Origin of the sequence: Streptomyces sp. E11-3 (assembly GCF_046540415.1) — a bacterium.
Taxonomy (GTDB): domain Bacteria; phylum Actinomycetota; class Actinomycetes; order Streptomycetales; family Streptomycetaceae; genus Streptomyces.
On sequence record NZ_JAZGRL010000002.1, the window covers coordinates 1088619 to 1145081 of the forward strand.

The 56463-nt window shown below is 71.7% G+C and carries 55 protein-coding genes (1 of these 55 cut by a window edge); 26 read left to right on the plus strand and 29 right to left on the minus strand.

Annotated features, from left to right (window positions below):
• From U9R90_RS23845 to cobI, 4 genes are all read left to right on the plus strand, one after another.
• On the plus strand, positions 1-1052 hold a 1052-nt coding region (locus tag U9R90_RS23845; protein ID WP_411058695.1), incomplete at its 5' end, for a VWA domain-containing protein.
• Entirely contained in the window at positions 1052-1660 is a 609-nt protein-coding gene (gene cobO / locus U9R90_RS23850) for a cob(I)yrinic acid a,c-diamide adenosyltransferase (protein ID WP_411058696.1), read from the plus strand. The genes U9R90_RS23845 and cobO, both read left to right, overlap by 1 nt.
• Positions 1654-3132 (plus strand): cobyrinate a,c-diamide synthase, encoded by a 1479-nt coding sequence (locus U9R90_RS23855; RefSeq protein WP_411058697.1) that lies wholly within the window; start codon positions 1654-1656, stop codon positions 3130-3132. Before cobO ends, U9R90_RS23855 begins: the two co-directional genes overlap by 7 nt.
• Positions 3129-3881: a precorrin-2 C(20)-methyltransferase gene (gene cobI, locus U9R90_RS23860; protein WP_411058698.1), complete on the plus strand. Its 753-nt coding sequence runs from the start codon at positions 3129-3131 to the stop codon at positions 3879-3881. Before U9R90_RS23855 ends, cobI begins: the two co-directional genes overlap by 4 nt.
• A gap of 17 nt (positions 3882-3898) precedes the next feature.
• On the opposite strand, the gene U9R90_RS23865 is transcribed toward cobI, so the two are convergent.
• A complete protein-coding gene (locus U9R90_RS23865) occupies positions 3899-4126 on the minus strand; it encodes a hypothetical protein (protein WP_411058699.1) in 228 nt (75 codons plus the stop codon).
• Between the two features lie 40 nt (positions 4127-4166).
• Here U9R90_RS23865 and cobM point away from each other — a divergent pair, with 40 nt between their 5' ends.
• The 6 genes from cobM to cobC all read left to right on the plus strand — a co-directional run bounded on the left by cobM (position 4167) and on the right by cobC (position 10891).
• A complete protein-coding gene (gene cobM, locus U9R90_RS23870; protein WP_411058700.1) occupies positions 4167-5057 on the plus strand; it encodes a precorrin-4 C(11)-methyltransferase in 891 nt (296 codons plus the stop codon).
• Positions 5054-6313 (plus strand): precorrin-6y C5,15-methyltransferase (decarboxylating) subunit CbiE, encoded by a 1260-nt coding sequence (gene cbiE / locus U9R90_RS23875; protein ID WP_411058701.1) that lies wholly within the window; start codon positions 5054-5056, stop codon positions 6311-6313. Before cobM ends, cbiE begins: the two co-directional genes overlap by 4 nt.
• 196 nt (positions 6314-6509) lie before the next feature.
• Entirely contained in the window at positions 6510-8228 is a 1719-nt protein-coding gene (gene cobJ / locus U9R90_RS23880; protein WP_411058702.1) for a precorrin-3B C(17)-methyltransferase, read from the plus strand.
• Positions 8225-8848 carry a precorrin-8X methylmutase gene (locus U9R90_RS23885; protein ID WP_411058703.1) on the plus strand — a complete coding sequence of 208 codons (624 nt, stop codon included), beginning with the start codon at positions 8225-8227 and terminating at the stop codon, positions 8846-8848. Before cobJ ends, U9R90_RS23885 begins: the two co-directional genes overlap by 4 nt.
• 5 nt (positions 8849-8853) lie before the next feature.
• The gene (locus U9R90_RS23890; RefSeq protein WP_411059787.1) at positions 8854-9777 is read left to right on the plus strand and encodes a sirohydrochlorin chelatase; all 924 of its coding nucleotides are present in this window, start codon (positions 8854-8856) and stop codon (positions 9775-9777) included.
• Complete coding sequence (gene cobC / locus U9R90_RS23895; RefSeq protein WP_411058704.1) at positions 9761-10891, plus strand: Rv2231c family pyridoxal phosphate-dependent protein CobC; 1131 nt, start codon at positions 9761-9763, stop codon at positions 10889-10891. The genes U9R90_RS23890 and cobC overlap by 17 nt, the downstream gene beginning before the upstream one ends.
• A 121-nt stretch (positions 10892-11012) precedes the next feature.
• Here cobC and U9R90_RS23900 read toward each other — a convergent pair whose 3' ends face one another.
• On the minus strand, positions 11013-11960 hold the full coding sequence (locus U9R90_RS23900) for an SCO1860 family LAETG-anchored protein (protein ID WP_411058705.1): 948 nt from the start codon (positions 11958-11960) through the stop codon (positions 11013-11015).
• On the opposite strand from U9R90_RS23900, the gene U9R90_RS23905 reads away from it, so the two are divergent.
• The gene (locus tag U9R90_RS23905) at positions 11938-12072 is read left to right on the plus strand and encodes a hypothetical protein (RefSeq protein WP_411059846.1); all 135 of its coding nucleotides are present in this window, start codon (positions 11938-11940) and stop codon (positions 12070-12072) included. The two genes, U9R90_RS23900 and U9R90_RS23905, sit on opposite strands and share 23 nt — an antisense overlap.
• A 109-nt stretch (positions 12073-12181) precedes the next feature.
• On the opposite strand, the gene U9R90_RS23910 is transcribed toward U9R90_RS23905, so the two are convergent.
• The 13 genes from U9R90_RS23910 to U9R90_RS23970 form a co-directional block, all read right to left on the minus strand.
• Entirely contained in the window at positions 12182-13303 is a 1122-nt protein-coding gene (locus U9R90_RS23910) for a pectinesterase family protein (protein ID WP_411058706.1), read from the minus strand.
• 44 nt (positions 13304-13347) lie between these two features.
• Complete coding sequence (locus U9R90_RS23915; protein WP_411058707.1) at positions 13348-14658, minus strand: polysaccharide lyase family 1 protein; 1311 nt, start codon at positions 14656-14658, stop codon at positions 13348-13350.
• A gap of 31 nt (positions 14659-14689) precedes the next feature.
• Positions 14690-15556, minus strand: coding sequence for a rhamnogalacturonan acetylesterase (locus U9R90_RS23920; protein ID WP_411058708.1), 867 nt, complete (start codon positions 15554-15556; stop codon positions 14690-14692).
• A complete protein-coding gene (locus U9R90_RS23925; protein WP_411058709.1) occupies positions 15553-16902 on the minus strand; it encodes an ABC transporter substrate-binding protein in 1350 nt (449 codons plus the stop codon). Before U9R90_RS23925 ends, U9R90_RS23920 begins: the two co-directional genes overlap by 4 nt.
• A gap of 66 nt (positions 16903-16968) precedes the next feature.
• Complete coding sequence (locus U9R90_RS23930) at positions 16969-18534, minus strand: family 43 glycosylhydrolase (protein WP_411058710.1); 1566 nt, start codon at positions 18532-18534, stop codon at positions 16969-16971.
• A complete protein-coding gene (locus U9R90_RS23935) occupies positions 18531-19373 on the minus strand; it encodes a PmoA family protein (RefSeq protein WP_411058711.1) in 843 nt (280 codons plus the stop codon). Before U9R90_RS23935 ends, U9R90_RS23930 begins: the two co-directional genes overlap by 4 nt.
• Positions 19370-20536, minus strand: coding sequence for a Gfo/Idh/MocA family protein (locus U9R90_RS23940; protein ID WP_411058712.1), 1167 nt, complete (start codon positions 20534-20536; stop codon positions 19370-19372). The genes U9R90_RS23935 and U9R90_RS23940 overlap by 4 nt, the downstream gene beginning before the upstream one ends.
• Complete coding sequence (locus U9R90_RS23945) at positions 20533-21420, minus strand: carbohydrate ABC transporter permease (RefSeq protein WP_411058713.1); 888 nt, start codon at positions 21418-21420, stop codon at positions 20533-20535. The genes U9R90_RS23940 and U9R90_RS23945 overlap by 4 nt, the downstream gene beginning before the upstream one ends.
• 44 nt (positions 21421-21464) lie before the next feature.
• Positions 21465-22421: a carbohydrate ABC transporter permease gene (locus U9R90_RS23950; protein WP_411058714.1), complete on the minus strand. Its 957-nt coding sequence runs from the start codon at positions 22419-22421 to the stop codon at positions 21465-21467.
• 116 nt (positions 22422-22537) lie between these two features.
• Positions 22538-24274, minus strand: coding sequence for an L-arabinonate dehydratase (gene araD / locus U9R90_RS23955; protein ID WP_411058715.1), 1737 nt, complete (start codon positions 24272-24274; stop codon positions 22538-22540).
• Positions 24271-25197, minus strand: coding sequence for a dihydrodipicolinate synthase family protein (locus tag U9R90_RS23960; RefSeq protein WP_411058716.1), 927 nt, complete (start codon positions 25195-25197; stop codon positions 24271-24273). Before U9R90_RS23960 ends, araD begins: the two co-directional genes overlap by 4 nt.
• Positions 25194-25841: a GntR family transcriptional regulator gene (locus U9R90_RS23965; RefSeq protein ID WP_411058717.1), complete on the minus strand. Its 648-nt coding sequence runs from the start codon at positions 25839-25841 to the stop codon at positions 25194-25196. The genes U9R90_RS23960 and U9R90_RS23965 overlap by 4 nt, the downstream gene beginning before the upstream one ends.
• 85 nt (positions 25842-25926) lie before the next feature.
• Positions 25927-27072 carry a hypothetical protein gene (locus U9R90_RS23970; RefSeq protein WP_411058718.1) on the minus strand — a complete coding sequence of 382 codons (1146 nt, stop codon included), beginning with the start codon at positions 27070-27072 and terminating at the stop codon, positions 25927-25929.
• 115 nt (positions 27073-27187) lie between these two features.
• Here U9R90_RS23970 and U9R90_RS23975 point away from each other — a divergent pair, with 115 nt between their 5' ends.
• Entirely contained in the window at positions 27188-28006 is an 819-nt protein-coding gene (locus U9R90_RS23975; protein WP_411058719.1) for an NAD-dependent epimerase/dehydratase family protein, read from the plus strand.
• Positions 28007-28351: 345 nt separating this feature from the next.
• On the opposite strand, the gene U9R90_RS23980 is transcribed toward U9R90_RS23975, so the two are convergent.
• Positions 28352-29443 (minus strand): amidohydrolase family protein, encoded by a 1092-nt coding sequence (locus tag U9R90_RS23980; protein WP_411058720.1) that lies wholly within the window; start codon positions 29441-29443, stop codon positions 28352-28354.
• A gap of 98 nt (positions 29444-29541) precedes the next feature.
• Here U9R90_RS23980 and U9R90_RS23985 point away from each other — a divergent pair, with 98 nt between their 5' ends.
• From U9R90_RS23985 to thpD, 5 genes are all read left to right on the plus strand, one after another.
• Complete coding sequence (locus tag U9R90_RS23985) at positions 29542-30741, plus strand: pyridoxal-phosphate-dependent aminotransferase family protein (protein WP_411058721.1); 1200 nt, start codon at positions 29542-29544, stop codon at positions 30739-30741.
• A gap of 410 nt (positions 30742-31151) precedes the next feature.
• On the plus strand, positions 31152-31703 hold the full coding sequence (gene ectA / locus U9R90_RS23990; RefSeq protein WP_411058722.1) for a diaminobutyrate acetyltransferase: 552 nt from the start codon (positions 31152-31154) through the stop codon (positions 31701-31703).
• A 98-nt stretch (positions 31704-31801) separates the two neighbouring features.
• Positions 31802-33070: a diaminobutyrate--2-oxoglutarate transaminase gene (ectB, locus tag U9R90_RS23995; RefSeq protein WP_411058723.1), complete on the plus strand. Its 1269-nt coding sequence runs from the start codon at positions 31802-31804 to the stop codon at positions 33068-33070.
• Between the two features lie 59 nt (positions 33071-33129).
• Complete coding sequence (locus tag U9R90_RS24000; RefSeq protein WP_411058724.1) at positions 33130-33534, plus strand: ectoine synthase; 405 nt, start codon at positions 33130-33132, stop codon at positions 33532-33534.
• A 136-nt stretch (positions 33535-33670) separates the two neighbouring features.
• On the plus strand, positions 33671-34570 hold the full coding sequence (gene thpD, locus U9R90_RS24005; protein WP_411058725.1) for an ectoine hydroxylase: 900 nt from the start codon (positions 33671-33673) through the stop codon (positions 34568-34570).
• A 364-nt stretch (positions 34571-34934) separates the two neighbouring features.
• Here the strand turns inward: thpD and U9R90_RS24010 are convergent, their stop codons facing one another.
• Complete coding sequence (locus tag U9R90_RS24010; RefSeq protein WP_411058726.1) at positions 34935-35978, minus strand: aminotransferase class V-fold PLP-dependent enzyme; 1044 nt, start codon at positions 35976-35978, stop codon at positions 34935-34937.
• Between the two features lie 69 nt (positions 35979-36047).
• On the minus strand, positions 36048-36776 hold the full coding sequence (locus tag U9R90_RS24015; RefSeq protein WP_411058727.1) for a DsbA family oxidoreductase: 729 nt from the start codon (positions 36774-36776) through the stop codon (positions 36048-36050).
• Positions 36777-36941: 165 nt separating this feature from the next.
• On the opposite strand from U9R90_RS24015, the gene U9R90_RS24020 reads away from it, so the two are divergent.
• Positions 36942-38192, plus strand: a complete 1251-nt coding sequence (locus tag U9R90_RS24020) for a cytochrome P450 (protein ID WP_411058728.1) — start codon at positions 36942-36944, stop codon at positions 38190-38192.
• A gap of 45 nt (positions 38193-38237) precedes the next feature.
• Here the strand turns inward: U9R90_RS24020 and U9R90_RS24025 are convergent, their stop codons facing one another.
• Positions 38238-39224: a GlxA family transcriptional regulator gene (locus tag U9R90_RS24025; RefSeq protein ID WP_411058729.1), complete on the minus strand. Its 987-nt coding sequence runs from the start codon at positions 39222-39224 to the stop codon at positions 38238-38240.
• A 70-nt stretch (positions 39225-39294) separates the two neighbouring features.
• Between U9R90_RS24025 and U9R90_RS24030 the strand changes: the two genes are divergently transcribed.
• Positions 39295-40677 (plus strand): MFS transporter, encoded by a 1383-nt coding sequence (locus U9R90_RS24030; RefSeq protein WP_411058730.1) that lies wholly within the window; start codon positions 39295-39297, stop codon positions 40675-40677.
• A 113-nt stretch (positions 40678-40790) separates the two neighbouring features.
• Here U9R90_RS24030 and U9R90_RS24035 read toward each other — a convergent pair whose 3' ends face one another.
• On the minus strand, positions 40791-42314 hold the full coding sequence (locus tag U9R90_RS24035) for an aldehyde dehydrogenase (NADP(+)) (protein WP_411058731.1): 1524 nt from the start codon (positions 42312-42314) through the stop codon (positions 40791-40793).
• Between the two features lie 123 nt (positions 42315-42437).
• On the opposite strand from U9R90_RS24035, the gene U9R90_RS24040 reads away from it, so the two are divergent.
• The 6 genes from U9R90_RS24040 to U9R90_RS24065 all read left to right on the plus strand — a co-directional run bounded on the left by U9R90_RS24040 (position 42438) and on the right by U9R90_RS24065 (position 48447).
• Entirely contained in the window at positions 42438-43211 is a 774-nt protein-coding gene (locus tag U9R90_RS24040; protein ID WP_411058732.1) for an IclR family transcriptional regulator, read from the plus strand.
• Complete coding sequence (locus tag U9R90_RS24045) at positions 43211-43681, plus strand: GNAT family N-acetyltransferase (RefSeq protein ID WP_411058733.1); 471 nt, start codon at positions 43211-43213, stop codon at positions 43679-43681. Before U9R90_RS24040 ends, U9R90_RS24045 begins: the two co-directional genes overlap by 1 nt.
• Before the next feature lie 168 nt (positions 43682-43849).
• Complete coding sequence (locus U9R90_RS24050) at positions 43850-44893, plus strand: hypothetical protein (RefSeq protein WP_411058734.1); 1044 nt, start codon at positions 43850-43852, stop codon at positions 44891-44893.
• A gap of 44 nt (positions 44894-44937) precedes the next feature.
• On the plus strand, positions 44938-46212 hold the full coding sequence (locus U9R90_RS24055) for a sensor histidine kinase (RefSeq protein WP_411059788.1): 1275 nt from the start codon (positions 44938-44940) through the stop codon (positions 46210-46212).
• Positions 46209-46892, plus strand: coding sequence for a response regulator (locus U9R90_RS24060; protein ID WP_411058735.1), 684 nt, complete (start codon positions 46209-46211; stop codon positions 46890-46892). Before U9R90_RS24055 ends, U9R90_RS24060 begins: the two co-directional genes overlap by 4 nt.
• 106 nt (positions 46893-46998) lie before the next feature.
• Entirely contained in the window at positions 46999-48447 is a 1449-nt protein-coding gene (locus U9R90_RS24065) for a peptidoglycan D,D-transpeptidase FtsI family protein (RefSeq protein WP_411058736.1), read from the plus strand.
• Between the two features lie 45 nt (positions 48448-48492).
• Here U9R90_RS24065 and U9R90_RS24070 read toward each other — a convergent pair whose 3' ends face one another.
• Complete coding sequence (locus tag U9R90_RS24070) at positions 48493-48846, minus strand: VOC family protein (protein WP_411058737.1); 354 nt, start codon at positions 48844-48846, stop codon at positions 48493-48495.
• A gap of 122 nt (positions 48847-48968) precedes the next feature.
• On the opposite strand from U9R90_RS24070, the gene U9R90_RS24075 reads away from it, so the two are divergent.
• Positions 48969-49652 (plus strand): MBL fold metallo-hydrolase, encoded by a 684-nt coding sequence (locus tag U9R90_RS24075; protein ID WP_411058738.1) that lies wholly within the window; start codon positions 48969-48971, stop codon positions 49650-49652.
• Positions 49653-49731: 79 nt separating this feature from the next.
• Here U9R90_RS24075 and U9R90_RS24080 read toward each other — a convergent pair whose 3' ends face one another.
• The 8 genes from U9R90_RS24080 to U9R90_RS24115 all read right to left on the minus strand — a co-directional run.
• Positions 49732-50466 carry a hypothetical protein gene (locus tag U9R90_RS24080; RefSeq protein WP_411058740.1) on the minus strand — a complete coding sequence of 245 codons (735 nt, stop codon included), beginning with the start codon at positions 50464-50466 and terminating at the stop codon, positions 49732-49734.
• Positions 50463-50813, minus strand: coding sequence for a PadR family transcriptional regulator (locus U9R90_RS24085; protein ID WP_411058741.1), 351 nt, complete (start codon positions 50811-50813; stop codon positions 50463-50465). Before U9R90_RS24085 ends, U9R90_RS24080 begins: the two co-directional genes overlap by 4 nt.
• The gene (locus tag U9R90_RS24090) at positions 50810-51571 is read right to left on the minus strand and encodes a CPBP family intramembrane glutamic endopeptidase (protein WP_411058742.1); all 762 of its coding nucleotides are present in this window, start codon (positions 51569-51571) and stop codon (positions 50810-50812) included. Before U9R90_RS24090 ends, U9R90_RS24085 begins: the two co-directional genes overlap by 4 nt.
• A gap of 128 nt (positions 51572-51699) precedes the next feature.
• Complete coding sequence (locus U9R90_RS24095) at positions 51700-53160, minus strand: NCS2 family permease (protein WP_411058743.1); 1461 nt, start codon at positions 53158-53160, stop codon at positions 51700-51702.
• A 241-nt stretch (positions 53161-53401) separates the two neighbouring features.
• Entirely contained in the window at positions 53402-54169 is a 768-nt protein-coding gene (locus U9R90_RS24100) for an MBL fold metallo-hydrolase (protein ID WP_411058744.1), read from the minus strand.
• Between the two features lie 27 nt (positions 54170-54196).
• The gene (locus tag U9R90_RS24105; RefSeq protein ID WP_411058745.1) at positions 54197-54817 is read right to left on the minus strand and encodes a TIGR03086 family metal-binding protein; all 621 of its coding nucleotides are present in this window, start codon (positions 54815-54817) and stop codon (positions 54197-54199) included.
• Positions 54818-54893: 76 nt separating this feature from the next.
• On the minus strand, positions 54894-56210 hold the full coding sequence (locus U9R90_RS24110) for an MDR family MFS transporter (protein WP_411058746.1): 1317 nt from the start codon (positions 56208-56210) through the stop codon (positions 54894-54896).
• On the minus strand, positions 56207-56463 hold the 3' portion of the coding sequence (locus tag U9R90_RS24115; RefSeq protein WP_411058747.1) for an ATP-binding cassette domain-containing protein. It continues 490 nt past the right edge of the window; the window shows 257 of its 747 coding nt (coding positions 491-747); its start codon lies beyond the right edge, outside the window; it ends in the stop codon at positions 56207-56209. Before U9R90_RS24115 ends, U9R90_RS24110 begins: the two co-directional genes overlap by 4 nt.

Genomic DNA, 56463 nt, shown 5'->3' on the forward strand with positions numbered 1-56463 from the left:
CCGGGGGTGGCGGGCGTCCGCCGCAGGACCGTCCCGATGTGCCGCCACAGGGCGACGCCCCTGCCCAGGAGGAGGCCCCAGCGGCTCAAGGGGACACCCCCGCGCGGCCCGAGGCCGAGTCCGAGGGGTCCGGCGAGGCGCAGGTGCCTTCGGGCGGCGGTGAGCAGGCTCCCGTAGGGGCGGCCGAGCCGTTCCGTACGAAGCTGCTCAGCGTGCCGGGGATGGGCGCGGGAGCCGCGGGGCGCCGGTCGCGCGCCCGTACCGAGCACGGCCGTACCACCGGCGCGCACCGGCCCCAAGGGGCGCTCACCAAGCTGCACTTGGCGGCGACCGTGCAGGCCGCCGCGCCTCACCAGCGGGCCCGCGGGCGGTCGGGGCGTGGCCTCGTCGTGCGTCGGGACGATCTGCGGCAGGCCGCACGCGAGGGCCGCGAGGGGAACCTCGTGCTGTTCGTCGTGGACGCCTCGGGGTCGATGGCGGCCCGGCAGCGGATGAGCGCCGTGAAGGGTGCCGTACTGTCCCTGCTGCTCGACGCCTATCAGCGGCGGGACAAGGTGGGCCTGGTGACGTTCCGCGGCAAGGACGCGGAGGTGGCGCTGCCGCCGACGTCGTCGGTCGACGCCGCCGCGGCCCGGCTTGAGCTGCTGCCCACCGGCGGGCGTACGCCGCTGGCCGCGGGGCTGCTGAAGGCGCACGAGGTGCTGCGGGTCGAGCGGTTGCGCGACCCCGCGCGGCGGCCGCTGCTGGTCGTGGTGACGGACGGCCGGGCTACGGCCGCGCGCACCGGCGCGCAGTCCGGGGCGTCCGGGGCGTCTGGTGCGGCCGGTGATCCGCTGGCGTTCGCGCGGCGCGCGGCGCGGCTGCACGCCGCCGACGGCACCGCGTCCGTCGTCGTCGACTGCGAGTCGGGAGCCGTACGGCTCGGGCTCGCCCCGCAGCTCGCGGGCGACCTCGGCGGCACGGTCGTCACGCTCGACGAGCTGCGCGCCGAGTCGATCGCCGGGCTCGTGAAGGACGTACAGGACGCACATGGAATGAGGAGAGCCGCCTGATGCCCCAAGGACAGCCTGCCGTCGTACCCGACGACGGTCTCACCACCCGCCAGCGCCGCAACCGGCCGCTGGTCGTCGTGCACACCGGCATCGGCAAGGGAAAGTCGACGGCCGCCTTCGGCCTCGCGCTGCGCGCCTGGAACCAGGGATGGCCGATCGGGGTGTTCCAGTTCGTCAAGTCCGCGAAGTGGAAGGTCGGCGAGGAGAACGCGCTCAAGGTGCTGGGTGCGTCCGGCGAGGGCGGCAGTGTCGACTGGCACAAGATGGGTGAGGGCTGGTCGTGGATTCAGCGCGCCCCCGCGGACGGTGAGCTGAGCAACGAGGAGAAGGCGCGCGAGGGGTGGGAGCAGGTCAAGCGTGACCTGGCCGCCGAGACGTACCGGCTGTACGTGCTGGACGAGTTCGCCTATCCAATGCACTGGGGCTGGGTGGACGTGGAGGAGGTCGTTTCTGTACTGCGGGACCGGCCCGGGACCCAGCATGTGATCATCACCGGTCGCAACGCGCCGCAGAAGCTGGTGGACTTCGCGGACCTGGTGACGGACATGTCCAAGGTCAAGCACCCGATGGACGCGGGCCAGAAGGGCCAGAGGGGCATCGAGTGGTGAACATCCCGCGATTGGTCATTGCCGCGCCCTCCTCGGGCAGCGGCAAGACCACCGTCGCGACGGGCCTGATGGCGGCGTTCTCGGCGGCGGGTCTCGCCGTGTCGCCGCACAAGGTCGGGCCCGACTACATCGACCCCGGGTACCACGCGTTGGCGTGTGGTCGGGTGGGGCGCAACCTTGATGCGTATCTGTGCGGTACGGAGCTGATCGGGCCGCTGTTCGCGCATGGCGCGGCGGGGTGCGATCTCGCTGTGGTCGAGGGCGTGATGGGGATGTTCGACGGTGCCGCGGGTGGGGGTGAGCTGGCCTCCACGGCGCAGGTGGCGAAGTTGCTGCGGGCGCCGGTGGTGCTGGTCGTCGACGCGTCGTCGCAGTCGCGGTCGGTGGCGGCGTTGGTGCATGGGTTCGCGTCGTGGGATCCCGAGGTGCGGATCGGCGGGGTGATCCTCAACAAGGTGGGGTCGGCACGGCACGAGTCGTTGCTGCGGGATGCGCTCGATGCGTCTGGGGTGCCGGTGTTGGGGGTGTTGCGGCGGGCTGAGCAGGTTGCGGCGCCGTCGCGGCACCTGGGGCTTGTGCCGGTCGCCGAGCGGCGGGCGGAAGCCTTGGAGTCGGTGCGGGTGCTGGCCGAGCAGGTTCGGGCGGGCTGCGACCTCGCCGCCCTGCGTGCGCTGGCGCGCAGCGCTCCGCCGCTCGATGTCTCACCGTGGGATCCTGCGGGTGGGGGCGCCTGCGGCGGGCTTCTCCCCCACCCCGCCCCGTCCCGAAAGGCCTCGCCGGCCGGGCTCGACGATGGGCCTCAAACGCAGGCCGGGCTGGGATATCGCCCTTCGGGCTCGTCCTCGAGCGCCGGACGGGCTGAGATTCGGCCTCCCGTCGTCGCCATCGCGGGGGGCGCGGCGTTCACGTTCTCGTACGCCGAGCACGCCGAGCTGCTCAGCGCCGCTGGCGCGGACGTCGTACCGTTCGATCCGCTCCACGACGAGGCGCTCCCCGACGGGACCGCCGGACTCGTCATCGGCGGCGGCTTCCCCGAGGTGTACGCGCCCGAGCTGTCCGCCAACGAACCGCTGCGCAAGGCCGTGGCGGAGCTGGCGCGCTCCGGCGCGCCCATCGCCGCCGAGTGCGCCGGGCTGCTGTATCTCGCACGCTCCCTGGACGGGAAGCCGATGTGCGGCGTACTGGACGCCGACGCGCGGATGGCCGAGCGGCTGACGCTCGGGTACCGGGAGGCCGTCGCGGTGTCGGACAGTGTGCTGGCCGCGAATGGCACCCGGATGCGGGGGCACGAGTTTCACCGCACGGTGCTCGACCCCGGCGCGGGGCCGAGCCCCGCGTGGGGGCTGCACGCGCCTGATCGGCGCGTGGAGGGCTTCGTGCAGCAGGGCGTGCACGCGAGCTATCTGCATACCCACTGGGCGGCCTCGCCCGGCATCGCCCACCGGTTCACAGAGAGGTGCACGCAAGAATGAGCAGCAAGCTGATTGGTGTCGGAGTGGGGCCCGGCGACCCGGAACTCGTGACCGTCAAGGGCGTCAACGCCCTCAAGGGCGCCGATGTGGTGGTTGTGCCCGTGATGGCTGCGTCTGATGGAAAAGATGGGGGTGAACGTGGGCGCGCCGAGGCGACCGTGCTGCATTACGTTCCCGAAGGGAACGTCGTACGCGTCGTGTTCGCGCTCAACGAGCGGACGGACCGGAGCCGCCGCGAGGCCGCCTGGGACGCGGCCGGCGAGCGGGTCGCCGAGTTGCTGCGTACGCACCGGGTGGTGGCCTTCGCGACCATCGGGGACCCCAATGTGTACTCGACGTTCACCTATCTCGCGCAGACCATCGACGAGCTGGTGCCGGGCACGGTCGTGGAGACCGTGCCGGGTATCACCGCGATGCAGGACCTGGCGGCCCGCAGCGGCGCCGTACTGACCGAGGGCACCGAGCCGCTGACGCTGGTGCCGGTGACGGCGGGTTCGGCGGTCCTGAAGGACGCGCTTCAGGGGCCCGGCACGGTGGTGGCGTACAAGTTCGGGCGGCTCGCGCACGAGGTGGCCACCGCGCTGCGCGAGACCGGACGCATCGAGGGCGCCGTGTGGGGGTCGGCGCTCGGCCTCGACGAGGAGTCGATCCGCCCGGCCGCCGAGCTCACCGACGAGGGCCCGCTGCCGTATCTGTCGACGCTGATCGCGCCCGCCCGGCGCGACGGCGGACGCGGGGGCAAGCTGTGACACCTCGAAGCGCTGGCTCAGCCCGCCGCGCCGGCCACCCGTGCGGCGGCGTCCGCCAGAAGCATCGCCATGGCCTTGCGGCGGGTGTTCCCGTACAGGCTGGTGAGTGTGTACGTGTTGAAGCCGCCGACCAGCGTCATCAGGAACGCGCCGAGCGCGACGATCACCGCCATGCGCTCTTGCTCGTCGATTGATCCGCTTCCCGCACTTCCAAGATCCACCCTGAGTTCCCACCAGAGTTCCACCCGAGTTCCACCCCGCATTGACCCGAGAGGACCCCGACCCATGGCCCCCACGCCCCCCAGGGCCGCTGCCGCGACCGACCAGCCGAGCGGCGCGACCACCGGCAAGGTGACCTTCGTCGGTGCCGGGCCCGGCGCCGCCGATCTGCTGACCTTCCGCGCCGCGCGCGCCATCGCGGAGGCGGACGTCGTGATCTGGGCGGCCAGCCTGGTGCAGGCCGAAGTCCTCGAGCACGCGCGCGAGGGCGCCGAGATCCTGGACTCGGCGACGATGTCCCTGGAGGACGTCGTCGCGGTGTACGAGCGTGCCCGCCACGAGAACCTCAAGGTGGCCCGCATCCACTCCGGCGACCCGGCCCTGTGGGGCGGCACCCAGGAACAGTTCGACCGGTGTGCCGAGATGGGCATCGAGGCCGAGATCGTGCCCGGTGTGTCGGCGTTCTCCGCGGTCGCCGCGCTGGCCGGGCGCGAGCTGACGATTCCCGAGGTCGCGCAGTCGGTGATCCTCACCCGGCTCGGCGGCGGCAAGACGCCGATGCCGCCCGGCGAGGAGGTGCGGGAGTTCGCCAAGCACGGCACCACGATGGCGCTGTTCCTGTCCGCGGCCCGCTCCGGGCAGCTGACCCGCGAGCTGCTCGAGGGCGGCTACCCGACCTCGACGCCGGTGGTCATCGCGTACCAGGCGACCTGGCCCGAAGAGCTCATCGTGCGCTGCACGATCGCCACGCTGGAGGAGACGGTCAAGGAGCACAAGCTCTGGAAGCACACCCTCTTCCTGGTCGGCCCGGCGCTCTCGGCGTCCGGCACCCGCTCGCACCTGTACCACCCGGGGCACTTCCACGGGTTCCGCAAGGCCGACCCGGAGGCGCGCCGGGCCCTGCGCACGCAGGGCGCCGCGGCGGCCACACGCCCGGATACGAGTATCCAGCCATGATCGACGTCATAGGCGCGGGGACCGGGGCCCCGCTCGACCCCACGGCCCGTGCCGCGCTGGACGCGGCGACGCTGGTCGTGGGCGGGCAGCGGCACCTGGACGCGGCCGGCCTCCACGCGCGCGTGGCGCGTGTCGTGCTGGGGCCGCTGGCTCCCGCGTTCGACGCGATGGCGGAGCAGCTGGCCGACGAGCACGCGCGCGTGGTCGTCCTCGCCTCCGGTGACCCCGGGTTCTTCGGGATCGTCCGGGCGCTGGCCGAGCGCTTCGGCTCCGACGCGCTGCGGGTGTGGCCCGGTGTGTCGTCGGTCGCGGCGGCGTTCGCCAGGGTCGGGCTGCCCTGGGACGACGCGGTGGTGGTCAGCGCGCACGGCCGGGAGCTGCGTACGGCCGTGAACGTGTGCCGTGCGCACCCCAAGGTCGCGGTGCTCACCGGGCCCGGTGCGGGTCCCGCGGAGCTCGGCGCCGAACTGGTGCACCGCGCCGACGACCGCACCCTGGTCGTCGCCACGGCACTCGGCGATCCGGAGCACGAGCACATCGAACGGGTGACGCCCCCCGAGGCCGCCGCCCGTGACTGGGGCAGCGCGGTGAGCGTGGTGCTGTGCCTGGACGAGTCCCGGGCGCTGTCGCCGGTCCGTACGGTCGCCGGGCCGTCTCCCACGCCCGACCGGTGGGCGCTTCAGGAGACCGCGTTCGCGCACCGCGACTCGATGATCACCAAGTTCGAGGTGCGGGCGCTCGCGCTGGCCAGGATCGGGCCGCGCCTGGGTGACCTGGTGTGGGACATCGGGGCCGGGTGCGGCTCGGTGGCCGTGGAGTGCGCGCGGTTCGGCGCGGCCGCGGTCGCGGTGGAGAAGAGCGCGGACGGGATCGAGCGGATCCGCGCCAACGCCGCCGCGCACGGCGTCGACGTACGGGCCGTACACGGGGCGGCGCCCACCGTGCTGTCCGATCTCCTGGACCCGGACGCGGTGTTCATCGGCGGCGGGGGGCGCGAGCTGCCCGCCATAGTGAAGGCCTGCGCGCGCCGGGCCCGCCGTACGGTCGTGGTCGCGCTGGCCGCGCTGGACCGGGTGCCCGCGGTCCGTAAGGCGCTGGGCGACGCCGGGTTCTCCTGCGACGGGGTGCTGCTGCAGTCGTCCCGGCTCGCGCCGCTGCCGGGGGATGTGTCGCGGCTCGCCGCCACCAATCCGGTCTTCCTGCTGTGGGGCGACCGGCACACGGCCGCCCCCTGTTACGAAGGAGCAGTCCATTGAACCCTCCCCCTCGCAGACGAGGGGGATTCCTGGCTCACGCCGCTCGGTCGCTCAGTGAGCGATCAAGTCTTCCGCGATCAGCACCAGCCGGGTTGGAACCAGCCCGGATGTATGAAGTTTTGGAAGGAGTTGCCATGCGGGCTTGGTTCTCGCTCCGCGACCAACGACCCTACCAGGCCTCGCAGTTGGAGGTCCGGTGATCGGCCTGATCTCTGCCACGGCGGCGGGCGCGGCGGGTGCCGCGCGGCTGGCCGCGGTGTGGCCCTCTCGGGTCCGGGTGTACGACGGCCCTGTACGGGAGGCCGTGGAGCGGGCCTTCGCCGAGTGCGCGCAGGTGGTGTGCTTCCTCGCCACCGGCGCCACGGTGCGGCTTGTCGCCCCGCTGCTCGCGGACAAGGCGTCCGACCCGGGCGTGGTGTGTGTCGACGAGGCGGGCCGGTACGCGGTCGCCCTGCTCGGCGGGCACGGGGGCGGCGCGAACGCGCTGGCCCGTGAGGTGGGTGCGGTCCTGGGCTCGGAGCCCGTGGTGACCACGGCCACCGACGCGGTGGATGTGCCGGGCCTGGACACGCTCGGGCTGCCGGTGGAAGGTGCGGTGGCCGCGGTGACCCGTGCGGTGCTCGACGGCGAGCCCGTCGCGCTGGACCTCGAAGTGCCCTGCCCGCTGCCCGCGTTGCCGCCGAACGTACGGCCGTCCGCGCCGGGCGCGGAAGCGACGGTGCTGGTGACCGACCGGGCCGTCGAGCCCGGCGACCGTACGGTGGTGCTGCGGCCCGCATCGCTGGTGGTCGGGGTCGGCGCCAGCAAGGGCGCTCCGGTCGACGAGATCACCGCCCTGGTGCGCGATGCCCTCGCGGACGCGGGGCTCTCGCCGCTGTCCGTGGGTGCGTTGGCGACCGTGGACGCCAAGGCCAATGAGCCGGGTCTGGTCGCCGCGGCGGCCGAACTCGGCGTTCCGCTGGTGACGTACCCGGCCGACGAGCTGGCTCAGGTCGTCGTGCCGAACCCGTCCGACGCGCCGCTGGCGGCCGTCGGCACCCCGTCGGTGGCCGAGGCGGCCGCCCTCGTCGGCGGTGGCGAACTCCTGCTGCCGAAGCGGAAGTCCAGCCCCGAAGGCCGGGCCGCGATGGCCACCTGCGCCGTGGTCAGGCGCGCCCCGCGCGGGCGTCTCGCGGTCGTCGGGCTCGGCCCCGGCGCCCGCGACCTGCTGACGCCGCGCGCGCTCGCCGAGCTGCGCCGGGCGTCGGTGCTGGTCGGCCTCGACCAGTACGTGGACCAGATCCGGGACCTGCTGCGCCCGGGCACCCGGATCATCGAGTCGGGGCTCGGCGCCGAGGAGGAGCGGGCCCGTACCGCCGTCGCCGAGGCCGGTGAGGGCCAGGCGGTGGCGCTGATCGGGAGCGGTGACGCGGGCGTGTACGCGATGGCCTCGCCCGCGCTCGCCGAGGCGAGTGACGCCATCGACGTGGTGGGCGTACCCGGTGTGACGGCCGCGCTCGCCGCGGGCGCGATTCTCGGTGCGCCGCTCGGCCACGACCATGTGTCGATCAGCCTGTCCGATCTGCACACCCCGTGGGAGGTCATCGAGCGGCGGGTGCGGGCCGCGGCCGAGGCCGACATCGTCGTCACCTTCTACAACCCGCGCAGCCGCGGCCGTGACTGGCAGCTGCCGAAGGCCCTGGCGATCCTCGCGGAGCACCGGGAGCCCGGCACGCCGGTCGGTGTCGTACGCAACGCCTCGCGGGCGGACGAGAGCGCGCGGCTGAGCACGCTCGGCGCGTTGGACGCGGCGACGGTGGACATGATGACGGTGGTGACGGTCGGCAACACGGCGACGCGGGAGATCGCGGGCCGTATGGTGACGCCGCGCGGCTACCGCTGGCAAGACACCGAGCGTACGGAGGCGGCCCGGTGACCCGGATCGTGCACCCCATCGAGCAGGAGTCGTTCCGCAGGCTCAGGTCCCGCCTGGACACCTCGCACTTCGCGCCGCTGACCCGCGCGGTCGTGGAGCGGGTCATCCACTCCGCCGCCGACCTGGAGTACGCCACCGACCTCGTGACCGACGAGGACGCGCTGGTGGGCGCCCATCGGGCGCTGCACGCGGGCGCCCCGGTCGTGGTGGACGTGGAGATGGTCGCGGCGGGCATCACCCGCCGCGAGACCGTGTGCCACCTCAAGGACGCCGAGTCCGGGCCCGGGCTGACCCGTTCGGCGCACGCGGTCCGGCTGGCGTACGAGCAGGTCGGTCCCGGCGCGCTCTGGGTGATCGGCTGTGCGCCGACAGCGCTGGAGGAGCTGCTGACGCTGGATGCCGCGCCCGCGCTGGTGATCGGCCTGCCGGTCGGGTTCGTCGGCGCGACGGAGTCCAAGGCGGCACTGCGGGAGAGCGGGCTGCCCGCCGTCAGCAACGTATCCGAGAAGGGCGGGTCCGCGGTCGCCGCGGCCGCGCTCAACGCCCTGCTGTACCACCCCACTTCAACGACGTCCTCGACGTCGCCTTCAACGTCTGTGCAGTACGAGGAGAACCAGTGACAGTCATCGGCCGCGACCGCCCCGCCCTGCTCATCGCGGGCCATGGCACCCGGGATGACGCGGGGGCCGAGGCCTTCCGCGACTTCGTCCGCGAACTGGGCCTGCGCCACCCCGACCTCCCGGTGGCGGGCGGCTTTATCGAGCTGTCGCCGCCGCCGCTCGGCGAGGCCGTCACCGAGCTGGTCGAGCGGGGCGCGAAGCGCTTCGTCGCGGTGCCGCTGATGCTGGTGTCGGCCGGGCACGCCAAGGGCGACATCCCGGCGGCGCTGGCCCGCGAGAAGGAGCGGCACCCGGGGATCTCGTACAAGTACGGGCGTCCGCTGGGCCCGCACCCGGCTCTGCTCAAGGTGCTGGAGCGGCGCCTGGACGACGCGCTGGAGGGCACCGACCCGTCCGATGTGACGGTGCTTCTGGTGGGCCGCGGCTCGACCGACCCGGACGCCAACTCCGAGGTGCACAAGGCGGCTCGGCTGCTGTGGGAGGGGCGCGGGTACGCGGGTGTGGAGACCGCGTTCGTGTCGCTCGCGGCGCCCGACGTGCCGAGCGGCCTGGAGCGGTGTGTGAAGCTCGGCGCGCGGCGGGTGGTGGTCCTTCCGTACTTCCTGTTCACCGGCATCCTGCCGGACCGGGTGCGGCTGCAGACCAAGGAGTGGGCGGCCGCGCACCCGGACGTGGAGGTGCGCTCGGCCGATGTGATCGGGCCCGAGGAGGAGTTGCTCGACCTGGTCATGGAGCGCTACCGGGAGGCGGTCGAGGGTGATCTGCGGATGAACTGCGACTCCTGCGTGTACCGGATCGCGCTGCCCGGCTTCGAGGACAAGGTGGGGCTGCCGCAGCAGCCGCACTTCCACCCGGACGACGACGGCCACCACCATCACGGACACGGGCACCACGGCCACCACCACGGCGACCATGCACACGCCCACTGACACGCCGTCCACGGACACGCCGTCCACGGACGCGGCAGCAGCGGGCAGGCCAGCCGCGGACGCGGCAGCAGCGGATGCCCATGACCTGCGGCACCACGGTGACGCCGAGGTGCGGGGCGGGGAGCTGACCGACCTCGCGGTCAACGTGCGCGAGGGCACGCCGCCCGGCTGGCTGCGCGAGCACATCGCCGCGTCGCTGGCCGGGCTCGCGGCCTACCCGGACGGGCGGGCGGCGCGTGCTGCCGTGGCGGCCCGGCACGGGCTGCCGGTGGAGCGGGTGCTGCTGACCTCGGGCGCGGCGGAGGCGTTCGTCCTCATCGCCCGCGCCCTGGCGGTGCGCAACCCCGTGGTGGTGCATCCGCAGTTCACCGAGCCCGAGGCGGCGTTGCGTGACGCCGGGCACACGGTGGGGCGGGTGCTGCTCGGCGCGGCGGACGGCTTCCGGCTCGATCCGGCCGCCGTACCGGAGGCCGCGGATCTGGTCGTGATCGGCAATCCGACCAACCCGACGTCCGTACTGCACCCGGCCGAAGCGATCGCGAAGCTGGCCCGCCCTGGGCGCACACTGGTGGTCGACGAGGCGTTCATGGACGCGGTGCCGGGCGAGGTCGAGGCGCTGGCCGGGCGCAGGGATGTGCCGGGGCTGGTGGTGCTGCGCAGCCTCACCAAGACCTGGGGGCTCGCGGGGCTGCGGATCGGCTATGTGCTGGCCGCCGAGGAGACGATCGCCGTGCTGGAGCGCGCCCAGCCGCTGTGGCCGGTCTCCTCGCCCGCGCTGGCGGCGGCCGAGGCGTGTATGACGCCGCGGGCGCTGGCCGAGGCGGCGGATGCGGCCGATGCGATCGCCGCCGACCGGGCCCATCTGCTGGCCGGTCTCGCGGAGTTCGACGAGGTGCGCGCGGCGGGTCCGGCCGCGGGGCCGTTCGTTCTCGTACGGCTGGATCAGGCCGCCGAGGTACGGGAGCGGCTGCGCGGGCTGGGGTTCGCGGTGCGCCGTGGGGATACGTTTCCTGGGCTCGGCCCGGACTGGCTGCGGATCGCGGTGCGGGACCGGGCGACGACCGGAAGGTTTCTGCAAGCGCTGGACCGGGCGCTCACACTGGTCGGCCGGTGAGAGCCTGTCTTTGAACCCCCGTCGTTCGCCCGAAGGGCGCCGCTGCGCAGACGGGGGTTCAAAGACAGGCTCTGAACCCCGCCTCACCCCCCGCCCAGGGGTGAGACGGGCGACCCGAGCGTCAGCCGCGGCGGCCGCGGGCCACGAACAGCGCGCCCGCGAGCAGCAGGGCGACCGCGCCGCCCGCGAGGTACGGCGTGGCGGAGCTGCCGCCGGTCGCGGCGAGGTCCTGCTTCTGGACGGCGGGCGTGGCGGCGGCCGACTGCGGCCGCGCGTCACTGGCGGCGGCGGGCTCCTGTCCGGACTCCTGCTCCGGCTTCTTCTCGGGTGCCTTCTCCACGAGTGGTGCGGGCGACTCGCAGGTGGCGCCCGCCAGCGTGAGGACGCCCTCCACCTCGGCGACGTTCAGCTTCAGCGGGTTCAGCGCGACCTTGAGTTCGAGGGCGGACGCGGCCGCCGTACGGGATGTGGTGTGGGTCTTCGACAGGTCGAGCCGGACCTCGCCGACGCCGGGCACCTTGACCCGCGTGGGACCGCCCGTGCTGAGCGTGACCTTCTTGCCCAGGACGGTGACGGCGCCCAGCAGATTGGACTCGGCGACCGGCTGCTTCCCAGCCTCGCAGACGGCCTTCGACGTGACCTGCTCGACCTCGATCAGGGAGAGCAACGGCAGCCCCGGCACATGCACCTTGGCCCGCGCGAGGTTGGTCGTGGCCTCCGCCTTCCGCCGGTCCACGGTGGCCTTGGCGGTGGCGACGTCGGCGCGCAGCACGGTGAACGGCCGCCCCTGGTCGACGCCGTCCAGCTTCACCGTCAGCGCGGTCTTCTCGGCGCTCCGCGGCGCCTGGACCTCGTTGAGTGAGGCCTTGAGCGGGACCTGCACGGTCTTGTTGAGCAAGGAGACATCGAGTCCGGTACGGAGGACGACCGCGCTCGCGGTGCCGTCGCCGTCGCCCGTGGCGTGGGCGGGTAGGGCACCGGCGAGGGCCGCGGGACCTGCGGCCAGGGCCGTCACCGCCGCCGTGGTGGCGAGACGGCGTGCGGGCATGCGGAAGGCGTTGCTGTTCAAGGTGGTGGAACCCCCACAAGAGACATTCGACAGAAGTCGCGCCATCGGCGCCCGCTGGGACATCGCGGGCGCCGATGGCATCGATGCGGGAATCTTTACCTACAAAGAGTGAACCGTCAGACACCTGGCGTCAGTTCACTCCAATGGGGAGTTTCCGTCTGGGTGTTCGAGTCTTTCGGCACGGCCGTTCACTTCTGTCACCCGAACAGCCCCACCATCGGTCAACACGGCCGCCAGTCGCCCAGATACCTCCCCCTCGTGTGCTCCCGCGCCGCCCCGTCGGACAGTTGGGGACGGTTGGCGGGTACGGAGATCTCGGCGCCGGGACCCTTGTTGGCGTACTCGGCGAAGCGCTGCTCCTGCCATGGGTACGCGTCACGCATGTTGGTGTACGGCGTGACGGCGTCGATGCCCGCGTCCAGTTGCGAGTCCCGTACGACCAGTGACGGCCAGGCGGTGTCGTTGGACGACGGCACCCACGGTCGGGCCAGCTTGTACGCGCCGTCCGGTGCGCCGGAGGTGATCCGGCACCGCAGCGCCAGGAAGCCGTAGGGCGTGGTGCGGGAGGTGGACGGGGCGAAGACCATGCCCTTCGGGGTGAAGTCGACGTCCCGGTCCAGGGTGTGGAAGCGGCACCGCTCGAACACGGCGGTGGCCCGGCCGAAGACGAAGTCCACGTCGCCCTCGACGTAGCAGTGCGCGAAGTACTGGCGGGCGATGAGGGACACGTTGCGGGTGTCGGCGTACAGCGTGTCCTGGTGGCCGAGGAACCGGCAGTGGTGGAACGCCGAGCGGTCCCCCATCACCTTGATGGCGACAGCCTGGGTACCGGTGATGTCCGGGTGGTCCGCGCGCAGCCAGTCGTTGGCGAAGGTGATCCAGCGTGCGGTGAAGCCGTCGGGCCGTACGGTGACGGTGGCCGATCCGGTGGTGCCGTAGGTGCCGGAGCCGTCGGGGCGCTCGGTGCCCGCGGCGTTGTCGTAGACGATGACGGTGTCGCGCGGGTTCTCGCTCGCGCCGATCAGGGTGAGGTCCTGCCGCGCGGTGGGGACGCTCACCGTCTCGCGATAGGTGCCGGGGGCGATGACCAGGGTGTGCCCGGTGCCGCTCACGGCGTCGACGGCGGCCTGGACGCTGCGGTGGTCACCGAGTCCGCCGGGGTGTACGTACCGGGTGCGCGCGTCGCGGCGGGCGGCCGGGGACCCGTACCCCCCAAAGGGGCGCGCCGACGTGGGGCGGCTCTCGTCGGCGCGGGCGGGCCCGGCCAGGCCCAGGGCGAGCGCGGCGCCGCTGCCCGCGATGAGCAGTGAGCGGCGGGTGAGCTGGGGTTGAGCGGGAGGCACGGTGCGGCTCCTTCGCTGAGCGGACTCGTCGCGGTGGCGGCTGGTCACTTGAGCTTTCCGGCGCCGGCTCCCCTGCCGACCCGCTTGGGCAGGCAGGCGGGGTCGTCGACCTGGGTGCGCAGTTCGGGGGTCCAGCCCGCGCCCTCGGTCAACTGCTCGTCGGGGACGCCCGCGTTGTGCACGGCGATCAGGTCGGTCTCCGTGCCGTTGACGAAGTTGTTCTCGGCGGTGACCGGGGAGTCCTTCCACTTCTTCAGGATCCGCGCGGGGTCGACATGCCCGGCGAGCGTGAAGGCGTTGTGCTCGGCGACGAGTTGGGACTCCTTGCCGATGCCGTAGGTGTAGCCGTAGACGCTGCCCTTGGTGGCGACGAAGTGGTTGTTGTACGAGTCGACCTGGCCGAAGCGGACGCGCGGGGCCCGCTCGCCCAGATCCTGGAACAGGTTGTGGTGGAGGGTGACACGCAGCTTGCCCCGGTCGGTCTCGGTGGCGCTGTCGCTGTTGCCGATCAGCATCGTCTTGTCGTGGTCCCCCAGCACGTTCCAGGACACGGTGACCAGGTCGGCGCCGCGGACGATGTCGATCAGGCCGTCGTGCTGCTGGTAGAGCTGGCCGTAGTACGAGGGGGCCGCGCTGTCCGGGTAGCGGCCGTCGGTGAACGTGTTGTGGTCGAGCCAGACATGGGTGGAGCCGTAGACGACCACGCCGTCGTACTCGGAGTTCCAGGCGCCCTTCGAGCCGTCGGTGGGGTCCCACTGGGGGAAGCAGTCCAGCGCGCTCTCCACGTGGAGGTTGCGCATGATGACGTTGTCCACCCCCTTGATCTGGAGGCTGGCGCCGGTGATGCCCGCCTTCTTGCCGACGCCGACGATGGTGGTGTTGGAGGGGACGAACGCCTTGATGGCCGCGCCCTGGGTGTCGGCCGACTCGGCGCGCAGATCCTCCTGTTCACCGCTGACGGGTGTCTCGTAGCCCCAGGTCGCGGGGTCGTAGTCGGCGAGATACTGGTCGAAGTCGTAGCCGTCCGCCTCGAACGCGGCGCAGCCGGAGGCGGACCCGGTGTCCGTGGCGTCCAGAGTGCCGACCACCTTGATGATCTTGGGTGCGTCGCCGCCATCGGCGAGCGCGGCCTTGAACTCGGCCCAGGTGGTGACCGTGTAGACGTGGTCGGCGTCGGCGTCGGCGCCGCCCGTGGTGCCGGTGCCGGCGGAGGCCCAGCCGTCGCCGTCCGCGAGCACCTGGCGGGCGGGGTCGCCGCCCTTGGCCTGGGCGGGGGTTGCGGCCAGGGCGCCGAGGGCGAGCGAGGCACAGCCGATCAGCGATACGACGCGTACATGACATTTCCTGACGTGCATTGCGGCTCCTTCAACTTCCTGCTGGTTGCTTCTACGACTGTGGCCAGGTGATCCAGGACTCCGGGATCTCGTCGTCCAGGCGCCGTACGTCCGCCTGCGTGAGCACCCGGCGCTCCACCAGTTCGGCCGCGACCATGCGGGCGACGGCGATCGCCCCAGGCGGGTTGAAGTGGGTGTTGTCCTGCTCGGTCTCGGTCCAGTTGAAGTACGTCTTGGTCTCCTCGACGCCGAGCTTCTGCCACAGCGAGAGGGACAGCGCCTGGAGGTCGAGCAGCGCGACGCCCTCGCGGTCCGCGAGGGCCCGCATCGCCCCCGGGTACTCGCCGTGGGTCGGCTTGGCGTTGCCGTCGGGGTCGAACCGCCTGCGCTCCACGGAGGTGAGCAGCACCGGGCGCGCGCCTCGGGCCCGCGCGCCGTCCAGGTACTGCCGCAGGTAGTCCTGGTAGGTGGTCCAGGGCTCGGTGTAGCGGTCCGGGTCCGCGCTCTTGGAGTCGTTGTGGCCGAACTGGACGAGCAGCAGGTCGCCGGGGGCGATCGCGTCCAGGACGGCGGCGAGACGGCCCTCGTCGACGAAGCTCTTCGAACTGCGCCCGTTCACCGCGTGGTTGGCCACCGACAGCCCCTTGTGCAGGAAGAACGGCAGGGCCATGCCCCACCCGGTCTCGGGCGCGGCGGCGGTGTACTTCTGGGCAGCGGTGGAGTCGCCCGCGATGAACAGGGTGCGCATCCGGCGCCTCTCCTGGTCCTGGGAGTGCGAGTCGTGGGGACGGGTGGCGGCGAGGGCGGTGGGGGCCGCGGCGAGCGCGAGCGGAAGGCCCGCGAGCGCCGCGACCACCTGCCTGCGGGTGTGTGCGTGGGCGTGCGTGTGGGCGTGGGCGTGGGCGTGGGTGTGGGTCACTTCTTCTGCTCGTTCCACTCGGCCTGGCCCTCGTTGAGCTGCTTGGCGAGGTTGTCCAGGAAGTCCTTGGCGGACTGCTTGCCGAGCATCACCTTCTGGAAGGCAGGCTCGTTCTCGGCCTTGGAGATGGTGTTCCAGTCCGGCAGGTAGTACGGCAGCTGCACGATCTTCGTGCTGCCGTCGTTCAGCGCGGTGGCGGCCAGCTTGGTCGGCTCGGCCTTCTCGATCCACGCGTCCTCGGCGGCGTCCTTGTGGGCGGGGATGGCGCCCGCCGACTCGTTCCACCGGCTGTTGGACTTGTGTGACGCGGCGAACTCGATGAACTTCCAGGCCGCGGTCTTGTTCTTGCTGGACTTGAACAGGCCGAGTCCGTCGACCGGGTTGGATATCTGCACCCGCGTGCCGTCGTCGAGTGTGGGCTGCGGGATGCCGCGGAACTTCTTGGTGCCGAGCGCCTTCACATGGTCCTGGTACGAGCCCAGGTTGTGGTTGAGCATGCCGATCTGGCCGGTGTCCCACTGGGCGACCATCTTGGTGAAGTCGTTGTTGAGGTCGGCCTCGGGGGTGACCTTCTTGTAGAGGCCGACGTACTTCTCCAGCGCCGCCACGTTCTTCGGGTCGTTGACCGTCGTCTTCTCGCCGGCCTCGTCCCAGAACGAGGTGATGCCGGACTGGCCGTACATCGCGTCCAGAGCCTGCGCGATGGAGCCCGGGCCGCCGCGGATGGTGTAGCCGAACTCGTTGTCGCCCTTGGCCGTCAGCTTCTCGGCGGCCTTGTAGAACGCCGACCAGGTGGCGGGTTCTTCCAGACCGGCCTTGTCGAACAGGTCCGTGCGGTAGTACAGGACGCCGTTGTTGGCGGAAGTCGGCACGGTGAACGTCTTGTCCTGGCCGCCCGCGTTCCTGACGGACTCCAGCATGCCCTCGTTCAGCTTGCCTTCCAGGGCGCTGCCCTTGATCCGGTCGTCCAGGGGCTCCAGGGCGCCCTGGGCGGCGATCCCGGCGAGCATCGCCGCGCCGACGCCGCCGACGTCGGGCAGCCCGCCGCCCTGGATCGAGGTGTCGTACTTGGACTGCACCTCGGTCGAGGCGACCGGGACGTACTTCACCTTGATGTCGGGGTGCTCGGCTTCGAAGTCCTTGATGATCTCCTTCCAGACCTCGGTGCGGACACCGCCGTTGTTGTCCCAGAAGGTGATCTGGCCCTTGCCCGAGCCCTCCTCGCCCTTGTCGCCCGCGCTGCCACTGCCGTCGTCACCGCAGGCGGCGGCGGTCAGGGCCAGGGCGGTGGCCAGGGACAGGGCGGCGGGAGTACGGCGCCATCTGCTACTGCGGAAGATCGTCATGGTCGGCTCTTCTCTTCTTGTGGTGCTTCTTGTGGTGCTTTTTGTGATGGGTGGTGCGTCGTACGGCTAGGCCGTGATCCGGAAGCGCGTGAACGTCGCGGAGGAGGCGGGGGCCTGTCCCGGTGGCGCGGCGGCGAACAGACCGAGCAGGGCGCCGACCCAGCGCCACGGCGTGGCGGCGAAGACCTCCCCGGAGGGCGTCCAGCCGCTGCCCGTGTCCGCGCTGAAGCGGCAGCGCGCGCCCGCGGCGACCTCGATACGGAGCCGGGCCGAGCCGCCTGGTGCGGGCCTGTCCCGGGCCGCGTCCCGTTCCCGCTCGGCGCCGGACTCGGCGAACTGATGGACCAGGCGCGGCGAGCCGTCGGCGTCGCGCTGGAGCCCGATCCAGCTGAACGCGTCCCCGAGCACCGCGAGCCCGGCCCTGGCACCCGGCGCCGTGCTCTCCAACCGGATGCCGACCTCCACGACGAACCGCTCGGCGGGCAGCCGCTGCACCAGGACGTTCGGCAGTCGCCGCAGGTCGTGCGCGTCGGAGGTGGGTACGCAGGTGAGCCGCAGCCCGTCCCCGGCGTGCCCGGCCGTCCAGCCGGGCCGCGGGTTCGCGGTCCACTGCCACTGCGGTCCGTACCGGCCGCCGGGGAAGTCGTCGTCGGTGGCGGGCGCCGCCACCGGCTGCGGGGGCAGTCGCGGCTTGGGGTGTACGGAGACGGGCTCACCCGCGTCGCCGAGCGCCGGCCAGCCTCCCCCAGTCTCAACTTCGTTCGACTGGGAGGTGCCCCCTTCCGCCCAGCGCATCGGCTGCAGGTGCACCACCCGCCCGTACGCGCCACGCGCCTGGAAGTGCAGGAACCAGTCCTCGCCCGCCGCTGTGCGCACCCAGCCGCCCTGGTGGGGCCCGTTGACCGCCGTGGCGCCCTGCCGGAGGACGACCCGCGCCTCGTACGGGCCGAAGAACTCCCGTGCGCGCAGGGCCCCTTGCCAGCCGGTCTCCACTCCCCCGGCCGGGGCGAAGATCCAGAAGTGGCCGTCGTGCCGGTAGAGCTTGGGGCCCTCCAGGGTGAACCAGCCGGGGATCTCGTCGCCGTCGACGATCGTCTTGCCGTCGTCCAGGACCCGGTGTCCGTCCGGGCTCATCCGGTGGCCGGTGAGCCGGTTCTTCACGCCTGACCGGGACTTGGCCCAGGCGTGTACGAGATAGGCCTCGCCGCTCTCGTCGTCCCACAGGGGGCACGGGTCGATCAGTCCCTTGCCGGGCTTGACCAGGTGCGGGGTGCTCCAGGGGCCGTCGATGGCGGGGGCGTTGACCTGGTAGACGCCGTGGTCTGGGTCGCCCCAGAAGATCCAGAAGGTGCCGTCGTGGTGGCGCAGGGAGGGCGCCCATACGCCGCGGTCATGTCGGGGCTCGGTGAACTCCCCTTCCGGGAGGAGGCGTTCGACGGCGTGGCCGACGAGGGTCCAGTTGACCAGGTCGCGCGAGTGCAGCAGGGGCAGTCCGGGGGCGCGGCCGAAGCTGGAGGCGGTCAGGTAGTAGTCCTCGCCGACGCGCAGCACGTCGGGGTCGGACCAGTCGGCGTTGAGGACGGGGTTGCGGTACGTCCCGTCACCGAGGTCAGCGGTCCAGGGGCGGGTCACTCGTCCCTCACCGCCTGCCGTACGAGGTCTGCCGCCTGGCCCCGGTCCAGGCGGCCGTCCGCGACGACCGTGACGATCCGGCGCGTGAGTGTCGCGCCCGCCTCGATGGCCGTACGGCGTGCGTGGGCGAGCGAGGAGCCGACGCCGGGGTACTCGGCGGCCCGTACGAACCAGGGGTCGCGGCGGGTCGCTTCGTCCGCCCCGGCGAAGACCAGGGTCCAGCCGTCCCCGGCGAACGCGACCCAGTCGGCGGTCGACTCGTGTACGGCCGTCTCGCCCTCGGTGTGTGCGGTGAACACGGCGGGCGGTTCCTTCTCCTTGGGCGCGCGCCAGAAGAAGCCGCCGTAGGCCGCGCCCGGCCTGCCGTTGGTCGCCGGGCTGCCGATGGACAGGGGTGCGTCCGTCGTGTTGCCGAGGGCGAAGGTGAAGTCCAGCGCCCAGGCCTGCCCGGCGAGTTCGCGGGCGACGAGGGTGCGCCGCTCGTGCAGCAGCCGGGTGCCGCCAGCCGTCCAGTACAGGTCTTCCACGAAGGCGTCCGGCTCCCGCATCGGGAAGCCCTGGTGGCGCTGGGCACCGTGGTTGTCGAGTGCGACCGACCCCCGGTCGCGGACGAAGGTGCGGCCGCCCCAGAAGTTGCGGCCCTCGACATCGGGCACCGCCACGCCGACCCCCAGGTGGTGCGGGTGGTCGTCGGGCATCAGCTCGGTGACGGCGGTGCCGCCGAGTGTGGTGACCGGGTGCAGATACGGGCGCGGCGCATGGTCGGTGGCGAGCGCCGACCGGTAGACGTAGCGGCCGACGGGCCGCCCGTCCAGGCGCAGGACCAGAGTGTCGGTCATCGGGGAGCCGCCTCTGTGTCGCGGGCCCAGGGGGCGTCGAGTTCGGAATAGAGCGAGAGGCTGTCGGCGCCGGCCGCGACCAGAGTGTCGATGCCGCGCACGACGCGGCGCTCGGCGCCCTCGCCCGGGACCCGGTGCCAGGCGTCGGCCGGTAGCGGCCGGGGATCGGGTGCCTGTCGAATCGCTTCGACGACGCGCATGAAGGCGCCTGTCGTGTCGGCTGGAACCAACAGCTCCGTATGCCCGGCGAGATGGTCGAGGAGGTTCTCCAGCAGATCGGTACGGCCGTACTGGATCTCTTCGGGTCCGTGGCCCGCGCGCTGCAGCAGCACCCGGTCCTCGGTGTACCAGAAGGTGATCCGGCCGCTGGTGCCGTGCGCGATGACGTACGGCGCGGTGTTCTCCGCGGCGCACAGCGTGGCGGAGACGGTGACATCGGTGCCGTACGCCCCGTGGACCCGTACGCAGGAGGTGTCGTCGGACTCGATGGCGTTGGCGCGGAACAGCTCGGTACGGACGCCGGTGACATCGGCGGCCCGCGGGGTGCCGTTCAGGGCGAGTGCGGTGGCCACGGCGTGTGCCAGGGGGTTGGTGAGTACGCCGTCGATCACGTCGGTGTCGCCCAGGCGGCGGCGTCCGGCCCAGGGGGCGCGCCGGTAGTACGCCTCGTCGCGGACCCAGGCTCCGGCGCCGCCGACGCCGGTCAGGTCGCCGATGGCGCCCGAGGCGATGAGGTCGCGGATCGCGGGCAGGGCATGCGAGCCGAGCGACTGGAAGCCGATCTGGCAGCGCACCCCGGCCTCGGCGACCCCGTCCGCCATCCGGCGGAACTCCGCCTCCGACGGCGCGGGCGGCTTCTCCAGCAACAGGTGCGCGCCGTGCCGGGCCGCGGTGAGCGCGAGGTCGGTGTGGGTCTGGATCGGCGTACAGATCACCGCGACGGCGGCGCCGGTGGAGCGCAGCAGTCCGGCGAAGTCCGCGGACTGCTCGGGCGCGTCGAATCCGGCGAGTTCGTGCGGGTCCAGCGGGGTCAGCTCGCAGACTCCGGCGAGCCTGGCCCGGCCGAGCCGCTCCAGTCTGCGGAGGTTCTCCAGGTGGGAGCGGCCGTGGCCGCGGGCGCCCGCGAGGACGACGGGCAGGGGTTCGGTGGTCTGGGTGGTCATCCCTTCACCGCCCCGGCGCTGAACCCGGTGATCAGCCACTTCTGGATGAAGGCGAAGACGATGACCACGGGGACGGCGGCGATGACACCGCCTGCCGCGAGCGCGCCCAGGTCGACGCTGTCCGCGCCCATCAGGGTGTTGAGGCCGACCGGGATGGTCTGCTTGTCCTGGTCGCTGAGGAACATCAGGGCAAAGAGGAAGTGGTTCCAGCTGTGCACGAAGGCGAAGGAGCCGACGGCGATCAGACCGGGCCGCAGCAGCGGCAGCACCACCGCGCAAAAGGCTCTGAAGCGTGAGCAGCCGTCGACCCAGGCGGCCTCTTCCAGCGTGTACGGCACGTTCTTGATGAAGCCGCTGATCAGGATCATCGACAGCGGCAGCTGGAAGACCGTCTCGGCGATGACGACACTGGCCAGCGAGTTGATCATCTGCAGCTCGGCGAAGATCTGGAACAGCGGTACCAGCATCAGCGCGCCGGGGATGAACTGCGAGCACAGCAGCGCGAGCATGAAGCCGCGCTTGATACGGAAGGTGAAGCGGGCCAGCGCGTAGCCGCCCGCCAGCGCCACGAGCGTGGTCATCAGCAGCGAGGCGACGCCGACGATCAGGCTGTTCTGGAAGAACAGCGCGAAGCTGCGCTCGTTCCACACCTTGTCGAAGTGCTCCAGCGTGATCGGCCACGGCACCAGCGACGAGGAGCCCGCGGGGCGCAGCGCGAAGAGCAGCATCCAGTAGAAGGGGACGAGCGTGAACAGCAGATACAGGCTCAGCGGCACGTACAGCTGCCAGCGCGGGACCTCGTCCCAGGCGCGCCGTTCGCGCCGGGTCGCCCGATTGCCGGGCGCGGTGGGGGCGGCGGGTGGTGCTGTGGCGGTGTCCACCATGGCGGGGTCCTCGGCGGTCTCTCGGGAGGCTTGCTCGGAGGTGATCACTTGTCCTCGCCCCCGAACTTGCTCAGCCGCAGATAGACGATCGAGCAGAACAGGAGGATCACGAACGCGACCGTGGTCAGGGCCGATGCGTAGCCGAAGTCGTGGGAGTCCACCGCGATGCCCGCGATGCGCAGCGGCAGCGTGGTGGTCTCGCCCGCGGGTCCGCCGCCGGTGAGGGTGTAGAGCAGGTCGACGTTGTTGAACTCCCACACGGCGCGCAGCAGAGTGGCGAGGATGATCGCGTCCTTGAGGTGCGGCAGGGTGATGTGGAAGAACTGCTGGAACCGGCCGGCGCCGTCGACCTCGGCCGCCTCGTACAGGTCCTTCGGGATGGACTGCAGGTCGGCGAGGATGAGGATCGCGAAGAAGGGGACGCCGCGCCAGAGTTCGGCGACGACGACGGCCGGGAAGACGGTGGCCGTGTCGGAGAGCCAGGACGTGCCGTGTTCGCCCATGCCCATGTCCGCCAGATAACGGGTCAGGCCGGTCTGGGAGTTGTAGAGCAGCAGCCAGATCGTCGAGGTGAGCACGCCGGAGACGGCCCATGGCGAGAAGACCATGGCGCGGGCGACACCGCGGCCGATGAAGGTCTGGTTGACGATCAGGGCGAGCGCCAGACCGAACAGCAACTGCAGGGTGACCTCGGCGAAGACCCACTGGAAGCTGAAGGTGAGGGTGCGCCAGAAGTCGGGGTCCTCGGTGAAGGCCTTGACGTAGTTGTCGAAGCCGGCGAAGCCGTTGCGCCAGGGCTTGGTGGGGTTGTAGTGCTGCAGGCTGTAGTAGAAGACGCTGGCGACCGGGTAGGCGATGAAGCCGAGCATCAGCAGCCCGGCGGGCGCGATCAGCAGATAGGGCAGCCTGCGGGGTGTCGTGGTCCCCGCGCGGCGCCTGGCGGGTTTCCGGTCCGGGGGTGGTCTACGGACCGGTGGCGCCACGGCTGTGTCCTGGGCCATGACTGTTCTCCGTTCTCAGGGTCTGGCGGCGGTGCGGTGAAGCGCTTCGCGGACGTCGTTCGAGATCTCGTACAGGTGGCCCGCACGAGCGGTCGTACGAAGAAGGGGCGGGTGTGTCAGCCCGCGTACGGTTCCGGGTCGTTGCCCGGCCTGGCCAGGAAGGCGAAGTCGCAGCCGGTGTCGGCCTGGGTGATCTGCTCGTTGTAGAGGGCGCCGTAGCCGCGCTCGTAGCGCTCGGCGGGCGCGGTCCATTCGGCCCGGCGCCGCTCCAACTCCTCGTCTGACACGCCGAGGTGCAGCGTGCGCCCGGTGACGTCGAGGGTGATCGGGTCGCCGGTGCGCACCAGGGCGAGCGGCCCGCCGACATGCGACTCGGGGGCGATGTGCAGCACACAGGTGCCGTAACTGGTGCCGCTCATCCGGGCGTCGGAGATCCGCACCATGTCCCGTACGCCCTGCTTGAGCAGGTACTCGGGGATGGGCAGCATCCCGTACTCGGGCATGCCGGGCCCGCCCTTGGGACCCGCGCCGCGCAGTACCAGAACGCTCTCGGCGGTGATACCGAGCGCCGGGTCGTCGATGGTGCGCTGCAGCTGCCGGTAGTCGTCAAAGACAACAGCGGGCCCGGTGTGCTGGAGTAGCTGCGGCTCGGCGGCGATGTGCTTGATGACCGCGCCGTCCGGGCAGAGGTTGCCGCGCAGCACGGCGAGGCCGCCCTCGTGAGCGACCGGGTTGCCGCGGGTGCGGATCACGTCGTCGTTGTGGACGAGGGCCGACTCCAACTGCCCGCCCAGAGTGCCGTTGACGGTGGGCCGGTCCAGGTGCAGCAGATCACTGATCCGCGAGAGGAACCCGGGCAGTCCCCCGGCGAAGTGGAAGTCCTCCATCAGATACCGGCCGCCGCCCGGCCGGAGGTTGGCGAGCACCGGCACCGTACGCGCGATGCGGTCGAAGTCGTCCAGGGCCAGGGTGACCCCGGCCCGCCCGGCCATCGCGATCAGGTGGATGACGGCGTTGGTGGAGCCGCCCAGTCCAAGCACGGTGGTGACCGCGTCCTCGAAGGCCTCCCGGGTCAGAACCCGGGACAGCGTCAGGTCCTGCCATACGAGGTCCACGATCCGGCGTCCGGAGGCGGCTGCCATCCGGTCATGCCCGGAGTCGACGGCGGGGATCGAGGAGGCACCGGGCACGGTGACACCCAGCGCCTCGGCTGCCGCGGTCAGCGTGGACGCCGTACCCATGGTCATGCAGTGGCCGGGCGAGCGGGCCAACCCGGCCTCCAGCTCGGACAGTTCGCAGTCGCCGATGAGCCCGGCCCGCTTGTCGTCCCAGTACTTCCACATGTCCGTGCCCGAGCCGAGCGCCTCCCCGCGCCAGTGTCCGGGGAGCATCGGCCCGGCCGGCACGAACACGGTGGGCAGGTCGGCGGACGCGGCGCCCATGAGCAGCGCGGGGGTCGACTTGTCGCAGCCGCCGAGCAGCACCGCCCCGTCCACCGGGTAGGACCGCAGCAGTTCCTCGGTCTCCATGGCCAGGAGGTTGCGGTACAGCATCGGTGTCGGCTTCTGGAAGGTCTCGCTGAGCGTCGACACCGGGAACTCGAGCGGGAAGCCACCGGCCTGCCAGACGCCCCGCTTGACGGCCTGTGCCCGGTCCCGCAGATGGACGTGGCAGGGGTTGATGTCGGACCACGTGTTGAGTACGGCGATGACCGGCTTGCCCAGGTGTTCCTCGGGGAGATAGCCGAGCTGTCGGGTGCGGGCGCGGTGGCTGAAGCTCCGCAGCCCCGAGGAGATCTCGTCGCCGTACCACTGGTGGCTGCGCAGCTGTTCGGCGGTTCTCCGGTCGCTCATATGTCCCACCCCTTGACGATGGCGGCGACCTCGGCACGCTGCTCGTCGGGCAGCGAGGCGGCGGGCGAGCGCACATCACGGCGGCACAGCCCCAGGGCCCACAACGCCTCCTTGATGACGGACACGTTGTTGGCCGAACTGTCGGCGGCGCGCAGGTCCTCCAGACGGCGGATCTGCTCCCACACCTTCATCGCGGCCGGGTAGTCACCCGCGCGCAGCGCGTCGAGCATGCCGCGCGAGACGCCCGGCGCGACATTGACGAGCCCGGAGGTGAAACCAGTGGCGCCGCTCGCGAAGTACGAGGGCGCGTACAGCTCGGCAAGGCCGGCGACCCAGACGAACCGGTGCAGCCCGGCATCACGGCTGAACGCGGCGAACCGCGCCGCGTCCGGCACCGCGTACTTGGCGCCGATGACGTTCGGGCACGACTCCCCCAGCTCGGCGAGGCGTTCGCCGCTGAGCTGCGGGTTGCGGATGTAGGGAACGACGCCAAGTTCTGGCACCGCTTCGGCGATGGCCCGGTGGTAGTCGAGCCAGCCGAGCTGCGAGACATACGGGTGTACGGGCTGATGCACCATCACCATGGTCGCCCCATGGCGCTGTGCGTGCAGCGCGGCCTCGACGGCGGTCGGCACATCATGCCCGACGCCGCCCAGGATCTCCGCCTCACCACCAGCCTCCTCGGCGGTCAACTCCAGCACGGTACGGCGCTCTTCAGGTGTCAGCGTGTAGAACTCGCCAGTGTTGCCGTTCGGCGTGAGGGTGCGGACACCGCCGTCGAGAAGACGGCGCACCAGGGCCCGGTGCGTCTCCTCCTCAACGGTGCCGTCCGCGGCGTACGGGGTGACGGGGATCGCCACCACGTCGGCGAGCGCGGTGCGCTGCGCGGCGAACTGCTCCGGGTGCGGAGCGGGGTAGGTCATGCCTGCTCATCCTCTTCCGGGAAGGCGCGTGCGACGAACGAGGCGATATGCGTGTGCAGGGCGAGGGCCGCGGCGTCACAGTCCCCGGCCAGCGCGAGCCGCAGGATCTCCCGGTGCTCGGCGGCCTCGCGCTCCCAGGAGGGCGTCTCGGACCAGGCGACGGCGGACACCAGTGCGGCCTGGTCGCGCACCTCGTCGAGCATCTTGGACAGCAGCGGGTTGCCGCACGGCAGATACAGCGCGCGGTGGAACTCCCGGTTGGCCAGGGAGCGTTCGGCCGCGTCGGAGGCGGAGTCGGAGCGCTCCAGCGCCTCGCTCGCCACGTCGAGGGAGGCACCGCGCCGCACGCTGCGGCGCAGCGCCTCCGGTTCGAGCAGCAGCCGTACGTCGTACACCTCGCGGGCCATGGTCGCGTCGACCATGCGCACAGTGACGCCCTTGTACTGGCTCATCACCACGAGTCCGGTCCCGGCGAGGGTCTTCAGCGCCTCGCGTACGGGCGTCTTGGACACCCCGAACTGCGCGGCCAACTCCGACTCGACCAGTGACTGCCCGGGCGTCAACTGCCCGGTCAGGATGCGGTGCTTGATCGCCTCAAGCACATACTGCGTGCGTGAGGGGATCGGGGTCGGCACGGAGGTCATGGGCTCCCTCAGATCTCGCGTATCACGTCTCATATATGACGTACGAAGTACGACGCGATGAAGGTAAGAGGGGCCCCTTGTTTCGTCAATGCTTCTGACAAAAGAACTTCCGCACCGCGTCCAGGTCGGCATTCGAGGCCAACCCCGCGTGGTACAGCCGCAGTTCCGTGGCGCCCAGGTCAGCGGCCCGCGCGACGTCCTGGGCGAGGCTGTCCGGGCGGCCACCCATGCCGGAGACCACGGTGAGGTTGGCGGCGACAACCGAAGCAGCCCCAGCACTCTCGGCGAAGGGGCCAACCAGCCCCGCACCCCCCGCACAAGGCACGACCACCCCATCCGCGACCGCCATAACGTGGGCCGGATCAACGCCCGCGTTGGCGCCGCAGTGATACGCGACCGGATCGGCGTGCAACAGCACCCGGAACCCACCGTCAGCCGCAGCACGCACAGCCGCGACAACAGCCTCCTGAAGCTCACGGGCCACCCGAGACCGATACCCGAGTGTCACCCGCACCCAATCAGCATCCGGCAGCCGGTCGCTCGCCCCACCCGCCCACACAGGCTCCAGGGCCGCACGCACCAGCCCCGCCAACTCGTCCGGGTCGAGCCCGGACTCCTCGTACCCACCCCTGCAGACGGGGCAGAAGCACAGGGACATCAGATACTGCCCCGCGTCACCGAGCGCCACGCCCCCGGTCTTGTCATGGGCGTTCAGATGCGCGAAGCCGTACCACCCACACGACTCCAGCTCGGTGCCACGCGCTCCGGGCCGCACCGCCGCCTCGGCGGCCAACTCGACCAGGTACGCGCGCGTGGCGGGCTGCGCGATGCAGGGCGCCCACGGATAGCGGTCACCATACGCATTGACCACACACACATCCGGATACTCCGCCCCCAGCCGGGAGTTGTGAGCGAGCACCACCCAGGAGTGCACCTCGAAACCAGCACCCGCCAGGGCCTCGGCCGCCTCGGCGTACGCGTCACCAGGAGCCCAGTCCCCGGCCGCGTACGGCCTGAGCCGCCGCCCGCGCCACCGCTCGCCGGGCGGGTACAGCACGGCGGCGTACTCCGCCGTCACGATCCGATGCCGTGGATGGCGCGGGGTCACGGCACGCGTGGAGTGGTACGCCGAAGCCAGCGTCACCTGCTCCACACCGAGCCCCGCGAGCCTGCGCGGAGCGTCCGGGTCACCGACGACATCCCAGGGGTAAAGAAAGACCGAGGCCTTCACAGAGACTCCCGTACATGCATATATTCTGCGTCTACATTTCTGAACGCGCTTACGCTAGGGCGGCGTTGCACCGCAGGTCAACGGACCAGTCCGGCGCACCGAGGAGGCACCCGCATTGCCCGCTCCCCGCACCGTCCTGCTCACCGGCGCCGCCGGCGGCCTCGGCACCCTGATGCGGGACCTGCTGCCCGCGTACGGCTACGAGTTGCGCCTACTCGACGTCGCCCCGGTCGCGGGCGCGCCCGACGCGATCCGCGCCGACCTCGGGGACCGGGAGGCACTGCGCGCCGCCGTACGCGGCGTGGACGCGATCATCCACCTCGCGGGCATCTCCCTTGAAGCCTCGTTCGCGGACATCCTCAAGGCGAACATCGAAGGCACGTACAACCTCTACGAGGCCGCGCGCCAAGAAGGCGTCGAGCGCGTCGTGTTCGCATCCTCGAACCACGCGGTGGGCTTCACCCCGCGCCCCGACGACGACGCCCCCCGCGTCAGCGTCGACACCCGGCACCGCCCCGACACGTTCTACGGCCTGTCGAAGTGCTTCGGCGAGGACCTCGCCCAGCTCTACTGGGACAAGCACGGCCTGGAGACCGTTTCCGTTCGCATCGGCTCCTGCTTCCCCGAGCCCACGTCGGTGCGCATGCTGTCCCTGTGGCTGAGCCCGGGCGACTGCGCCCGCCTCCTTGATGCCGCCCTGACCGCGGCCGACGTCGGCCACACCGTGGTGTACGGATCATCGGCCAACACCCGTGCGTGGTGGGACCTGTCCTCGGCGCGGGCCCTCGGCTACGAGCCGCGGGACGACTCCGAGCCGTACGCCGCGAAGCTGCTGGCCGCGGAGGGGGCACTCGACCCGGCGAACCCCGACCACGCGCGCCTGGGCGGCCACTTCTGCACGAACCCACCGACGTGGCGCTCTGACCTCGCCTGACCTGTACGCCGTGTCGGACGAGGTTTGGCGTGTCGGGCGCGTCGGGCGCGCCGTGTGTGCGCTCTGTTTCGTTGTGGGGCGGGGGCGCGCTGGGAGGCACGTGCTCTTCAGCGCGGCCGTGGGGGTGCGTTCTGTTTCGTTGTGGGGCGGGGCCGCGTCGGGGGGTACGTGCTCACGCCGACGTCGCACCCGGTACGGGAGATGGATCCCGGTGTGGACCGTCGGCGCTGCGCGCGCACCCCCCGCCCCGTCACNCGGGCGCAGCACCACGGCGCGGAGCACGCACCCCGACGCGGCCCCGCCCCACAACAAACAGCGCGCACCCGGCCCACCCCGGAGCGCGCCTCAGCCCACCACCACCCCGTTCAGCACGATCCGGCGCGGCGCCGCCAGCACCCGGACGTCCGCGCGCGGGTCCTCGTCGTACACCACGAGGTCCGCAGGCGCGCCCTCCTCAAGCCCCGGCCGCCCCAGCCACTCCCGAGCACCCCAGGTCGTAGCCGACAGAGCCCGCACCGCCGGAATGCCCGCCCGAGTCAGCTCGGCGACCTCCGCCGCCGCCAGCCCGTGTGCCAGCGAGCCCCCCGCGTCCGTACCCACGAACACCGGGACCCCCGCGTCGTAGGCCGCCCGCACGGTGTCGTACCGGCGCTCGTACAACCGCCGCATGTGATCGGCCCAGATCGGGAACTTGCTGTCGCCCGCTTCCGCCAGCTTGGGGAAAGTCGCGATGTTCACCAGGGTCGGAACGATGGCGACCCCCCGCTCGGCGAAGAGCGGAATGGTCTCCTCGGTCAGCCCCGTGGCGTGCTCGATGCAGTCGATACCCGCCTCGACAAGGTCCCGCAGCGAGTCCTCGGCGAAGCAGTGCGCGGTGACCCGCGCCCCCAGCCGGTGCGCCTCGGCGATCGCGGCCTCCACCGCGTCACGCGGCCAGCAGGCCGACAGATCCCCGCTGCCCCGGTCGATCCAGTCCCCGACGAGCTTGACCCAGCCGTCCCCCCGCCGCGCCTCCCGCGCCACGTACGCGACCAGATCCGCAGGCTCGATCTCGTGCGCGTAGTTGCGGATGTACCGGCGGGTACGGGCAATGTGCCGCCCCGCTCGGATGATCTTCGGCAAGTCCTCGCGGTCGTCGATCCAGCGCGTGTCGGAGGGTGATCCGGCGTCCCGGATCAGCAGCGTCCCGGCCTCCCGGTCGGTGAGGGCCTGCTTCTCGGCGACGTCGGCGGTCACCGGCCCATGGGTGTCCAGGCCGACATGGCAGTGCGCGTCGACCAGCCCCGGCAGCGCCCAGCCCTCGACGGTGCGCACATCGCGCACCCCGGCAGGCCGGGTGTACGACACCCTCCCGCCGACGACCCACAGCTCGTCCCGTACGTCATCGGGCCCGACGAGCACCCGCCCCTTCACCCGCAGCACCGCGCGATCACTCATATACGGCAGCGTAGAACGCTCTGGGTACGCTCAGGACGCCAGGCCCACCCGCAAAGGCCCCCGCACCGGCGAACCCGCACACGAGAAGAGACCAGCACGTGACCCACCCCCTCCTCGACCTCCCCCCGCTGACCGCCACGCGCTTCGCCGAGATCGAGCGCCGGGTGGCACGACTCCTCCGCACCGAGCAGGACGTCGTGATCATGCAGGGCGAGGCGCTGCTCCCCCTGGAGGCCTGCATCCGCTCGGGCGCGCGCCCCGACTCCACCGCACTCAACATCGTCACAGGACCGTACGGCCAGACGTTCGGCAACTGGCTGCGCGACTGCGGGGCACACGTCGTGGACCTGACCGTGCCCTTCCACACGGCCGTGACCGCGCGCCAGGTCGAGCAGGCACTCGCCGAGCACCCGGAGATCGACTTCGTCTCCCTGGTGCACGCCGAGGCCGCGACCGGCAACACCAACCCGGTCGCCGAGATCGGCAAGGTGGTACGCGCCCACGGCGCGCTGTTCATGGTCGACGCCGTCGCCTCGGTGGCCGCCGAGCCGCTGCTGGTCGACGCCTGGGGCGTGGACCTGTGTGTGATCGGCGCGCAGAAGGCGATGGGCGGCCCCGCGGGCGTCTCCGCCGTCTCGGTGAGCGAGCGCGCCTGGCAGCGGTTCGCCGAGAACCCGCGCGCCCCGCGCCGCTCCTACCTGTCGCTGCTCGACTGGAAGGAGCGCTGGATCGACGGCGGTCGCCGGGTCCTGCCGCACGCTCCGGCGCAGCTGGAGATGCTGGCCCTCGAGGCCTGCGTCGAGCGGATCGAGGAGGCAGGCCTGGACACGGTGACCACCCGGCACGCGCGCGCCGCCGAGGCCACCCGCGCAGGCACGCTCGCCCTGAGCGGCGCCGCGAGCAGCGCCCGGGCCGACGGCCAGAGCGATGGCCAGAGCGACGGCCACAGCGGCGGCCAAGGACGCACCCAGAGCGGCGGCGGCCTCCAGCCGTACGTCCACGACGCGGCAGACGCCGCACCGGTCGCCACGACGCTGCGCGTACCCGCCGGGACCGACGCGTCCGCCCTGGTCGCCAGGGCGCTCGCCGCCGACCCCACGCTTCCCGTCGTGGCCGGTGGCGGCGCGCTCGCCCAGGAGATGATCCGGGTCAACCACTACGGCGCCGACGCCACCGTCGACGTGGTGCACGCCACGCTGGCGGCACTCGGCGCCGCGCTGGTCGAGGAGGCCGGGGCCACGGTGGACCTGGCGGCCGCCAGGCGCGCGGTCACGGCCGTCTGGCCCCAGTCCGAGTGAGCCACGCAGTACCCGACGCGAGACCAGAGTGACGCAAGCAAGAGAAGGGCTACCAGGCCGAATTGCGGGACTCAGGCGAAGCATTGACCCCATGAATTGACGGCCATTGCTTGAATGCGGGTACATGAATAGGGGAAGCTGCTTTTCCAGCGCAGCTTCCCGTCTTCTTCTGCCCGGTTTCCCCGAGGCTAAACGCTAAGATTTTGCGAACGCCAAACCGCGTAATTCGGACAGGTCTCACGAGAGTTACGGCCTTGTGACCTACTCCACAAGGTGCCCGTTTTGCCCCAATGTTACCGGGCAAAACACTGCATACCGCCGCGCACCCACGCGCGATAACACAGAAGGCGTCTTCACGTAACCCCTTCCGGCGATGCAATTTCGATTTTAGGTCGGTAAATTCAATCTGCATGACCGCTGCACAAGCAGACCTAGCACCGACTCGTAGTGACATTGCCGAAAAGCTGGGAGACCTGAGGCTCGACCGCCCCGAGGTGGAGGACGGAGCCGCGCTCTGGCGAATCGCCCGCGACTCCAAGACCCTCGACCTCAACTCCTCCTACAGCTACCTCCTGTGGTGCCGTGACTTCGCCGGCACCTCCGTGGTGGCCCGCGACACCGACGGGCGGCCGGTGGGCTTCATCTCCGGCTACGTACGGCCCGACCGCCCGGAGACCCTGCTGATCTGGCAGGTGGCCGTGGACGAGGCCCAGCGCGGCCGGGGCCTGGCCGCCGCGATGCTGGACGGCCTCTCCACGCACGTCGCTGGTAAGGGTAGGCTAACCTCGCTGGAAACCACCATCACGCCAGGCAACACCGCCTCCGAGCGTCTGTTCACCTCGTACGCCCAGCGGCACGGCGCAACCGTCGAGCGCGAGGTGCTGTTCGGTGCGGGCCTGTTCCCCGACGGCGGCGGACACGACCCCGAGGTGCTCTACCGGATAGGCCCCCTGTCCTTCTGAGCCGCAGGGCCGCGACCGGCCCGCACCCGAGCTTTCCGACAGACCCCATACCCAGGTAGCACCCCCCACGACTTTCATCTCCCAGGAGGAGATTCGCTGTGACCATCACCCAGCCCGACCTGAGTGTCTTCGAGACCCTGGAGTCGGAGGTGCGCAGCTACTGCCGCGGTTGGCCCACCGTCTTCGACCGTGCGCAGGGCAGCCGCATGTACGACGAGGACGGCCACGAGTACCTCGACTTCTTCGCCGGTGCCGGTTCGCTGAACTACGGGCACAACAACCCGGTCCTCAAACGCGCCCTGATCGACTACATCGAGCGGGACGGCGTCACCCACGGCCTGGACATGTCCACCACGGCCAAGCGCGCGTTCCTGGAGTCGTTCCAGAACACGATCCTGCGCCCGCGTGACCTGCCGTACAAGGTCATGTTCCCGGGCCCGACGGGCACCAACGCCGTCGAGTCCGCGCTGAAGCTGGCCCGCAAGGTGAAGGGCCGCGAGTCGATCGTGTCCTTCACCAACGCCTTCCACGGCATGTCGCTCGGCTCGCTCGCGGTGACCGGCAACGCCTTCAAGCGCGCCGGTGCGGGCATCCCGCTGGTGCACGGCACGCCGATGCCGTTCGACAACTACCTCGACGGCCAGACCCCGGACTTCATCTGGTTCGAGAGCCTGCTGGAGAACTCGGGCTCCGGTCTGAACCACCCCGCGGCCGTGATCGTCGAGACCGTGCAGGGCGAGGGCGGCATCAACGTCGCCCGCGCCGAGTGGCTGCGCAAGCTCGCCGACGTCTGCAAGCGCTGGGACATGCTGCTGATCGTCGACGACATCCAGATGGGCTGCGGCCGTACCGGCGCGTTCTTCTCCTTCGAGGAGGCGGGCATCACGCCGGACATCGTCACCGTCTCCAAGTCCATCAGCGGCTACGGCCTGCCGATGGCCCTGACGCTGTTCAAGCCGGAGCTGGACATCTGGGAGCCGGGCGAGCACAACGGCACCTTCCGCGGCAACAACCCGGCCTTCGTCACCGCGGCCGCCGCGCTGGACGCCTACTGGGCCGACGGTCAGATGGAGAAGCAGACGCTGGCCCGCGGTGAGCAGATCGAGCAGGTGCTGTCCGCGATCCGCGCCGAGCACCCCGAGGCCACCAAGGAGTACCGCGGCCGCGGCCTGGTCTGGGGCCTGGAGTTCCACGACAAGGAGCGCGCCGGGAAGGTCGCCAAGCGGGCCTTCGAGCTCGGCCTGCTGATCGAGACCTCGGGTCCGGAGAGCGAGGTCGTCAAGATGCTGCCCGCGCTGACGATCACCGCCGAGGAGCTGGACGAGGGTCTGCGCACCCTGGCCCGCGCCGTGCGCGAGACCGCCTGACCCCGCCCCCGTACTCGTAGCAGCAGCCGTACGCGTAAGAGAAAAGGAACCGAGTCACCGTGATCGTCCGTTCGTTCAAGGACATAGAAGGCACCGACCGCCACGTCAAGGCGGCCTCCGGCACCTGGGAGAGCAAGCGGATCGTGCTCGCCAAGGAGCGGGTCGGCTTCTCGCTGCACGAGACCGTGCTGTACGCGGGCACCGAGACCTCTATGTGGTACGCCAACCACATCGAGGCCGTCGTCTGTGTCGAGGGCGAGGCCGAGCTCACCGATGACACGACCGGCGAGAAATACACCATCACGCCGGGCACGATGTACTTGCTGGACGGGCACGAGAAGCACACCATGCGGATCAAGGAGGACTTCCGCTGCCTGTGCGTCTTCAACCCGCCGGTGACGGGCCGAGAGGACCACGACGAGAACGGCGTGTACCCGCTGCTCACCGAGCCTGAGGCGAGCTGACCAGCGAGCAGCTGACGAGCGGGCTCACGCCCGGGCTTTGACGCCCCCCTGATCTCCTCGGCCGCCCCCGCTTTCTCGGGGGCGGCCGAGGTGTACATCCCGTAAGGGCCGTACGAGAGGAGAGGCAGGCAACACCATGACCACCGCACCCGAACGCACCGCCGACCTGTACCCGACCCGAGGCGCCACCGAGGTGCTCATCGACCGCAAGGACCCTGTGGTGTGGTCCGAGCCGGGTACCACTGGGCCGATCGCGGCCGACGAGCTGGCGGGGTTCGAACGGGACGGTTTCCTGGCGATCGAGCAGTTGATCGCGCCGGACGAGGTAGAGGTCTACCACGCCGAGCTGGAACGGCTCATGAACGACCCCGCGATGCGGGCGGACGAACGCTCCATCGTCGAGCCGCAATCCCAGGACATCCGCACCCTCTTCGAGGTGCACAAGATCAGCGAGCTGTTCGCCAAGCTCGCCGCTGACCCGCGCGTCGTCGGCCGGGCCCGTCAGATCCTGGGTTCCGACGTCTACGTGCACCAGTCGCGCATCAACGTGAAGCCCGGCTTCGGCGCCACCGGCTTCTACTGGCACTCGGACTTCGAGACCTGGCACGCCGAGGACGGCCTGCCGAACATGCGGACCGTCTCGGTGTCCATCGCGCTCACCCGGAACTACGACACCAACGGCGGTCTGATGATCATGCCGGGGTCGCACCGTACGTTCCTGGGGTGCGCGGGCGCGACGCCGAAGGACAACTACAAGAAGTCACTGCAGATGCAGGATGCCGGAACCCCGTCCGACGAGGCACTCACCAAGCTCGCGTCGGAGTACGGAATCCGGCTGTTCACCGGCGAGGCGGGCTCGGCCACCTGGTTCGACTGCAACGCCATGCACGGTTCGGGGGACAACATCACGCCCTACCCGCGGAGCAACTTCTTCCTCGTGTTCAACAGCGTGGAGAACACCGCGGTGGAGCCCTTCGCGGCGCCGATCCGGCGGCCCGAGTTCATCGGAGCGCGGGACTTCACGCCCGTGAAGTAGGGCTCTACGGATCGAAGGCAAGGCCTTGAGGTAGCCGCGGCCCGGCACCCCGCCGTTCCGGGGTGCCGGGCCGACTCAGAGCCTGCCCTAGGGGGCGTCTCTCCGATCTTCGCGGATCAGCCTGCGCCCGCTGCGAAGCAGCTGATGTCTCGCGGTGCGGTGCATCGGCGTGCGGCCGGATCGCCCTCGTACTGGACGTACTTGGGTGATTCGGCCGTGCGTCGAAGGGGGTCCCTCCCTGCTCAATGGGGTCTCCCCTGCTCGAGCGCAGCCGAGAGCTTGGGGAAGCAGTCGAGAGCTTGGGGGCGCGTGCCAGGCGTCGCGGGCCCGCGAAGATCGGAGAGACGCCCCCTAGTACGTCACTTCACCGTGCGGACAGCACATCGAGCAGCCGGTCCACATCGGCCGCGGTGTTGTACAGGTGGAAGGAGGCGCGCAGGTTCCCGGCCCGGTCCGAGACCTCGATGCCGGCCCGGCTCAGCTCCGGCTGCCGGTGGCCGAGGCCCGGGACCGACACGATCGCCGAACCCGGCGACGGCACCGGGGTGTGGCCGAGTGCCGCGAGACCGGTTCGGAAGCGGCCGGCGAGCGCCAGGTCGTGGGCGCGGATGGCGTCGACGCCTACCTCCTCGACCAGCGCAAGCGACGCGCGGGCGCCCGGGTAGGAGAAGAGGCTGGGGCTGATGTCGAAGCGCCGCGCGGAGTGGGCGAGTTCCTCGACGGGTCCGTAGCAGCTGTCCCAGGGGTGTTCGCCCGCGACCCAGCCCGCGAAGATCGCGGACAGCCCGCCGAGGTCCTCGGGGACGACGAAGAACACGATGCCGCGCGGGCAGAACAGCCACTTGAAGGCGACCGCCACCGTGTAGTCGTCGGCCGCCGCGTCCAGCGGCAGCCAGCCCGCCGACTGCGAGGCGTCGACCAGCGTACGGGCGCCATGGGCGCGCGCCGCGGCCCGGATCGCGGGAAGGTCGGCGACCCGGCCGTCCGCCGACTGTGCGGCGCTGCATGCGACCAGGGCGGTGTCCGGGCGTACCTCGTCGGCCAACTTCTCCAGCGCCACCGTACGCACCGCGAGGTCGCGGCGCATATGGAACGGGTTCACCAGGGAGCTGAAGTCCCCTTCGGCGAGCAGCACTTCGGCGCCCTGTGGCAGTGAGGCGGCGATCATCCCGGTGTAGACGGAGACCGAGGCCCCGGCCGCGACCTGGGATACCGGGACCCCGGCCAGCCGGGCGAACGCGGCTCGGGAGGCTTCGACGTCCTCGAACATGTCGGTGGGGCGCCCGGCCGCCGCGCCCGCCATGGCCTGCTGCATCGCGGTCACGGCGCGCTCCGGCAGCAGCCCGGTGCTCGCGGTGTTCAGATACGTGTTCTGCGGCGCGAAGGCGCCGCCTGCGAGGCTGTCCATGCCCCCACTCTGCGGCACCGCCAACACCCCGTCTATTGCATAACGTTGGCGGTTACCTCCAAGAGATGCTTATGCGTGGGCGTTGACCTGCGGAACCTCGCAGCCGTCAGGCCCGCAGGCCTCGCCCGCACCGGGCGTCGCCGCCACCGTCCGCAGCGGCGCGCGGTTGCCCCACGCCTGCTCCAGGGCCTGGGTGAAGACCTCGGCGGGCTGCCCGCCGGAGACGCCGAAGCGCCGGTCGAGCACGAAGAACGGCACCCCGGTCGCGCCCAGCTCGGCGGCCTCCCGCTCGTCCGCGCGCACCTCGTCCGCGTACGCGGCGCCGTCGGCCAGTACGGCCCGGACCTCGGCCTCGTCCAGACCGGCCTCGACGGCGAGCGTGACCAGCACCTCGGGGTCGAAGACGGAGCGCTCCTCGGCGAAGTTCGCCCGGTAGGCCAGGTTCAGCAGCGCGTCCTGGCGGCCGCGGTCCCTGGCCAGATGCAGCAGCCGGTGGATGTCGAAGGTGTTGCCGTGGTCGCGGCCCTCGGTGCGGTAGTCGAGCCCTTCGGCGTGCGCGTTGGAGGCGACGTGCTCCTCCATGGCCTGCGCCTCCTCGCGGGTGCGCCCGTACTTCTTCGCCAGGAGGTCGATCACCGGCGCGGTGTCGCCCTGGGGCCGGTCGGGGTCGAGCTCGAAGGAGCGGTGCACCACCTCGACCTGGTCGCTGTGGGCGAAGGCCTTGAGGCCCTTCTCGAAGCGGGCCTTGCCGATGTAGCACCATGGGCAGGCGATGTCGCTCCAGATCTCGACGCGCATCTCTGTGACTTCTCTCCGGTCGTACGGGTACCCGGTCAATCGGGTGCGGAGGCCCCCTCCGCTCCCTGCCCAACGCGGGTCGGGTGCGGAGCATTCCCCAGCTGGGGAGGTCCCTGGCCGGATCCCGCCCTGTCCCGCGCCACACCAGTCCTGCAAGATAGGCCGATGGCCGACAACGCCCAGGACATGGTCGAGGGGCACACCCACCAGGCGCTCGACTCGCTGCAGCGCGACCCGTACCCGGTGTACGCGCGCGCCCGAGCGACCGAGGGACTCACCTTCGTACCGGAGCTGGACGCCTGGCTGGTGAGCCGGTACGCGGAGGTCCGTGAGGTGCTGCGCAGGCCGGAGGACTTCTCATCGGCCGTCGCGCTGCGCCCCGACGTGCGCCTGGTGCCCGAGGCGCGGGCCGTGCTCCGCGCGGGCCCCGGCGGCGGCCCGGTGGTCGTCGCCGCGGACGGCGCCGCGCACCAACGGCTGCGGGCCCCGCTGCTTCGCGGGCTGAGCCCCGCGCGGGTCGCCGATGCCCGCGGGTTCGTCACCGAGCGGGTCACCGCCCTGGTGGACGGCTTCGCGGGCGACGGGCGGGCCGACCTGATGGCCGACTTCGCGGCGCGGCTGCCGGGCGGGGTCATCGGCCACCTCCTCGGCCTCTCCCCCGAGGAGACCGCGGTCGCGGTGCACGGCAGCCGCCGCGCGGAGCAGCTCATGTTCCGGCCGCTGCCGGCCGACGAACAGGTACGGGCCGCGCGGGACGTGGTGGCGGCACAGGAGGTGTTCGCCGCGCACGCCGTACGCCGCTGGGCTGACCCCGGCACCGACCTGACATCGGAGATGGTGCGGGCGCTGGCACCCGACGGCCCCGAGCCGTCCGGGGAGCGGCTCGCCGAGATCGTGTCGAATCTGCACAACCTGCTGCTCGCCGGGCATCTGACCACCACGGCCCTGCTGGGGACGGCGCTGCACCGGCTGCTGTGGCGGCGCAAGCGGTGGGAGGCGCTGTGCGCCGATCCGGAGTCGGTCCCCGCGGTGGTGGCCGAGGCCCTCCGCTGGGGCTCCCCGGTCCAGGGCTTCCGGCGGGTCACCACCCGCCCGGTGACCCTGGCGGGCACCAAGCTCCCGGAGGGCACCACGGTGTTCCTCTCCTACGCCGCCGCCAACCGGGACCCGGCCCTCACCTCGGACCCGGACACCTTCGACCCCACGCGCGGCCCCACCCGCCACCTCGCTTTCGGCCACGGCGCACACGGCTGCCCCGGCGCGGGCCTCGCCCGTGAAGAACTGCGGATCGCGCTGACCACCCTGGCCCGCCGCCTGCCATCGCTGCGGCTCGCGCCCGGCGCACGGGTGGAGATGCTGCCCACGCTGATCCACTGGTCACCGCGCGCACTCCCGGTGGTGTGGACTACCGGCTAGTCCGTGGCGTGGACGACCGGCTACCTCCGTCGTGAGGACGACCGGCTAGTCCGTGGCGCTGGCGGCGGCGAGGCGGCTGAAGGATGCCCGGTAGGCGCTCGGCGTGAGGCCGGTGCGGCGCTGGACGTGCTGGCGCAGCGAGTCGGCCGTGCCCAGGCCGCAGGCGCGGGCCACCTGGTCCATCGGGAGGGTGCTGGTCTCCAGGAGCTCCTTGGCCCGCTCGATGCGCTGGTGCAGCAGCCACTGCAGCGGGCTCACCCCCGTCTCGGCGTGGAAGCGCCGGGTGAGCGTACGGACACTGACGCCCGCGTGCCGGGCGAGGTCGGCGAGGGTGAGGGTCCGGTCCAGGTTGCGCATCGCCCAACCACGGGTGTCCGCACAGGCGTTGCCGCGCTCGGGCGGCAACGGGGTCTGGGTGAACTGGGTCTGGCCGCCGGGGCGTACCGGCGCCACCAGGGCCAGCCTGGCCACGGTGTTGGCGACCGCGGAGCCGTAGTCGGTGCGGATGATGTGCAGGCAGAGGTCGATCCCGGCCGCGTAGCCGGACGAGGTCATGATCTGCCCGTCCTGGACGTAGAGGACGTCGCCCTGGAAGTCGAGCGCCGGATAGCGCTCGCGAAGCTCGTCGGCGACGCCCCAGTACGTGGTCGCGGCCCGCCCGTCGAGCAGTCCCGCCTCGGCGAGTACGAACGAGCCGCTGCAGATGGACGTGATCCGCTTGCCCGCTTCGGCGGCCGCGCGCACCGCCGTCACGGCGAGCGGGTCGGGCTCGTACCGGTGCCCGGTGCCCGCGACCAGCACGGTGTCGGCGTCGGCTACCGCTTCGAGCCCCCGCTCCACCCGGAGGTCGAGGCCGCCGGTGGTGGCGATGACGCCCGGCTGCGGGGTGCACACGACCACCTCGTAGCCGGGGCCGCCGTCCACCTCGACCTTCTCGAACAGCATCTCCGGGATGGCGAGGTTGAACATCGACACGGGCGAAGGCGCGATGACGACCACCCGGTGCGGGCGGGTGGGGTACGGCTGCGGCATGGCCAGAACCTCCGGACGTATGGCATTCAGGCCACTACTCTACGTCCCTGGAGATCGCCAGGCTGGGGACATGGCAACGAGAGAGCTCACCAAGACCGCTACCAGGCCCGCCCCTTCGGGCAGCGCACACTCCTCCCGGCACTCCCCCGGGCTCACCCTCGCCGCCGCGCTGCTGGGCGTCGCGCTGATCACGCTCGACGCGTCGGTGGTGAACGTGGCGCTCCCGGCGATCGGCGAAGCGCTCGGCGGCGGTATGTCCGGGCTGCAGTGGGTGGTGGACGCGTACGTCCTGGCGCTCGCCGCGCTGATGCTCTCCACCGGCGCCTTCGCCGACCGTACGGGGGCCACGCGCGCGTACGCCATCGGGATCGCCCTGTTCACCGCTGCCTCCGTGGCCTGCGGCCTGGCCCCGTCCATGGGCGCGTTGATCGTCGCGCGCGTGGTGCAGGGCATCGCCGCCGCCGTCGTCCTGCCCGCCTCACTGTCCCTGGTACGCCAGGCCTACCCCGACGCCGCGCGGCGGGCCCGGGCGGTGGCGCTGTGGACGGCGGGCGGCTCGGTGGCGGTGGCGCTCGGACCGGTCGCGGGCGGGGCGCTGACCGCCCTCTGGGGCTGGCGCGCCATCTTCTTCGTCAACCTGCCCCTGGGCGCGGCGGCCCTCGTCCTGCTGACCCGGGCGCCCCGCTCCCCACGGCGGCCCGCCCCGCTGGACCTGCCGGGGCAGCTGACCGCCGTCCTGGCCCTGACCGCGCTCACCTTCTCGGTGATCGAGGGCGGCTGGGCCGGCCTGGTCTCGCTGGGCGTCGCGCTCGCCGCGGCCGCGGCCTTCCTGCTGATCGAGGCCCGGCAGCCGCATCCCGTGGTGCCGCTCGGGCTGTTCCGGAACCGGACCGTGGCGGTCGCGGTGTCCGCGGGCGCCGCGGTCAGTGTCGCCTTCTACGGCATGGTCTTCGTCTTCAGCCTCTTCTTCCAGCAGGTGCAAGGCCGTTCGGCCCTGCAGGCGGGCCTGCTCTTCCTCCCGATGACGGGGCTGATCGCCGTGGTGAACGTCGTCGCGGGCAAGCTGGCAAGCCGCTTCGGGCCACGGCTGCCGATGCTGCTGGGCCAGTCGCTCGCCGTACTCGGGCTGCTGCTCCTGCAGTTCGCGGACGCGCGGACCCCGGCGCCGCTGCTGGCGCTGCTGCTGGTGCCGATGGCGCTGGGATGCGCCATGACGATTCCGCCGCTGACCGCCGCGATGATGGACGCGGTGCCGGGGGAACGGGCCGGGGTCGCCGCGGGCGTGCTCAACGCTGCCCGCCAGTTGGCCGGAGGCCTCGCCGTGGCGGCCTTCGGCACACTGCTCGCGGACGACTTCGCGTCGGGGCTGCGGGCGAGTCTGCTGCTCAGCGCGGGGTTGCTGGCGGTGACCGCGCTGGCAACGGCCCGCTTGCCGAGGGGCAAGCAGGGGTGAGCTTCAGCTCTGCCCCGGCTGGAGCTCAGCTCTGCCCCGGCTGAAGTTCAGCACTGCCCCGGCTGGAGCTCAGCCCAGCCCCGGCTGAAGTTCAGCACTGCCCCGGCTGGAGCTCAGCCCAGCCCCGTCACCCGCCGCGGCAGGCTCAGCGGATTCGCGTCCCGTAGCTCCGGCGGGAGCAGCGGCTCCGGCGTGTTCTGGTACGCGACCGGCCGCAGCCAGCGCTCGATGGCCGTCCCGCCGACCGACGTCGAGGTGGAGGTCGTGGCCGGGTACGGCCCGCCGTGGTGCTGAGCCGAGGCGACGGCCACGCCGGTGGGCCAGGCGTTGACCAGGACGCGCCCGGCCAGCGGCGTGAGCTCGGCGAGGAGTTCGGCCCCGCGCCCCTCGCCCGCCTCCTCGGCCGCGGACAGGTGCACGGTGGCCGTGAGGTTGCCGGGCAGTCGGGACAGCACCGAGGCGACCTCCGCGTCGGAGTCGTAGCGGGCGACCACCGTGAGCGGCCCGAAGCACTCCTCCAGGAGCAGGTCGTGTTCCCCGGACGACGTGAGCCGCGCTGCCGGAACCGTCAGGAAGCCCGCGCTCACCGTGTGCGCGTCGCCCGCTCCGGGCGTCACCGGGGCGTCCACGTCCGGGAGTCCGGCGCGCTCGGCCGCGCCCTCGACGAAGGTGTCCCGCATCCGGTGGTCGAGGAGTACCCCGGACTCGGTCGCGGAGACCGCGTCGGTGAGGGACTTGACCAGCCGGTCGCCGCCCGCGCCCGACGGCGCGAGTACCAGGCCCGGCTTGACGCAGAACTGGCCGACCCCGAGGGTCATCGAGCCCGCGAGCCCGCTGCCGATCTCCTCGGCGCGCTCGGCGGCCGCCGACTCGGTGATGACGACGGGGTTGAGGGAGCCGAGTTCACCGTGGAAGGGGATCGGCACGGGCCGGGCCGCCGCCGCGTCGAAGAGCGCGCGCCCGCCGCGGATCGAACCGGTGAAGCCCGCGCCGGAGACCAGCGGGTGCCTGACCAGCTCGACGCCCGCGTCGAAGCCGTGGACCAGGCCGATGACGTCCGCGGAGATGCCCTGCTGCCCCGCCGCCCGGCGCAGTACCGCCGCGACCTGCTCGGAGGTGGCCGGGTGGTCCGGGTGCGCCTTGACGACCACGGGGCAGCCCGCCGCGAGCGCGCTCGCGGTGTCGCCGCCCGGCACCGAGAAGGCGAACGGGAAGTTGGACGCCGCGTAGACGGCGATCACGCCGAGCGGGACCTTGTAGCGGCGCAGGTCGGGGATGGGCGGGGTGGCCGACGGGTCCGGGTGGTCGATGACGATGCCGAGGAAGGAGCCCTCGTCGACGATGTCCGCGAAGGACCGCAACTGATAGCAGCTGCGGGCGAGTTCACCGGTGAGGCGGGCCTGGCCGAGCGCGGTCTCCGCGTCCGCCACCGCGACCAGGTCGCCCCTGGCCTCCTCCAGCAGGTCAGCGGCGCCGCGCAGGAAGGCGGCGCGCACCGCGCGGTCGGCCAGCGCGTCCCGTACGGCGTGCGCGGCGCCGACCTCCCGGTCGACCTCCGCGGCCGTGGCCTCCACCGCGACCTGCTCCCGCCGCTTCCCGGTTCGGGGGTCGACACTCCAGACTGGTACTGCTGCCACGACCGCTCCCTCAGATCCTTCAGACGCGATGCCACTCACCAGGGTCGTTCGATATGCTGAACGCCGTCTCTGATGCTGAACTTCCTCGGAGGCTATGCGCAGGCGAACGAAGGGGTCAAGGGGATGTCGGCTGCCGACACAGGTGGTGGGTCGCAGGTCAAGTCCGCTGTGCGGACCGTTGAGTTGCTCGAGTACTTCGCGGGCCGGCCGGGGATGCACTCGCTTGCCGCGGTCCAGGAGGCCGTCGGCTATCCCAAGTCCAGTCTGTACATGCTGCTGCGCACCCTGGTGGAGCTCGGCTGGGTCGAGACGGACGCCACCGGCACCCGGTACGGCATCGGCGTACGCGCCCTGCTGGTGGGCACCTCGTACCTCGACGGCGACGAGGTGGTGGCGGCCGCGCGCCCGACCCTGGACCGGCTCGCCGACGACACCACCGAGACCATCCACCTCGCCCGCCTGGACGGCGTGAACGTCGTCTATCTCGCCACCCGCCAGTCGCAGCACTATCTGCGCCCCTTCACCCGGGTCGGCCGCCGACTGCCCGCGTACTCCACCGCGTTGGGCAAGGCGCTGCTCGCCACCCACAGCGACGAGCAGGTCCGCAAGCTGCTGCCAAAGACCCTGGCCCCGGTGACCGAGCACACCCTCACGGACCGCGAGGCGCTGATCGAGGAGCTGCACGCGGTGCGCGAACAGGGGTACGCCGTGGACCGCGAGGAGAACACCCTCGGGCTGCGCTGTTTCGGCGTCGCGATCCCCTACCGCACCCCGGCGCGGGACGCGATCAGCTGCTCGGTACCGGTGGCACGGCTGACGCCCGCCCATGAACAGATTCTCAAGGACGCACTGTTCGACGCACGCGACCGGCTCACGCTGGCGACCAGGAGGCTCTGATGGAGATCGCGCTGCGGCCGGTCCACGACAGCGATCTGCCGGTGTTCTTCCGGCAGATGAACGACCCGGAGGCGTGCCGCATGGCCGCCTTCACCGCCGAGGACCCGTCCGACCGGACCCGTTTCGACGCGCACTGGGCGCGGATCCGGGCCTCGGACGACGTCGTACGCACTGTCCTGGCGGACGGTGACGTGGTGGGCAGCGCTGCGGTGTACGGGGCACCGGGCGAGCGCGAGGTGACGTACTGGATCGACCGGCCCTACTGGGGGCGCGGCCTGGCGACGGCGACGCTGCGGGCACTGCTCGACCTGGTCCCCGAGCGCCCGCTGTACGCCCGTGCCGCGGCGGACAACGCGGCCTCGATCCGGGTGCTGGAGAAATGCGGGTTCGTGGTGACCGGGCACGACCGGGGGTTCGCCCACGCGCGGGGCGAGGAGACCGACGAAGTGGTTCTCGCTCTGCACGGGTGACGAGCGGTTCTCACGCCGCACGGGTGGCGCAGTGGTTCTCACGCCGCACGGGTGAGGCGGGTCCGGTCCCGCCTCCCGCGTGAGCAGGGGGCCGCCTCCCCCGTGCGGCGGAGGCGGATCGTCGCAGCGCAGGAGGTCCGTACGGCCGCCGACCGCGATCGTAGAGGCATGACATCGACGCCCGCCCCGACTTCGCCTCAGGCGCCCACCGCGGCACCGGACCCCCGCTCCGACGCCCGCGCGCCCCAGCCCCTCAGCCGCCTTCGCGGGGCCCTGCGCGCCCTCGCGATCGCCTCCTGCGTCCCCTACCTCGGCATCAAGATCGCCTGGATCTTCGGCAGCCGGATCGGCATCCCCGAGGGCAGCGCCCTGCTCGACCACCGCGTCACGATGGTGGTCGCCAACACCGCGACCGTCCTGATGGACGGCGCCGTCATCGTGCTGGCCCTGCTGCTGACCCAGGCCTGGGGCAGGCGGGTCAAGGCCTGGCTGCTCGCCCTGCCGATGTGGTTCGCGACCGGTCTGCTCGCCCCGATCATGATGGGCTTCCCGCTCCAGCTGCTGGTCGGCGCACTCGGCGGCACCCAGCGCACCGCCGCGGACAGCGGCCGCGAGCCGTTCCTCGACGAGTGGGTCTTCGGTGTCGTCTACGGCGGGTTCATCCTCCAGGGCCTCACCCTGGGCACCCTGTTCGTCCTGTACGCACGTGACCGCTGGTCCCACCTCTGGCGCGGCCGGGTCGGCGGACTGCCGACCAGCGCCACGCTCCCGGCGCAGCGGACCGCCGCCGTCGCCGCCGCGGTGCTGGCGCTGTTCCCCGCGACGCTGCATCTGGTGTGGGCCTTCGGGTCGACCGCGAGCCTCAACGAGGGCCGGATCGCCGAGCGTACGAGCGACTTCTACGTCCTGCAGGCCAACACCGCCCTGTTCGCGCTCTGCGCCGCGGCGGGCGCGCTGATGCTCGCCTTCCGGATCGGCAGGTCGCTGCCGCTTCAGGTGCCGCTCGCGCTGGCCTGGGTGGGTTCCGGGGCGACGGCCTGCTGGGGCGGCTGGCTGGCCCTCGGCTCGCTCGCCACCGACGACGACCTGGTGGACCGACCCACCCAGGTCATGAACCTGTCCTACTCTGTGCAGATGATCGTCGGGATGCTCGTGGTGACCATCGGCGCCTACTTCTTCGCGGAGCGCGCCGCGGCCAAGCGCCGCGCGTGAAGGCCGTGTTCGGACGGTGGACCAAGGACGTGTTCGGGCGGCGGATGTGGCTGCGCTGGATACACCTGGTGCTCGGCGGCGCGCTGCTGATGCCGTTCTGGCTCGTCGGGACGGTCGTCCTCGGCGTGGCCACCGGCGGCGGAAACGCCTTCACATCGGTGGGGATCCAGTTCGGCGCGTACGCCCTGGCGCTGCCCCTGGTCGCCGGAGTCGCACTCTTTCCGCTGACCAGGCCGCTGTCGGTGGCGGCGGCCCGGGCCATGTGCGGGCTTGTGGGGGGCGCCCTGGCCGATGAGCCCGCGCGGTCCTGGGCGGCGAGGGTCCGAACCGCTGGGTGGTTCACGCTGCATCTGGGGCTCGGCGGGCTGATCAGCGGAATGACGCTGTCGCTGCCGCCGTTCGCGGTCGCGGTGATCGCGCTGCCATTCTCCGCCGGGCTGCGCGACGTGCGGCTCGGGATGCCGGAGGTCTTCCTCGACGGGTGGGGACTGGTCCTCTCCCCGGCGGCCGGACTGGCGATGCTCGCGGCCCTGGTGGCCTGCGCGGCGGGAACCGGCGCGCTGCTGGCCCGCTGGGCGCCTGCGTTGCTGGGACCGACGCCCGCGGACCGGCTGGCCGCGGCCGAGGAGCGGGCCGCCGAGCTCGCGGTGCGCAACCGTCTCGCGCGCGAGCTGCACGACTCGGTGGGCCATGCGCTGAGCGCCGTCACCCTGCAGGCGAGCGCCGCCCGCAGGGTCCTGGACAGCGACCCGGAGTTCGCCCGCGAGGCCCTGCTGGCCATCGAGGACACCACCCGGCGTACGGTCGGCGAGCTCGACGCGGTGCTGGGCCTGCTGCGCGCGGGCGACGACGAGGGCGGGGCCGATGGCACCGCGACCACCGCGCCCGCGCCCACGCTCGCCGCCGACCTGGACGGGCTGCTGGCCCGCACCAAGGCGGCCGGACTCAGCGTCGACGCGACCGTCGGCACCGACCCGGCCGCCCTGCCCGACCTGGTGTCCCGCGAGGCGTACCGCATCGTCCAGGAGGGCCTGAGCAACGTCCTGCGGCACGCCGCAGATTCCCGGGTGACCCTGCGGATCGCCCTGCGGGGCGCCCCACACAGCGAGGAGTTGGAGATCGTCATGGAGAACTCCGTGTCCGGCGCGACGCGCACCCGCGCGAGCGGCGGCCGTGGCCTGCACGGCATAGCCGAGCGGGCCAGACTGCTGGGCGGCAGCTCGCGCGCGGGCCTCACCGGCGGCCGCTGGACCCTGTGCGTACGGCTCCCCGTGCCCAGCGGCACGCTGACGACGAACCCCGGTGGTGACGCCCGATGAGCAGCGCCCCACAGAGCACCCCGCGGCCCGTCCGGGTCGTACTCGCCGACGACGAACGTATGGTGCGCACCGCCCTGCGCGCCATCCTCGACGCCGAACCCGACATCACGGTCGTGGGCGAGGCCACCACCGGCGCCGAGGCGGTGTCCGTGGTCCGTGAGCTGCGGCCCGACGTGGTGCTGATGGACGTCCGGATGCCGGAGATCGACGGCATCCGGGCCACCGAGCAGATCCTGGCGTCGCTGTCCGATCCGCCGCGTATCGTCGTCGTCACGACCTTCGAGAACGACTCGTACGTGTACGAGGCGCTGCGCGCCGGAGCGTCCGGCTTCCTGCTGAAGCGGGCTGACGCCGACCAGCTCGTGCAGGCGGTACGCCTGGTGGCGAGCAGCGACTCGCTGCTGTTCCCCGCCGCCGTACGGGCCCTGGCCGCCGAGCACGCGCGCAGCCGCCCGGCGCCGCCCCCGCCGTGGGCGGCCCGGCTGACCGAGCGCGAGTCGGACGTGCTGCGGCTGATGGCCACCGGGCTGACCAACGCGGAGCTGGCGAAGCGGCTGGGGGTCGGCCCGGCGACGGTGAAGACCCATGTGGCGTCGGTGCTGGCCAAGACGGGCGCACGGGACCGCACCCAGGCGGTGATCGCGGCGTACGAGGCCGGGTTCGTCGGCTCCGGGAGGTAGGGGGCGTCTCCCCTAGGCCCTCGCGGAATGCGCACAGTATGAGGAGTTCCTGAGAAAGCCCCGGCCGTGGAACGCCGCACTCCGGTCGGCTCGTCTTCTCAGCGGGATGAACAAGACAATCAGGCGCGCTTCGGTCTTCTCGCTGCTCCTCGTCCTCGCTCTGCTGGTCAGGGCGACCTGGGTGCAGTTCTACGACGCCGAAGCCCTCGCGGACAGCAAGCACAACCGACGGAACGCGATCGACCAGTACGCGTATCCGCTGGGCGACATCATCGTGGCCGGTCAGGCGGTCACCGGCTCGAAGGAGACGACCGGCAGCGACCTCGCGTACAAGCGCACCTACACCGACGGCGAGCTGTACGCGGCCGTGACCGGCTACAGCTCCCAGGTGTACGGCGCGACCCAGCTGGAAGGCATCTACCAGGACGTGCTCGACGGCACGGACACCCAGCTCAAGGGCCCGGTGGACACGGTCACCGGCAAGCGCGCCGCCCCCGGCGACGTGATCACCACCATCGACCCCGCGGTGCAGAAGGCCGGGTACGAAGCGCTCGGCGACAAGAAGGGCGCGGCCGTCGCGATCGACCCGGCCACCGGGAAGATCCTCGGGATGGTCTCCACACCCTCGTACGACCCGTCGAGGATCAGCGGCAGTACGGACGGCGACGCCTGGCAGGAGCTGACCGGCGACGAGGACAAGCCGATGCTCAACCGGGCGCTGCGGCAGCCGCTGCCACCGGGCTCGACCTTCAAGCTGGTCGTCGCGGCGGCCGCGCTGGAGGACGGCCTGTACGGCTCGGTCGACGAGAAGACCGACAGCCCGGACCCGTACACCCTGCCCGGCACCACCACCGTACTGAAGAACGAGAACCCCTCCGCACCGTGCGAGGACGCCACTATCCGTACCGCACTCCGGTACTCCTGCAACAACGTCTTCGGCAAGCTCGCTGCCGAACTCGGGCAGGACAAGGTCAGGGAGATGGCCGAGAAGTTCGGCTTCAACGACGAGAAGCGCGATGTGCCGGTACGGGCCTCCGAGAGCGTGTACCCGTCCGGAATGGATCAGGCGCAGACGGCGCTGACCGGCATCGGCCAGTTCGATGTGACGGCGACGCCGCTGCAGATGGCGATGGTGTCGGCCGCCCTGTCCAACGGCGGCGAGCTGGTCGACCCGCACATGGTGTCCCAGGTGACCGACGCGAACGGCGGCACCCTGCGCAGCTACGACGACGCGGGCTCCGAGCGGGTGGTGAGCGAGCGCACCGCCGAGCAGCTGCGGTCGGCGATGGAGACCGTCGTCGAGGAGGGCACCGGCTCCAACGCGCGGATCGACGGCGCGGCGGTGGGCGGCAAGACCGGCACCGCGCAGCACGGCGAGAACAACAGCAAGACGCCGTACGCGTGGTTCACCTCCTACGCGCAGGGCAGCGACGGGCAGCAGGTCGCGGTCGCCGTCCTGATCGAGGACTCGGGCGCCGCCCGTTCCGAGGTCAGCGGCAACGGACTGGCGGCGCCGGTCGCCAAGGCGATGATGGAGGCGGCCCTGAAGGGCTGAGGTCCGCCCTGGTCACGCGGCTCCCCTGCTCATGCGCCTCCCTGATCAGGGGAGGCGCTGGGCGAGCGTCACCGTGTTGCCGGAGGGGTCGCTGAGCGTGCTGATCCGGAAACCGCCCGAGGTGTTCTCAGGCGGTTCGGGCGCGAGGCCGTTGCCCGTGACGAGCGAGGTGTACTTGTCGACATCGCTCACGGACAGCGTGAGCAGCGCCGAGCCCGCCCGGTCCGGGTCCTGGAACAGCTGGATCGCACCCGCCCCGCCGAGGTACCACTCGGCCAGGCCGTCCATGGGCGCGTGGTCGGGGTCCCGCCCGAGGAGTTTCACGTACCAGCGCAGCGCCTCGTCGAAGTCGGCGACGGAGACGACGGCGTAGACCTTCTCGATGCCTTTGTTCGGCATGCTGATCACCTCTGGGGGTGTGCGGCGGGTGCGTCCACACGGATATACGGGGGCGCGTGTTCAGTTGTTCGCGGAAAGCGAGTTCCCTGACGGCCGTCCACGACGGCTGTGACGATGGCGCCATGAGCGATCCTGTGATCCACCGGCTCGACCTGGGCCACTTCGTCCGACCCGCGTCCGAGACGGGTACGGGTCTGGCGCGTGTCGAGGCCGCACTGGCGTATCTCGTCCACCATGACAGAGGACTGCTGCTCTTCGACTCCGGACTGGGCGAAGGCAGTCCGGAGGTGGACGCGCACTACCGTCCGGTACGGCGGTCCCTGGACGCGGCACTCGCCGCGGTGGGCGCCACGGCCGAGGACATCGCGCTGGTCATCAACAGTCATCTGCACTTCGACCACTGCGGCGGCAACCCGGCACTCGTCGGCTGCCCGGTCCTGGTCCAGGCGACCGAGCTGGCGGCGGCACGGGCCGGTGACTACACGATCGACGCGCTGGTGGACTTCCCCGGCGCGGTGTACGAGCGCCTCGACGGGGAGGCGGAGATCTGGCCGGGCGTCTGGGTGGTGCCGACGCCCGGCCACACGGCCGGGCACCAGTCCCTGGTCGTCGAGGGCAGCGGCGGGACCACGCTCCTGGCCGGCCAGGCCTACGACTTCGCCAGCGAGTACGCGTGCGCGGACCTGGCCCGGCGCACGGGCGTGGCCGAGACCGATGGCCTGTGGCGCCCATGGCTGACCAGGATGGCCGAACTGGACGTCGACCGGGCGCTGTTCGCCCATGACCACGCGGCGTGGCAGGCCTGACGGGTCAGCCCCTCGACGCGGCCTGTCAGGCCTGACGATCAGCCCCTAACGCGACCTGTCAGGCCTGGCGGGTCAGCCCTCAACACGACCGATTGCTCCACAGCTGATACGCGACCATCGCCCCCAGCGGCACCGCGGCCCCCGCGAGCACCCCCGTCGCGAACCCGAGCCCCGAGCTCGCCTCCCCGTCCCGTACGGCGACGACCACCCCGCCGACCACGACGGCCAGCGCGACGGCCGCGAGCAGTGCATAGAACCTGCGGCTGAGGAAGTTGGCCCGAGTCGGCGCGGGCGCCGGGGCGTCGATGCGCGCCGCGGGGCCCACGCTCGCCGCCTTGGGGCGCTTGAACCACGCGTAAACCACCCAGTTACCGCAGGCCTCCCAGCCGTCCGGGGCCAGCTTCTCGTCGAGTCCCTCGCGGCCGAGGGTGACCAGCTCCCTGCGGTACTCCCAGCGCTGCGGCTGGTCCGGGTCGCGGTGGCTGACGAAGCGGCCGAGTGCGTCGACCCGTTCGACCTCCCAGCCCTCGTCGCCGAAGCGGTTCAGCAGTTCCTCGTCGACGAAGGTGTCGGCCGTCCAGCGCCAGGTCTCGGCCCGCGCCTCGGGTGCGGTGGGCCGCTCGGCGCCCGCGCCGGGGGCCAGTTGCCGGGCGAACTCCGCGACCGGACCGAACTCGTCCGCCGCGTCGCCGCCGCTCTCCGCCAGATGCGCGGCGAGGTCGTCGACGGTGGCCGCCACATGGTCGGCGGGAAGGCCTGCCGCGCGCAGCAGGGAGGCGAGTTCGTCCAGGTAGTCGGTGGCTGCTCCGGTCATGCCACACCGCCTTCGGCCAGGATGGATCGTACGGATGTGTCGAAGGCGAGCCAGAGCCCGCCCTGTTCGCCGAGGGTCTGCCGCCCCTGCTCGGTCAGGGAGTAGTAGCGGCGCCCCGGCCCCTTCTCGGTGGCCCGGAACTCGGCGGCCACCAGGCCCGCTTCCTCCAGCCGGTTGAGTACGGGATAGAGGGTGCCGCCCTTGATCTGGCCGAGGCCCGCGCCCGCGAGGGTCTTGGCGATCTCGTAGCCGTAGCTCTCGCCGTCGGTGAGGCTGGCGAGTACCAGCAGGTCGAGTACGCCCTTGAGCCAGCTCGCGCGGCGGTCCTTGGCGGGCGGTGCGGTCACGGGTGCGCCTTTCGCAGGGTGGCGGCGCCGGTCGGCGCGGGCCGGATCCGCTCCGGGTCCTGGGTCATCACCAGGTCGCGTATGGCGATGGCGGCGTGGAAGACCACGGGCAGCAGCAGGCTGCCGGTCTGGAGGTACAGCATGGTGCTCACCGCGCCGAAGAACGCGAAGAGCAGCATCCCCTTGCTGCCCTGGTACAGGCCCGCGAGCGCGTAGACGGCGAGTGACAGCGCGGCGGCCACATAGAGGTCGAGGCCCAGGACGCCGACGCCGAGCGCGATCAGCAGCCCGCGGTAGATGAACTCCCCGACCACCCCGTCGGCAACCCCGAGGGCGACCGCGTACCGGCGCTCGCCCCGCGTGCGCGGCAGCATCGCGCCGATGGAGCTCAGGCCCGGAATGTGCCGCCCGTCACGGGCCTTCTGCTGGAAGACCCGTCCGCTCCAGGCGATGGCCACCAGGAACACGGGGATCAGCAGGTAGGTGAAGAGCGAGTCGTCCGGCGCGCCCAGTCCGAGGTCGCTCGCGGCCGCGTCCGGCGACAGCGCGAGCACCGCCACCGCGAGAGCGCCCAGCGCGCACCAGACGCCGAGCACCACGCGGTAGTAGCGGACCAGGGCGCGCGGTTCGCCGTCCCGGCTCCGCTCCAGCGAGGCGTACATCCGCCGTCCGAGCCACGGCTCGCCGACGGCGAGATACGCGACCAGGACGGCGGCGACGGCCAGGGACACGGCGGTGAAGTCCGGCGAGATGGTCATGGGTCCCCCTTTCCCGCGAGGCGGCAGGCACCGCCTCGTAAGCCTTTCAGCTACCTAGACCGTAGAGCGACCTAGTCAGGAATGCAACCTATCTCGCGCCGCCCACACCTCCGCGACGGGTGGGCGGGCTACTTGACCCCCAGCAGCTGCTCCAGCGGGTCGATGGCGAAGTACACGAGGAACAGCGCCGCCGTCCCCCACAGCAGCCAGTGCACGCCGCGCGCCTTGCCGATCGCGGTGCGGATGACGACGTACGCGATGAAGCCCGCGCCGATGCCGTTGGTGATCGAGTACGTGAACGGCATCACCGCGATCGTCAGGAAGGCCGGGACCGCGATGTCCCAGCGCTCCCAGTCGATGTGCCGTACCTGCCCCATCAGCAGGAAGCCGACCGCGACCAGCGCGGGCGCCGCGGCCTGGGCCGGGACGATCGTGGCGAGCGGGGTGAAGAAGAGCGCGAGCGCGAACAGCCCGCCGGTGACCAGGTTGGCGAAGCCCGTACGGGCGCCCTCGCCGACACCGGCCGCCGACTCGATGAACGAGGTGTTGGAGGAACCGGACGCGGCGCCGCCCGCGACGGTGGCGAGGCCGTCCACGAACAGCAACCGCCCGAGCCGCGGCACCCGGCCCTGCTCGTCCAGCAGACCGGCCTCGCTGGTGACGCCGACGGCGGTGCCCATGGTGTCGAAGAAGTCCGTCAGGAAGAGCGTGAAGACCAGGAGCACCACGGTGATCGCGCTGACCTGGCCGAAGGCGCCGAACAGGCTGAACGCGCCGAGCAGTCCGAAGTCGGGGGCGGCGACGATGTCGTCGGGGATGGCCGGGACGGTCAGGCCCCAGGCCGCGTCGTCGATGTCGGCGATCTCGTTGATGACGATGGCCAGTACGGTCGTCACGACGATGCCGATCAGGATGGCGCCCTTGGCCTGGCGCGCCAGCAGGGCGACGATCAGCAGCACTCCGAGGCAGAACACCAGGACCGGCCACCCCGACAGCGAGCCGGACGCACCGAGCTGGACCGGTACGGAACCGGTCTCGCCGGGGATACGGGTGGCGAAACCCGCGTTGATGAAGCCGATGAACGCGATGAAGAGCCCGATGCCGACGCTGATGGCCTGCTTGAGGCCGAGCGGGATGGCGTGCATGACGGCTTCGCGCAGCCCGGTCGCGGCCAGCGCACAGATGATGATGCCCTCCAACACCACCAGGCCCATGGCGTCCTGCCAGCTCATCAGCGGCGCGATCTGGAAGGCCACCATCGCGTTGAGTCCGAGCCCGGCCGCGAGTGCCAGCGGCAGGTTGGCGGTGAGGCCCATCAGGATGGTCATCACGGCGGCCACCAGTGCGGTGACCGTGACCAGCTGGGCCCCGTCCAGGGTGTTGCCGAACTTGTCCTCGGCGCCGCCCAGGATGATGCGGTTCAGGACCAGGATGTAGGCCATCGTGAAGAAGGTGGCCAGGCCGCCGCGCATCTCACGGCTGATCGTCGAGCCCCGGGCGGTGATCTGGAAGAAGCGGTCGACGGCGTTGCTCGGGGGCGGGGGCGGCGCGGGCGGTCCGGGCGTCTGGTCCGCGATCTGTCCTGACATGGTGCTCCTCGGGGCGGTGATCCGTTCGGGGTAGCCGGATTCTGCCCTGGGAAGGGTCCGTTCAGGTTTTGGGCATGTTACGTGTCGCGTGGTTCGCGGCACGGGGAGCGGGACAGACGGCCGAGTTCGAGCCGTCGAACGTATACGCCTGGAGTTGGTTCCGGAGCTGACTGTCCGGAGCCATGGTCAGGCCGGGTCAGGTCGAGTCAAGTCAGGCCGGGTCAGGTCAAATCGAGCCAAGTCAGGTCAGTTGGTACGTGGCGCCTTCACGGGCCCGTACGGTACGACCGCCGAAGGCCGTGGCCGCGCGCTCGACGGCCTCGTCGGGCGTGAGCGTGGGGCCGACATGAGTGACCAGCAGCTTGCCGACGCGCGCGGTACGGGCCAGCTCCCCCGCGTCCTCCGGCGTGAGGTGTCGCTGCGGCTCGCCGCCCGCCGGCGCCCGGTCGATGTCCGCCTCGCACAGCAGCAGATCCGCCCCCTCGGCGAGCTCGCGGAGCGCCGGGCACGGGCCGCTGTCCCCGGAGTACGCCAACACCTCGCCCTCGGCCTCCGCGCGCAGCCCGTACGCCTCCATCCCGCTGTGCCGTACGGCGCGACTGGTCAGCCGGAGCCCGTCCAGGTCCAGGTGCAGCCCGTCGGAAAGCTCCCGGAAGTCCAGGATGGTGGCATCCAGGTCCTCCGGGCCGCTCGCGCCGAAGAATCCGGCCAGCCGCTTGGCGCATCCCGCCGGCGCGTACACCGGGATGGGCCGGGGGACGCTGAGCCCGCCGTCCGCGATCCCGGCCTCCGCGGCGATCAGGTCGGCCCAGTGGTCGGAGTGCAGATGCGAGATCCAGATGGCCGACAGCTCGTCCGGCCGCACATGCCGCTGCAACTCCGCGAAGGTCCCGGGCCCGGCGTCCACCCAGACCCGGATGTCACCCGCCGACAGCAGATAGCCCGAGCAGGGATGGCCCGGCCGGGGATGAGGTGACGCGGTGCCAAGTACGGTGACGGTAAGGGCCATACGGACGAGAGTACGACCCCAGGGTCGTCAGCCTTGGTCGGCGCTCCAGTCGGGGCGGCGGCCGCTCAGCCCCACCACACGGTCGAGCAGCGGCGCGTCGTCGGGCACGGCGACGATGGGCCCGAAGATGCCCTCGCGGCTGGGCCCGTCAGGCGATGCCGCGAGCAGCTCGTACGCCACCTGGGGGCTGGCCGGGTCGGGCGCGTACTCCTGTCCGGTGGCCCGTGCCAGGTCCCAGCCGTGGACGACCAGCTCGTTCATGGCGACCTGCCCCGCCACGGCGGCCGGGAGGTCGACACCGCCCGCCCGGGTGTCGCCCTCCCATGCCTTGGGGTCGCGCCATGCCTCGGCCAGCTCCGTCAGGTTCCGGGGCAGGACGCTGCGCCAGTCGGCGACGTCGGAGATGTCGGGCATCACGGAACCCGGACTGGTGTCCGTGGTCGGCCCGAGATCCTTGCGCGCCGCGTCCCGGAAGGCGGCGGTCAGGCCGACGATGTGGCCCAGCAGCTGGCGTACGGCGGTGTCCTCGCAGGGGGTGGGCCCGGCGAGCTGGTCGTCGCGTACGCGCTCGGCGAGCTGCGCCACCAGGTGGGTCTGCGCGGCGAAGTCGACGGGCTCGTTCGCGCTCTCATTCGCGTTCTCGGTCATGGCGCCGGTATCCGTTCCGTCGTAAGGCCTGTGGACCAGTGGGTGTCTGTGGGCAGACTCCCGTGCCGCACAGAACTCATCGGACCTGAGAGCCTGTTTCTGAACCCCCGTCTGCGCCCCGGCGCCCCCGCACCATCAGCAGACCCGCCAGCGGGACCGCCGCCAGCGCCATCCACGGCAGCACCCCGCCCCGTGCCAGCAGCGCGCCCGACGGGGCGCCGCCCAGCAGCACCACGGCGCCTGACACCGACGACAGCGCCCCGGTGCACAGCCCGAGGCGGTGGTCCGGGACCAGGTCCGGCAGCCAGGCGCGGGCGGCCGGGACGACCAGCATCTGCCCCACGGTCAGCAGGACCACGAAGGCCAGCGCGGGCACCAGGCCGCCCACCGGCAGCAGCGCGCCCGCCGCCAGGAAGGCCCCGGCGATCAGGCCGAGCCCGCAGCGCAGCGCCGCCGGGTGCGTCAGCCGCGCGGCCGCCCAGCGCGAGAGTGGCAGCTGGCCCGCGATCACCAGGACCGAGGAGAGTGCGAAGAGCCAGCCGAGCGCCGCCTGGGAGCCCGTGGACCGGTCCAGTTCGGCGGGCAGCGCGAGATAGAGCTGGTTGTAGGCGAGGAGGTAGGTGCTGTACGCGAGGCAGAGCGCGAGGAAGGCCCGGTTGCGCGCCAGTTCCCGTAGGCCGCCGCCGTCCGGTGCGGGTCGGGTGGTGGTGCTCGGCGCGGCGTGCGGCATGCGCAGCATGCGCGGCATGCGCGGCATCAGCCACCAGTGCCCGGCCAGGATCAGGACGAACATCCCGGCGCCCGCCAGACAGGCCGCCGAGAACCCGCCCGCGAGCAGCGCCGCCCCCAGAACCGGCCCGAGCAGGGCGCCCGCCTGGCCACCGGCCGAGAACAGTGCCAGCACCCGGGTACGTGCGACGCCGGTCGCCTCTTCGTGGCGTACGGCCTGCCGGGCGATCTCCGTCTCGACGGCCGGTGAGAACAGTGCCGCGGCAAACCCGACCAGCAGTACGGCGCCGAGCACCGCCCAGGTCGCCTCGGCGAACCCCAGCCAGCCGAAGCCCAGGACGCGCAGCGCGCAGCCGACGAGCACGACCGGCCGGGGCCCGTACCGGTCGGTGAGCGCCCCGCCGACCACGAAGAGCCCCTGCTGGCTGAAGGTACGCAGCCCGAGCACCAGGCCCACCAGCCAGCCCGCGAGCCCCAGCGTGCCGCTGAGGTGTGCGGCGAGATACGGCAGGACGGCGAAGAAGCCGATGTTGAAGGCGCATTGGGTGACGATCAGCAGCCTGGGCAAGGCGGGCAGCGTCCGCAGCAGGCGGGCACGCGTGCGCGGCGTGCTCTCGGGTGTGGCGGGTGTGTCAGATATGGCGGGTGTGTCGGTGCGTGTCACGGGTGGGCACCGGCCTCGATGTCGAGGAGCTCACGGGTGTACGGGTGCCGGGGTTCGGTGAACAGTTCGCGCACAGGTCCGGTCTCCACGATCCTGCCGTCCGACATGACGGCGACGCGGTGTGCGGCGTGCCGGACCAGGGCCATGTCGTGGCAGATGAACAGATAGCCGAGGCCCAGCCGTTCCTGGAGCTCGGTGAGGAGGTTGAGGATTCCGGCCCGTACGGAGGGGTCGAGCGCGGAGACGGGTTCGT

What these genes read in the sequence shown, in the direction of transcription:
- araD (WP_411058715.1), bottom strand. Translation starts at nt 24,274, where the DNA reads ATGAGCGACCGGAGAACCGCCGAACAGCTGCGCAGCCACCAGTGGTAC.
- U9R90_RS23905 (WP_411059846.1), top strand. Translation starts at nt 11,938, where the DNA reads ATGCGGAAGGCGTTGCTGTTCAAGGTGGTGGAACCCCCACAAGAGACA.
- U9R90_RS23950 (WP_411058714.1), bottom strand. Translation starts at nt 22,421, where the DNA reads ATGGCCCAGGACACAGCCGTGGCGCCACCGGTCCGTAGACCACCCCCG.
- U9R90_RS24055 (WP_411059788.1), top strand. Translation starts at nt 44,938, where the DNA reads ATGTGGCTGCGCTGGATACACCTGGTGCTCGGCGGCGCGCTGCTGATG.
- U9R90_RS24070 (WP_411058737.1), bottom strand. Translation starts at nt 48,846, where the DNA reads ATGCCGAACAAAGGCATCGAGAAGGTCTACGCCGTCGTCTCCGTCGCC.
- U9R90_RS23940 (WP_411058712.1), bottom strand. Translation starts at nt 20,536, where the DNA reads ATGACCACCCAGACCACCGAACCCCTGCCCGTCGTCCTCGCGGGCGCC.
- U9R90_RS24040 (WP_411058732.1), top strand. Translation starts at nt 42,438, where the DNA reads ATGTCGGCTGCCGACACAGGTGGTGGGTCGCAGGTCAAGTCCGCTGTG.
- cobI (WP_411058698.1), top strand. Translation starts at nt 3,129, where the DNA reads ATGAGCAGCAAGCTGATTGGTGTCGGAGTGGGGCCCGGCGACCCGGAA.
- U9R90_RS24050 (WP_411058734.1), top strand. Translation starts at nt 43,850, where the DNA reads ATGACATCGACGCCCGCCCCGACTTCGCCTCAGGCGCCCACCGCGGCA.
- U9R90_RS23980 (WP_411058720.1), bottom strand. Translation starts at nt 29,443, where the DNA reads ATGAGTGATCGCGCGGTGCTGCGGGTGAAGGGGCGGGTGCTCGTCGGG.
- U9R90_RS24075 (WP_411058738.1), top strand. Translation starts at nt 48,969, where the DNA reads ATGAGCGATCCTGTGATCCACCGGCTCGACCTGGGCCACTTCGTCCGA.
- cobM (WP_411058700.1), top strand. Translation starts at nt 4,167, where the DNA reads ATGGCCCCCACGCCCCCCAGGGCCGCTGCCGCGACCGACCAGCCGAGC.
- U9R90_RS24090 (WP_411058742.1), bottom strand. Translation starts at nt 51,571, where the DNA reads ATGACCATCTCGCCGGACTTCACCGCCGTGTCCCTGGCCGTCGCCGCC.
- U9R90_RS23935 (WP_411058711.1), bottom strand. Translation starts at nt 19,373, where the DNA reads ATGACCGACACTCTGGTCCTGCGCCTGGACGGGCGGCCCGTCGGCCGC.
- cbiE (WP_411058701.1), top strand. Translation starts at nt 5,054, where the DNA reads ATGATCGACGTCATAGGCGCGGGGACCGGGGCCCCGCTCGACCCCACG.
- U9R90_RS24010 (WP_411058726.1), bottom strand. Translation starts at nt 35,978, where the DNA reads ATGGACAGCCTCGCAGGCGGCGCCTTCGCGCCGCAGAACACGTATCTG.
- U9R90_RS24025 (WP_411058729.1), bottom strand. Translation starts at nt 39,224, where the DNA reads ATGCCGCAGCCGTACCCCACCCGCCCGCACCGGGTGGTCGTCATCGCG.
- U9R90_RS23925 (WP_411058709.1), bottom strand. Translation starts at nt 16,902, where the DNA reads ATGACGATCTTCCGCAGTAGCAGATGGCGCCGTACTCCCGCCGCCCTG.
- U9R90_RS24045 (WP_411058733.1), top strand. Translation starts at nt 43,211, where the DNA reads ATGGAGATCGCGCTGCGGCCGGTCCACGACAGCGATCTGCCGGTGTTC.
- U9R90_RS23915 (WP_411058707.1), bottom strand. Translation starts at nt 14,658, where the DNA reads ATGCACGTCAGGAAATGTCATGTACGCGTCGTATCGCTGATCGGCTGT.
- U9R90_RS24065 (WP_411058736.1), top strand. Translation starts at nt 46,999, where the DNA reads ATGAACAAGACAATCAGGCGCGCTTCGGTCTTCTCGCTGCTCCTCGTC.
- U9R90_RS24105 (WP_411058745.1), bottom strand. Translation starts at nt 54,817, where the DNA reads ATGACCGAGAACGCGAATGAGAGCGCGAACGAGCCCGTCGACTTCGCC.
- U9R90_RS24015 (WP_411058727.1), bottom strand. Translation starts at nt 36,776, where the DNA reads ATGCGCGTCGAGATCTGGAGCGACATCGCCTGCCCATGGTGCTACATC.
- ectA (WP_411058722.1), top strand. Translation starts at nt 31,152, where the DNA reads ATGACCGCTGCACAAGCAGACCTAGCACCGACTCGTAGTGACATTGCC.
- U9R90_RS24100 (WP_411058744.1), bottom strand. Translation starts at nt 54,169, where the DNA reads ATGGCCCTTACCGTCACCGTACTTGGCACCGCGTCACCTCATCCCCGG.
- U9R90_RS23960 (WP_411058716.1), bottom strand. Translation starts at nt 25,197, where the DNA reads ATGACCTACCCCGCTCCGCACCCGGAGCAGTTCGCCGCGCAGCGCACC.
- U9R90_RS24060 (WP_411058735.1), top strand. Translation starts at nt 46,209, where the DNA reads ATGAGCAGCGCCCCACAGAGCACCCCGCGGCCCGTCCGGGTCGTACTC.
- U9R90_RS23945 (WP_411058713.1), bottom strand. Translation starts at nt 21,420, where the DNA reads ATGGTGGACACCGCCACAGCACCACCCGCCGCCCCCACCGCGCCCGGC.
- U9R90_RS24080 (WP_411058740.1), bottom strand. Translation starts at nt 50,466, where the DNA reads ATGACCGGAGCAGCCACCGACTACCTGGACGAACTCGCCTCCCTGCTG.
- U9R90_RS24095 (WP_411058743.1), bottom strand. Translation starts at nt 53,160, where the DNA reads ATGTCAGGACAGATCGCGGACCAGACGCCCGGACCGCCCGCGCCGCCC.
- thpD (WP_411058725.1), top strand. Translation starts at nt 33,671, where the DNA reads ATGACCACCGCACCCGAACGCACCGCCGACCTGTACCCGACCCGAGGC.
- cobO (WP_411058696.1), top strand. Translation starts at nt 1,052, where the DNA reads ATGCCCCAAGGACAGCCTGCCGTCGTACCCGACGACGGTCTCACCACC.
- U9R90_RS24030 (WP_411058730.1), top strand. Translation starts at nt 39,295, where the DNA reads ATGGCAACGAGAGAGCTCACCAAGACCGCTACCAGGCCCGCCCCTTCG.
- U9R90_RS24020 (WP_411058728.1), top strand. Translation starts at nt 36,942, where the DNA reads ATGGCCGACAACGCCCAGGACATGGTCGAGGGGCACACCCACCAGGCG.
- U9R90_RS23965 (WP_411058717.1), bottom strand. Translation starts at nt 25,841, where the DNA reads ATGACCTCCGTGCCGACCCCGATCCCCTCACGCACGCAGTATGTGCTT.
- cobC (WP_411058704.1), top strand. Translation starts at nt 9,761, where the DNA reads ATGCACACGCCCACTGACACGCCGTCCACGGACACGCCGTCCACGGAC.